Raw genomic sequence first — 57,671 nt, forward strand, 5'->3', positions numbered from 1 at the left:
AAGCGGTTATGCTCTTCCCGGTTACCGAAGAAAAAGCCTCCGGGATGATGACCGAAAGGACCGAAATGTCCAAACCCTCTGAACCTTCCGAATAACAGCCGGCAAAGAACCATCAAACCAAGCGCCTGCCAGTAGTTAATGACCGACCAGCCGATAACGGCCGGTATCAGCCAGTTCCACAGATACATAACTCCCAGGCTGGCCAGTGCAAACAGCCCTATAAAAAATAAAAAGATGAACGCTCCTCTGAATACTCCCGGATTTCTCATTGTTATTTAATTTAATATGTTTATTACTCTGTTATTAATTCAATTGCATGGGTTTTGCAGACATCGACACAGTTACCGCAGCCTACACAGCTTTCGGGATTGACCACCGTTGCATAGCTGCAACTACCGTTATTCACCATTTTCAAAACCTCTCTCCGGCATCTCTTCACACACTGTCCGCATCCACTACACTCATAAGCAAAGACTTGTAAAGATATGACTTCTTTTCTCTTTCTTCCGAACATTTTTCGTTTCCGTTTTAATAATTAAAAATCTATTAGTAAGACATGCCTTCTATTGTTGTAGACGATTGAGCCGGAAGAATATTTTAAATAGAAATATTTTTTTGATGTATATCCTGCATTAGTCAGTATATTTGTGCCGTTCAAAAGTAAAAAGTGATGAGCAATGTAAATAATGTATACTGGTTTATTTTCTTCAACAACCAGTTACTGCTTCAGAAAAAAGGTGAAACATATACAATCCCTTATAGTATCAATCCTCCTGTGCCGGTTAAGAATGTGCTGGAAGTCAGTTTATTGGAGGATATGCCGGCTTGTACGGCCTCTGTGGATACACCGCTGGAAGAAACGGCTGAATACCTTCCGATGGGTTTGCGGGCATCCTACGATTACCTCGATCCTATCTTACATAAAATAGCCGGAAAAGCGTATGAGTTGATTTATTGGGACCAGCATAGCCGCTTTTGTCCTTCATGCGGAACGAAAACTGTCATGCAGACAACTATCTCCAAACAGTGTCCAAACTGTAAATATGAAATCTATCCGGTAGTCTCTCCGGCGATATTGGTACTGATCCGCAAAGGAGATGCTATACTGCTGGTCCATGCTCGGAATTTCAGAGGTTCTTTCTATGGTCTGGTTGCCGGTTTCCTTGAAACGGGAGAAACACTGGAAGAATGTGTAAGACGGGAAGTTATGGAGGAGACAGGATTGGAAATTAATAATATTACCTATTTCGGGAATCAGCCCTGGCCTTATCCGAGTAACCTGATGGTCGGGTTTATAGCCGATTATGTAAGCGGCACGATCCGTTTACAGGATGAGGAATTGAGCGAAGGCGCTTTCTTCACTAAAGACAATCTGCCAGAGTTACCTCGTAAACTCAGCCTTGCGCGGAAGATGATCGACTGGTGGCTGGAACAGTAAAGTGTAAGATCGTATAACGGCATAATATGCTTATTGAGCATTATCATATTCATATTGTGCCGTGAAGTTTGATCTTGAACTGTATAATACCAGTTCGCTCGATTCGGATCGGATAAGGTTATAATTGCTATCGTATGTATTGATCACTTTTCTCAGGGCTTCGCCGGTCGGGGAGAAAGTCACTGAACGGGTATTCAATCCGTCGATAAAAGAATGCTGTGTATAGTTGATTAACTGGTTGTTTGCCATATAATGACATTCCAGTATCAGTTTGCCGACCTTATCATACGAGTGGGTCGTATAGTTTTCCAATACTCCCGAAGTCCCGTAATGCTCTTTCCGGTCAAGCATATTGTTTTTGTATTTATATAATGTATACTCCGACTGGGATATCACCGGATAATGGGTGATTTTTTTCTCTAACTTGCCATCATTCGAATAGATATATACCTGTGTCTGAAGATTGATAAATCCTGTAGAGGTATTTTTGTTCGCATTAAAATTGTTGGTCATGACCAACTGCTTATCTACGTTATATTGATAAACATTGTAACCGAGAGTATCGGTAATTGCTTCCCCTTCAAACAGGCAGTTAGAAATCCTGGATAATTGACCCTCGTCATTATATTCGTAAATCTTGCCGGAATAAGCGGAGTTGCTGGCGGGCGAAATCATCCGTTTTAACCGGGCATTGTTAAGCGACAATCTTTGGGGAACATCGTCATTTACGAATGCCACTTCCGGATTCTCGTTGACCGGAAGTTTGTCGAGATCGGAAGAGTCGCAACTGGTGATCCCGCTTATGAAAAACAGGAGGCAGACCAGTAAAGTCCATATATGTGTAGTTGCGATCGTCATTGAGGGGATGGTTTATATTTATTGGGTATCTAATGCATCGAGCCATATATCCAGGCATAATTGAGGATAGAGATAGAAACTTTCCTCCAAAGTGCCGGTTGCTCTCATCTGTTCCGCAATCTGATCGGCAATAGCCGGTTTGGATGATACGAGAATGTCACTGATGATGTTAGAGAAAAAGCTCAGTCTGCTTTTCAGGAATTTATCCATCAACAGATAATAGATATGGGGTGAGGAAGAAAGGAGAAAGTTTTTAAAATCCTTATATTCTTCCGTTTCCATATAAGTGTACGGAGAAGTTATGTGATCCATTTCATCACATTTCTCCTGGAATAAGTCGAATTTCTCCTTAAATGTTCTTCTCTCGGATTTGGAGGATAATTTCATCCCCTGGTTAATCCTCAACCGCAGGTCGGGAGTTACCTTATACACATCCGGCTCCTGGAAGTCTTCGCTGTCACAGGAGGTGAAGAATAGTAGGGCCAATGAGGCAAGCAAAAGTGCCAGTATCTGTAATTTAGTCATAATTGTCCGTCTTTTTTTATATTATTTCTTAACTTTAAGACGCAATATTTCAAGGAAATGCTGCATCTTATCCGATTAATTTATTAATAGTCTTTAATTATAAAACGGACAAATTATGAAATACTGCATGACAAATAAAAAAAATTACACTTTAATACTGCGGATCACAGTTTGTTCGGTTTCGGCAAAGAGTTCGGCGAAGGGCTTAGCCTTCACTGGAATAGGGTCGTGGATGATGAGTTCGATACGGTTGCCGATTCCCAAAGGAAAGGAACCCCATTTGGTCATCTTCCATGAGTTGTTGATCGTGACCGGTACCATGTAGGCCGACGGTGCATATTTACAGAGGATTTTCAATCCGTTTTCAGCAAAAGGACGGGGCTTGCCTGTTTTGCTTCGTGTCCCTTCCGGGAAAATTACTGCCGAGCGTTTGTTTGTTTCAATATATTCGGCCATTACACGGATGGCGGTCAATGCCTGTTTCGGATCCTTCCGGTCGATAAGGACGGAGCCGCCGTGGTTGAGGTTGTACGAAATACTGGGAATACCTTTGCCCAGTTCGATTTTACTGATAAACTTGGGATGAACTTTGCGCATGAACCAGCAGATAGAGGTTATATCGTAGAGGCTCTGATGGTTCGAAGCAATGATCAGGGGCGAGTCGGTCGGGAGTTTCTCCAGCCCGCTTATTTTGTATCTTGTTCCCAGAATATAGGTGTTGAAAACCAGGAAAAAACTCAAGACATCCACGCTCTTTTTATGTGCTTTGTAACCGAACAGGTTAAAGCATATCCACTGTACTACATGGAAGAACACCAGTGTAATCCCAAATAACAAATAATAGATGACTGAAAGCGGATACGAAATGATTTTTTCCATTTTATCCTTGTAAATTGTATATTTATAAATTTGACTTTACCTTTGTTAATAGGGTAACAAAAGTATAAAAAAATATTCTACTACTGTGATTACGGATAATTATTATAATATTTCTGAGTCCGCCAGCGTTGCGCATTTTTCCTTTTATGGCGTGCACTGGGCATAAAAACCTGTTGTAACATATCGTCGAACGAGATGCCGGACGGCTTTCGGGCTTCGGCACGGATTCCCGATGAGACCTGGAAAGATCCCAGCATTTTCACTTTGGGTAACGGTTTATTCATTCCGTATAACATGAATACGGCGGGAGGAAGGTCTTTCGGGTCCACTTTACGGTTTGGGTTATAGTCGGTATCTTTGGGACGTACGTATTCCGTGAAATCTTTTTGTATGGATTGTGCTGGGGATAGCTCGGGTGCCATGATCATATTTGAAGCCGGTTCTTCCGTATTGATCAGCGTACCTGACCGGATAGCTTTCAACGCTTCGGGATTCAGTTCCAGCTTCTCCTTGCCGGAGAGTATATTCCGGAGCCATACCGAGTCCTTTTCTGTCCATTGGGCATATAGGTATCCCGTATTGCTCAGGCAGATTAATAGTAATGTAATTATTCGTTTACTCATCTAAAAAGTTCAACTTCCCGTACATATTCTATTTATTGAAATGTTCGGGAAGTCGAAATACTGCATCGTATTTGGGTTTATTTAGTTTCGATGACTTCTTTTACCTTTGCTTTCATTGCATCGCCACGTAGGTCACGGGAGATAATCGTACCGTCGGGACCAAAAAGAATGATATGCGGAATGCCGTTGATACCATATAGTTTGGTCGGTTTATCACCGGCGTTCAGAATCTGCGGCCAGGTGATTTTAAGTTCTTCTATTGCCTTTTGGGTATTTTCTGGATTGTCCCATACGGCTACGCCCAACACTTCAAGGCCTTTGTTTTTATATTGATTGTAGATTTCTGCCAATACCGGAGTTTCGGCACGGCACGGTCCGCACCAGCTTGCCCAGAAATCAACCAGTGTATATTTGCCTTTTCCTACATAGTCGGACAGGGATACTTTGTTACCGTCTTTCGTTTCGATGGTGAAATCGACGAACGGTTTTCCTTCGGCTGTCTGTTCCAAAGCGTTGAAACGTTGTATCGTTTCCTGCATATTCGGTGTGTTGCGTACTACTTCGCTCAGTTGAGGGAGTTTCGCTTTTATCTCGTCCGGCGAAAGATAGCCGTCCATATAATTCAGTGCGATAGCACCGATCGGGTTATCCAGGTTTCTGTTGAAGAAACCGTCGAGCATTGACAGGTAAGCGGGTTTCCATTCATTCTGGAAAAAGTTCTTTTGTAATTCCATGCGTTCGGCTTTATCCTCTGTCTGTTTTATGAATTCCTGTCGTTTGGCATCGATCAGGGCAGACATACTGTCTTGTGCTGCAAAGAAGCGGGCAATCTCATTGTTCAGAGGGCTTCCCGACGGAGTTACCGGTTTGCTGAGGTCGAGATTGATTGTCCCGTTTTCAAGAATGAAATTGACATAATATTCACGGCTGGCATCGATACGGCAGTAAGCTGCGGTGTCCATTTTACCGGTAAAGGTGAACGTATTTCCTGTTACAACAGTGCTGTCTACATAGACGTTATTGTTGTTACGGTTATAGATATAGATCATTTTTCCGTCCAGCGAGTTGTCGGGGATAGTACCGTTTATGGTATAAGTCGCAGCTGGCTTTTCCGAACAGGCGGTAAAAACCAGTAGTCCGGTTAACAAAGTGAGTAAAAAGTTTGTTTTCATATGCTTGATAATTAAAAATATACGTACTCCGGTTAAATGGATATACGAAAGTAGGAAAGATTCTTTTATATCCGGCATAATTCCCCCGGTATAATCCAAATATTAATTCTTTTTGGGAAGTGTAGGTTGTAATAGTAATCTTATTCGATCCATCCTTTAAAATGCGGTCAAATCTTGACAGTCGCTGTTTGGGGCCTTAGAGACCGGTTGCCGGGCTTTAGTAAGATGAGAATAGTTTCACCCTAATGAAACAGTTGTTTCTTCATAGTGAAACAAGTGTTTCATTAGGGTGAAACACTTGTTGCCTACCTATGAACGTTTACTCAGCCTTGATAACGTCTGCCGGATTGATACGGGCCGTACGTAGTATCTTAACCAGGATAACGACGGCTGTAAAGATCGTAATGACAAAGAAGATGCCGAGCCAGAATAACGGATTGTTATAGTTGAAACGGATAATCCAGTTTTTAAGCATTTCATCCGTGATCATCCACATAAGAGGGAAAACAAACAATGTCGCGATCAGTAGCAACCCAAGGTAGAACTTCATGAACAGGTACGAGATGTTTTTCAATGACGCTCCATTGATTTTGCGGATGGCAACTTCTTTCTGCCTACGTTCCGTGTCTTGCGAAATAGCTGCGTAAATACCTAACAAGGTTATTATCAGACAAACAGTAGCAAAAAAAGTAAACACATTGCGGAGCATACGTTCTGTCGTTTGTATTCGGGTACATTCATCTTTTAAAGTATGTATTTCCGGCTGTATGCTTTCCGGGAGAAATTCTTTGACTGTTTGTTCAAGATAGGCTTTTCCTTCTTTTTCTTTTCCTGGCTGGAGGCGTACATAACAATTCCCTTGCTTTTGTAACAATCCGATTGCCAGAGATGCAAAATACTCAGATCCGTCGACGAAACGGATTAAAGAACTGGTGACTCCATTGATTTTGTATTCTTTGGGAGCATTATTTATCCGGACAATTTTATTTACCGGATTCTCTTTGATCGCATTCATGAATGTTTCGTTGATCAACAGGCTTTGTTCGTCGAGGAGTAATGAACCTGCAATCGGTTTGAGATGAAGAAAAGAACCGACATTGGCCGAAGCATACAGAATACCTCCAAGTGTTTGTTTCTCTCCGTTTTCCCATGTATAACTATTTATTCGGGTATTGGGTAATTTATCATGAACTTCGAGTATATCTTCTATCATACTATTTGCTTTCCATTTGGAAAGTAATACCGGATAGGTCGATTCCATATATTGGTAGTCGGTACGGACGAAAAATATTCTTTCTTTTTCATCGTTATTGAGTGAGCTGAATAGCTGTTGTTCTCCGGCTCGGGTTTGAAGAGTTGCTATTGCTGCTCCGGAAAGAAAGAAGAGGGCAATAAAATATTGAATGCCTAATAAGGTATTCCTAACCCGGTGTCGAGAGAAGTGGATACCTTCTATCAGGGATATTCGGTCTAATCGGAGACAAACGATTCCGCAGATGATGGCGGACAGCATAATACAGCCTAATAGATATTCAACTATTTGACCGGACAGTGACAAGCTATCGAAATCTACTTGTATCCGGAAGAAAGAAAACTGAAATCCGGGAGCTAATAACTCGACAAGGCATAATGCGAATATTGTGGTAAAGAACAATGATAAACAAGATTCTGTGAAAAGTAGAAAAAATAGGTGCTTTTTGTCTTCTCCTATGCCTTTCCGGATACTGAACTCTTTTGTCCGGTTATAAAAATTACCAGTTATAAAAGAATAGTAATTCAGTAGTGATGATAGAAAGATCAACAGGCCGATTAAAAAGATGAAGCCATAAAATAGTGCGTACCCTGTATTTTTATATTTAGTATGTCCTAGCTGGAAAGCTCTGACTAGCGAGGGATTTTTATCGAAAAGTAAAACCCTCAGGTTTAAATCGCGTAGCTGTTTATCCAGATCATCCGGTTTGAAATTCGGAAGGGTGAGGGCATACGTATTGCATCCTGTTCTTTCTTTGATTTGTTGTTCCAGAAATCCATCGAGTACGGATAGGGTCAATGCTTCTATGGGTTCGTAAGGACTGATACTGTTGTTGGCAGGGAAATTTTCAAATACCCCGCCAATGGTATATGCTTTCTGATCCTGTCCGATCACTTTTTTACCGACAGGGTTTTCGTCTCCGTATATTCTTTTTGCCGCTGATTGGCTTAACAAGAGAGTGTTCGGCTGTTTATTGATAGCAGAGATATCCCCGCATACCAAATGTCTGTCAAATACAGTAATGAAATTTGTGTCTGTTTCCATTACATATAGTTGATAAGGGAGCGTTTTACTTTCTGATATTTCGAAAGATAAGTTTTCAGGATTATTATAGGTTGCTCTTGTGATACATTCGATTATTGGAAATTGTTTGTTACGGATATCTACTCCTAAAAATGCGGGAGTTCCGGATACAAGATGACCATCATCCTGTACCAATACGATTTCTGCGATCCGCTTTTTATTATTAAACTCATTATCTTCATTCATCCAATAGCGTAGCAGGTAAGTACATAGTGCAAAGCAGAACAGACCCACTGCAAGACCAGCGGCAGAAATCAATGTTTGCCCTTTATTCTTTAGCAGGTTGCGCAAGGCAACTGTCAGATAGTGTTGTATCATGTTTCTCTTTTTTATTCACTTTTTACTGATTCTGCCGGATTTGCCAGTGCTGCTTCCTTTACCTGACGGAAGATGGAAAGGAGGACAATTACACAGGTAATGAAAAAGACGGCGATGAAAGGCCATATCGTCAGGTGGATGTGGTTGGCATATGTTTCCAGCCAGCGTTTCATCAGGATATAGCCTATCGGTAAGGCAAACAGGTTGCTGATTACGACTAATATCAGGTATTCCCTGAAGAATAATTGCAGGATATGGTAGAAGGTCGCCCCGTTCACTTTGCGGATGGCAATCTCTTTTTTACGCTGTTGGGCGGAGAGGCTGACCAGGGAGTAAATACCGAAAGTGGAGATCAGGATACAGACAATGGCTATGATACTGAATATGCTGAAGATTACCTTTTCGGGACGGTTGAACTTGTCTACCAGGTCGGATAGTTCCGTACACATCTTTTGGACACTTACTCCATGTGAGTTCAATTTTTGCGTAACTTTTGAGATATGTTCCAATACTTCTTTTTTGTGTCCGGGCGTATAGCGGACATAGAAGTACTGGATTGGATAGTAGTCTGCAAAATCTTTGTCCGTATGCAGGCGGAAGAATACTTTGCTAACCGGATATTGTAAGGGGGCATAGATATAATCTTCTATGACTCCGCATACTTTCAGATTAGTCTTTGTTTCTCCACCGTATATCGGTCTTTCCAGTAAATCCATATATCCCAGCTCTTTATATCCGGTTTCGTTGACGATGTAATCATCCGGATTGTTGTCGCCGATCCAATTCCCTTGTTTTAGCTTTAGCTTGAAGAAAGAAAAAAAATCTTTGCTAACGACCATGACCCGGTCTTCCCTTTTCGGGTCCGGATCGGCAGGATCGAAAGCAAAATGGGTAACATAGGTGCCATACCAGTTTCCCTGTTCGGTAAACAGGTTGGCGTTTGTGATTGTATAGCAAGCATCGGTTATATGCGGATGGTTTTTGAGTTCGGGCATCAGTACTTTGAGATCTTGCTCGTAGGCATTCTCATATCCCATATCTACCTGAATTACATTTTCGTAATCCACTCCCTTGTCTTTGGTCAATATAAAATGCAATTGTTGGAAAAGGACAAGCGAAGTAATGAAAAATAGGGAGCCGATAAATACCTGGCCGATGATTAATCCTCGCTTGAAGAATACAGGATTTGTTTTCCGGTTGCCTAATACATTCCGTATAGGAAGAAATGTTAGTAACCAGAATAGGAGTGTGCTGGCTATGATCGATAACAGTGCGTTAAAAAATAAAGCTGATTTGTCGATATGTCTCGATATCCCTTCATAAATGCCGTAATGATTCCATGCCGTATAATTTTCGTAGTAAGGGAAGATTACTTCTATCAGGCAGAACGCCAAAAGATAAGCTATTGCCATTGGAACGAATAACTCTATCCATCCTTTCAGTAACATATCTTTAGACGATGCACCGATACACAGATAGGTTTGGTTCTTTATCTGTTTGCGTTGCTGTTGGCCGATAAAGAGAACAAGCAGATTCATCAGAGCGCTAAGAAAGGCCATCAACCCCGCCAATGCCAGGATATGGATATTGCGTATCCGGCTCTCCAGTTCCGGATGCGCATGCAGATGGACTTCCGGAAGTGTCCGTAAATTGATTTTCCATTTATCGATATGTTCTGTACCCCAGGGATCTTCCGCATGGCTTTTATAAACAGCCAGTTTCTCTTTGACCTTGTCGACATCGGCATTTGCTGATAGCCGAACGTATGTGGTATAGCGGTTCACATGGGGCTTAGGCTTCACTTGGTCAATCTTCAGGAATTGGAATATCAAATCCGAATTATCCGGGTAGTTTTTAATGACTCCGGCCACGACCGGATGGTATTGCTCGTGCAATTCGAATAACTTTCCAACACAATCGGTCGTTCCGAAGAACTTCTTGGCCGTACTTTCGGTAAGGATGACAGATGAACCGTCCGGGTAAGTCCCTTGGTAGGTTCCGGCTATGAAATCGGCTTTGAAGAAGTCGAAGAAGGTATGATCGCAGACTATTCCGCACACTGTTTGGGTGGTATTGTTGATCTTTGTGTTATAAAAGGCATCATTGAGGATACAGACTTGCTCAATTTCCGGCACCAGCTTCTTTATCTCTGCCAGGTCATTGATATGCAGTTGATTCAGGTCGGCATCGGCTCCCGTTGCTGTTTTATTGAGTCCGGAAGTAGTCAGACAATAAAGCCGGTCTCCGTTCGGATGGAAGTTATCGAAATGTGTCTCCCACCATAACCAGTAGTTACCCAGTACGAAGACAGTGAAACCGATAGCCAGTCCGAGGATACTGATGATGGACTGAGCTTTATATTTGACTGATTCCCGAAAAGTAATTTTGAAGTAGTGTTGTGTTTTACTTTGCATGATTTTATTCTCTTTTGATGATTTTATTCTCTTTTAATGACTATCGCCGGATTCGTTTCAGACGCTTTCAGTGTCTGGTAAAGGACGGTACAGATAATCAAAGCGCTTGTTGCTAACAATATTATGGCATACATCCATAAACCGATACTGATGCGATAAGGATATTGTTCCAGCCATCCGTGCATAAACAACCAGGCTAGTGGAAGGGCAACCGCATTGGCAATGACTACGATTGTCAGATACTCTTTGAAGAACATGCTGATGATTGTTTTTGACGAGGCGCCCATCACCTTGCGTACGGCTACTTCTTTCCGACGTTGTGCAATGTTGCTGGATGAAACGGAATAGATTCCGAAGATCGAGATCAAAGTACAGAGTATGGCCAGCAGGGAGAAGAGTTGCAGGCTGGCATCTTCGGATTTGTTCAACTGGTTGAAAACATCTGTCATTGTCTGTATTTTGGGAGTTGTATCTCCTTCTTCTTTGTGTTTTTCAAAGACTGTCCGTATTGTTTTGATGGCAGCCTGTTCATTTTCGGGTTTCACACGGGCATAATAGCAGTAACTGTTCCATTTACTTCCGTCGAGCGTGATAATCGCCGGGAGTATAGGGTTACGCAGGCTGGCTGCCTGAAAGTTTTTGACGACGCCTACTATCTCCAGCTCTTTTTGTCCTCGTTTTCCGTCTCCGTAAATAACACCGTTCCAGATACTGATCTTTTTTCCGATCGGGTTGTCTATTCCCATGATCCGGGCGGCTTCTTCATTGATGACGGCTGTGTTGCCCGGCGTGGTCCAGTCTTCCGGATCTGAGTCGCCTTCATTTATAAAATTACCTTTTAATAAGGTTATTTTGAATGCATCCAGAAATTTATCGCCTGCCTTGATTACCTGGAAATTCGGATTGAAATCGTCCGGCTTTCCTTCCCAGTTGACTTCATTTTGTGTATGAGGTTCGTGGGTGATGGAGAAGATGCTACATTCTACAAACTCATCGATTATCGGAAGGGTTACCAGTTCGTGGGTGATTCCGGACCGGTCACGATAATCCATTGTGATATGAATCAATCCCTCTTTCTGGAATCCCAGGTCCTTATGTTTCATTAATGAAATCTGTCGAAGCATGATAAAGGTGCTCAGCAGGAAGAATACGCAAATGCCGAGTTGAATAGTCATGCTGACCTTTCGGAACGAACCCTTCCGGTTAGCAGAAATACCTCCGGACAACATCAGTGAAGATGTTCGTATGAAACGCAGTAATAAGGGGAATGAGACAACTATCAATACTCCCCAACTGACTAAAGTGATTATAATCAAACTCGTATAAAAATCAGGGTCGGCTATCTTCGTATCGAAGGTTTTACAGAACAACGAAGAAGTGAGTTCCAGCAGACAAAAGGCCAGAACAAAAGCGATACCTGTTTGTAATGTGAGTTCGGTCAATAGCTGTATGATCAGCTCCCGTTTACCGGCACCGATCGAGTTTCGGAGCCTTATTTCTTTTATGCGCTGGTAGATACGGTTTAGAAGGAGATTGATGAAATTGAAGAATACGCACAGTAATAGCAAAATGGTTGTTATGGCAAAAGTGCGGATGTAGGATAAGTTGAACGATAACTCGCTTCCAAAAGTATGCCGCATGTCTGTTAACGGAATCATCTTTACCGTAAGCGTATTCAGGTAGTTGTTTTTCTCCAGATAGGTTTGCAACTTTTTTCTGAATACATCCGCACTGGCTTTGTCTTCCAACAGCAGATAAATTTCATTTTCAAATTGACTCCATTGTCTGTCTTCCGATATTCTGTCTGTCATTTCGGTGGTGAACTTATCCAATTCGAAGACATCCTGTTTAAATGCGGAATTAGCAGGTGCATCTTCCACTACCGCCACGATGGTGAGTGTTTCCCGGTAGCTGTTTTTCATTATTTTCCCGATCGCATCTTCCGGGCTTTTGAAATATTTGAGGGCAAAAGAGCGGGTTATGACTATTTCATCCAGCGAATGCAACAGATTCGTTTGCCGGCCGCTGAGAACTTTCCTGGGGAAAAGGGTAAAGAAGTTGTTGTCGATAAATATTTCTTCCGGGTCTTCCAGTATCTGATCATTATATTTAAAGGTAGAACCGAAATTCCCGTATACCAGTGCCGTTTCTTTTATTTCCGGAAAATCCAGTTTGAGTTTGCGGGCCAGGACGAGTGGTAATTTCCGCTCTTTTTTTCCGGTTTGTTTGTTGATGCCGTAGAGCGTGTACATTTGTTTGGACTTCGGATAAAAACCGTCGTACGACGTTTCGTATTCCAACCATTTCATCCCGTAGGTGAAACAGACGAGTCCGATAGCCAGTCCGATAACGCTGATAAGTGTTTGCAATTTGTATTTGATAAAATTGCGTGAAGCGATAGTGATATAGTGTCGTATCATGATTCTCTTTTAATGGTAATTTGTTTTGATCTTAATACAAAATATGTGCCAATGTTATAATGATGTGATAATTAATAGTTTGTAATTTATTCCCTTTCTTTAAAAAAGTGCATATACGCACAGTGATTGTTCGTATATGCACTTTTTATTCAGATTTTATCGATACAGCCGGATTCGCTTTTGCTGCTTTTAAAGTTTGGTAAAGAACAGTGCAAATGATCAGTATGCTTGTGAATAACAGGATGGTCAGATACATCCATGCACTGATATTGATACGGTATGGGTATTGTTCCAGCCATCCGCGCATGAATAGCCAGGCTAAAGGCAAAGCAATCAAATTGGCTACTATTACAATAGATACATATTCGCGAATAAACATACCGATGATCGTTCGGGAGGATGCCCCCGTCACTTTCCGGATGGCTACTTCTTTCCGCCGTTGGGTGATATTGCTGGAGGATACGGAGTATAGTCCGAAGACCGAGATGAGTGTGCAAAGTATTGCCAGCAATGAGAAAAGTTGCAGGCTGGCATCTTCCGACCGGCTTAATTCTTTTAATACATCGTTGACCGTCGTTATCTCCGGTTGCTGGTCGTATGGAAGTGCGTATTTTTTATATGCATCCCGAACTGCTTTGATGGCTTTTTGTTCATTTCCCGGATTTACTTTGACGTAATAGAAATAACTATTCCATAGTGAAGGGTTTAATGTAATGACAACGGGAAGAATCGGGTTTCTCAGGCTGGTAGATTGGAAGTCCTTTACTATGCCGACAATTTCTACGTCCTGTTGTTGATTGTTCCAAAAGCTGAGTTTTTTACCAATCGGATCGGTATATCCCATGATACGTGCAGCCTCTTCGTTGATAAGCGCTTTAGAACTCATAAAATGTCTTGGTCCCTTAACCAGATCTGTTTCTTCAAGCAACCGCCCTTTTAATAAAGGTATCTGGAATGCGGATAAAAAGTTTTTACCGACTTCCAGCATATGGAAATTCACTTTAGTATCCGGGCTTTTTCCTTCCCACTCAACTTCTGTTAATGAATAAGGTTCGTGCATGATAGAGAAAAATGATGCAACCACCAGTTCTTTTACGATGGGGAGGGATGCGATTTCACGTGCGGTACCTTCTCTGTCATCATTCAGCATGGTAATCTGTATCAAGCCTTCTTTTTCAAATCCTAGATTTTTGTTTTTCATCAGAGAGGTTTGTTTAAGCAGGATGAAAGCGCACATCAGGAAAAATACGCAGATACCCAGTTGGATTGTCATTGCTATTTTGCGGAACCCGCTTTTCCGATGAGGTGCAACACCACCGGATACCAGTAGTTGAGAGGTCTGGATAAACCGGAATGATATAGGAAGCGAGATCGAAAGAGTGATTATCCAGCTGAATAATGAGATTTTGATCATGTCGACATACAACTCTTTACTATCAATTGTTGTATGGAAAATATACTTGAACAGGGGAAATGTAATTTCCATTAAACTCCAAGCAAATAAAGTAGCTATAAATATCATCAATGAATATTCCAGTAATAGCTGGCTGATCATTTCTTTTTTACTGGCTCCGATAGCGTTGCGCAGTTTCATTTCTTTGATTCGTATATAGGTCCGGTTGATTTGCAGATTGATAAAGTTGAAAAATACGCATAGAAGCAATAATAATCCGGTTATAGCAAAAGTTTGGATATAAGTAAGATTAAAGGACAATTCGCTGCCGAATGTATGTCGGACGGCTGTGACGGGTATCAGCTTCAAAAAGATGGTCTCATTGTATTTATGGATAGAGGTATAGTTTGTTATCTTTTTTTCGAATGTGTCGATATGCGTGTTTTTATCCAGTAACAGATATATTTTAGAATTTAAATACATCCATTGATTAGCTTCTGGTATTTCTACCTCTGCCCTTCGTGTATACTGATCTAATTCGAAAGCTTCTCCGACAAAGAGTGAATTGTCAGGTGCATCTTCCAGAACGGAAACGATCCTGAGGTTTTTCTCATAACCACAACTTAATACTTTATCCAGAGCTTTTTCCGGACTACTAAATAGTTTAACGGCAAAAGAACGAGTTATAGCAACATCATTAGACGATTGCAAAATATTATCCTGTCTTCCGCAAATGACTTTTCGTGGAAAGAATGAAAAGAAATTTTCATCGATAAATACTTCATCCGGATTAGGCACTCGCTTTTCATTATAGGAAAAATCAGAAGAATACTTTGCGTATATTTGCGTCGTTTCTATAACTTCCGGGAAATTCTGTTTTAATCTTCTTGCCAATATCAGGGGTAGTTCTTCCGTTTTCTTGCCGGTCTGTTTGTCTACCCCGTAAAGCATGTAGATTTGTTTGGATTGCGGATAGAAGCCATCGTATGAGGTCTCATATTTCAGCCAGTTGATGCCGTATGCAAAACATACCAATCCGATAGCCAGACCGGTAATGCTGATGACGGTCTGCAATTTATATTTGAAGAAATTACGTATGGCTATGATAAGATAGTGTTGCAACATGCTTGGTGAATGTTTATCAGTTATTTATTTCGTTATTCGCTTTTAATGACTTCGGCCGGATGCAGAGTCAGATTTTGTTCTTTAAGCTGTATTTAATAACATCTCTGCCTCCTTGCCCGTTGGGAGATAAAGCTAATAAATACTCGCCGGATTTCTCTGTGGCTATTTTCCGTAAATTGCGGTCTGCCTGTAATACGGCTTGCTGTTTGCCTTCCCAGTCGAATACATAAATCACAGAATTACCGGTAAAGTTTGTCGATCCGTCGAACAGACAGAATACATATTGTTCTGAACTGCAAATGTCGATGAAACATTTCTTGCTCTGCTCTGCGTCCAAGTATTTATTGGTAATATCGGGAACCGGTATGGTATAATAATCAGCAAAAGAAACTGATGCAGTCATATCACAATTCATATCGTAGAAGTTGACACAGTCGATAAATCGCAGGGCAGCGACGATCACTCCTTTTTCCTCGTTGAGCGTCAGGTCGCTGGCATACCCCTTTTGAAGGACTGTTGCCGGTATCGGAACCGTGATCTGAGGATAACCCGGAACAGCATATTGTCCGTTTGTTTTATTGGATGAAAAGAATACCTGTGGTTTGTGAGGATTGAACTGAACGGCATATAATTCCTTGGAAGTGATACAACAGTTCGTACAACCATCTTTCAGGCCATAATCGGACATAGACTCCGATTCCGCAGAAAGAGCCGGAGATGTTTGATCCAGATCCATGCGTTTCAATTTGCGTGAATCGTTGTCCCAGACAGATACCTTGTTTTTATTATTCTTGTTGATATAATCATATTTAGTAAAAGACGGATAGGCGATTATAAAAGTATCTTTTTCTCTTTCTCCTATTCCGTGAAGCGATAAATCTTTTTTACTTCTTATTTGCAGAAGCGTGTCGCTATAATAGTCCATAAACGCGTAGTAATCGTTGGTAATCGCTACATCGTAATAGTTATGTATCCCTTGTCCGGCGAAAATAACTTCGCCGGATAGTTCGCCTGTAATATCCGTAGTCGCTTTATACGTTTTTACACTGTCTTTGCTGTTAGGGGTGGAACAGGCAAAGAATACGGAGAGACTGGTGAGTAGACATAGTAACTGTTTCATATTTGTCATGTATTTATTATTCGGAATGTATGATTTCTGCCGGATTTCTTTTTGCTGTTATCCAGATCTTCCCGCTTATACAAGCGGCAATGACCAGTCCGACGGATATGAATAGTAAAGGATAGATCCAGCTGTTTATTTCAGTTTGTTTGACATAACTTTCTAACCAGTGTCTCATGGCGAGATATCCGATAGGGAATGCTATGGCTGCGCTAACGGCTATAAGGAGAAGGTATTCATAGAAGAATATCTTCAGGATACTTCCGATTGTTGCTCCGTTGACTTTTCGTATGGCTATTTCTTTTTTACGTTGTTCGCAGGTTAATGTGACCAGGGAAAAAACTCCGAATAAGGAAATCATAATGCAAACAGCCGTGGTAAAATATAACATTTTGAGCAGTGTCTTTTCCGACTGAAGATATTTCTCATACTCTTCCATCGCGTTATGGATAGTAATATGAACATCTTCTTTCTTTTTCTCCTGATTTATCTCTTCTAACTTCTTTTTTATGGAATTCCAGCTTCCTTCTTTGTATTTGAAAAGTATACTTTGGGGAGAAAAATAGTATTGTGTTTTACTTTTCTCCGGTGATATATACAATGTTGGGTTGGGAGGAGTTGTTGGCGAAGCATTGTAAGTATCTTTAATCAGTCCTTTTATTTTGAATGAATTGATACTTTTTCCAATGGGATCCTGCCAGTCAAATAATTTGGCTGCAGCTTCGTTAATCATGACATCGTTTGAATTATCATCATCAAGGACCATTTCGCCTTTCAAGAGTCTTAACTCATAAAAAGAGGCAAGAGATTTTACGCCACAGATAACTTCTAAATTAACATGGGGAGCATTTTCTTTTTTGTCTGTCCAGTCTGTAATGTAGAGTGACATTCTGCTGTTGTAGGGTAACAGGCAGGCTTGTTCTGGCATAATTTCTGTTACTCCCGGTATTTGTGACAGTATTTGTTCCAGTTCTTTTTGATAGGGATATGAAGCGATACTGGCACAGTTCTTTCTTGTCATTCCGATATCTGTATTTCTCAGGAAATGAAGTTGTTTTACTATTACAAAAGAACAGAAGATAATCCAGAAACTGATAATTAACTGAAAGAGAATACATGATTTGCGGAAGAAACTGTTACCTTGTCCTTTAGTGGCTCCTTTGATAGAAAAAGATAATGTTTTATAACGAAGATAACCGAGTATTACTACGACCAATATATAAGAGCAAAGAACAACGAATCCGGCATAGCAGAGAGCTTCCGTAAGCAGGAGTGTTTTATTGCTATGAATCTCGGCCAACTCTTTAAAAAATGGATATACCAGTTCTATCAGTACCATTCCTATTAAAAGAGATGTAAAGAATAGAATTAAAAATTCGATAGAGAAAAGTGCCAATAATCCTTTATAAGAGGATCCGCAAATTTGGCGCAAAGCCAATTCCTTTTTACGTGTATAGATCCGGGTCACGAACAGCATCAGAAAATTAAACAGGGAACAAAGAATAACCAATCCTCCTGCCAGTGAAAACAAAAGGATATGATTAAACTTTACTTCCGTAGGGGTTCTCGGTGATTCATAACGTAAGGAGGTTAAAGGATTTACTACCAATGAAGTGAGAGGCATACTGTCTTCTTCTATCTTCGTCTCCCTGAGTTTCTCTACAAATTTGTCAATATTGGTATTGGGGTATAATTTGACAAAAGTTTCGTGTGAGAGAGAAGCCCAGTTATTTCTGCTGGAAGGACTTGCTATTAGATCAAAAGGTATATTACTGTGTCCGGTCCAGCCATTTACAACTGCGCAAATTTTCACCTTTTCTTCACTGTCCACAATATCCAGTTCTTTGCCAATAGGGCTTTCATTACCGAATAATTTTTTAGCCAGCGCTTCTGTGATAGCCCACTCCTTGTTGTCTACCTGAAGGAAGTGGCTATTTCCGGACAATATCTTTATTCCGAATAAATCCATGAAGCTTGAATCAGCACTAATCCAATTTGTCTGAATTTGTACTCCGTTGGATACAAGTTTATAATCTCTGAGATAGATGGCACAGGATGCTTCAATCTCAGGAAGTTTTTGTTTTAAGGATGCCGCCAAGGGTTTGGGCGTATCTGTCAAGCCTCCGTTACTAATGAGACTTTTTTGCCGTACCAGATAAATCCGGTCGGCATCTTTGTGAAATGAGTCATAAGTCATTTCATAATGAATCCATAGAGTCCCCAAGGCAAAGCAGGTAAACCCGATTGCCAGACCGAAGATACTGATAAATGATTGTGATCGGTATTTCAGTAAATTGCGTATTGCTATTTTAAGATAATGTTTTAACATATCTGCTTTATTCTGATTTAACAACTACCGCCGGATTTTGATTGGCTGCTTTCCAGATTCGCCAGCCGGTACATGTGATAATGAGCAAGGCCAGTGCCAGCCATATTACCGGATAAATCCAGAAATCGATACTTGTCTGGAGTACATAGCCTTCTATCCAGGGTTTCATGATGAGGTAACCGATAGGGAATGCTATAACGGATGCGATCAGTAACAAGAACATGTATTTCAATAGGAACGTTTTCATGATATGACCGGTTTCCGCTCCGTTCACTTTGCGGATGGCTATTTCTTTCCGGCGTTTTTCACAGTCGAGGGTGACGAGTGAGAAAACACCGAACAGGGAGATCAATACACAAACCAGGGTGACGAAATCCAACATCATCAGCAATGCGTTTTCCGATTTAAGGAACTTCTCATATTCTTCTTCCATAGATATTATGCTATAATGGATTACGTTTGGATTCATCTGTTTGATCAGTTGCTCGATCCGTTTCTTACAAGAGTGCCAGTCGCAATTCTGATATTGGAAGATAATATCGGAGGATATGGTTGATCTGTCTTCCAGGGTGAACATCATCGGTTTGGCTGGAATGGTGGGCGGAGCGATATAGAAGTCTTTGACGATGCCTGTGATTACTTTTTTCTGAAAACCCTTACCGATAGGATCATTCATATTCATCTGTAAGGCTGCTGTTTCATTTATTATCATACTTTTATCATCTGAAGGGAATGTTCCTTTCAGCAACTGCAGACCGTAAAACTTAAAGTAGTCTTCGTTGCAGTCTATAATTTCTAAAGTGACAGTAGAGGTAGAATCTGTTTTTCCTTCCCATTCATTGATTGTCTGATAAGAACGGGCATTACGCGGGAGTAGTCCGGGTAAATTACCCGGAACGATCGTTGCAATATAGGGATTTTTAGCCAGTTCGTCTTTAAGACCGTCAATCTGCGGATAAACCCGGATTGTTCCGCGGTTTGTACGTTCGATCCCCAGGTCCGTATGGTTCAAATAATGTATCTGTTTCATCAGGATAGTAGAGCAGAAGATAAAACCGATACTGATGATCAGTTGTAATACCATACTGACTTTCTGGAAAGTGTTTTGACCTTTTCCGTTCGATGAACCTTTTAGGGCTGCGTTCAGGCTTTTCTTTCGGGAGTAGTAGATCGGATATAATGACAAAATGAATGAAAAGGCTGCTACAATGCCGGAATAACTGAGTGCTTCCAGGTAAATGCTTGTCTTATCCGATTTAATATCCGACAATTCCTTGAAAGTCGGTATTACCAGTTCCAGTAGGATCAGTCCGAAGAATATTGCAAAAACCAGAGTGATCAAATACTCGGTAGAAAACAACATCAGTAATTCACGATTGGACGAACCGTTTACTTTGCGTAGAGCTATTTCTCTGTCACGCATCCGAATACGGGTGATAAACAAGGTCAGATAGTTGAATAGCGAACAGAGAATGACTAATCCGCCGGCCAGGGCGAAAAGCCGGATATGTTCATATTTAACTGTTACTCCCTGATTGGGGCGGTCATACCGCATGGCTGTAATAGGGGTAGCTACGCTTTTCTTTACTACGATCGAGTTCTCCGTTTCATAGGTATGTTCATATAACTTTTGGATAAACTTCTGTGCGTCGACGCCTTTTTTCAGTTTTATAAAAGTCTGGCACATACTCGCATGCCATTCCGTCCGGTTATCTCCCGGTGAAAAATTATCGACAATTTCGTATGGAATGTTGGAGTGCCTGCTCCAGGATTGGATAACGGCGCATATTCGTTTTTTCTGCCCGTATATTTCTATTTCCTGTCCTAGCGGATTTTCTGTCCCGAAAAGTTGTCGGGCAAGTTGTTCGGTAATAGCTATTTCTTCGCTGTTTTCTGTGAGAAAGTTATGATTCCCGTTCGTTACTTTGAGTTTGAACATATGCATGGCAGCCGAGTCAATGCCCATTTTAAAAGACCGGTATTCCGTACCTTTATATCTGACAGTCGTTCCCCATGCTTGCATATTACAGGCATCTTCTATTTCGGGGAAAGTCGCCTTCAGATAACCTGCCAGTGGGTAAGGTGTAATTTCGGACAAGCCGTTATTGGTGGTATTTGATTCAGGTCTTATCAGATAGATCCTGTCGGCACCGTCATGGAAGGTATCGTAAGTCTGCTCGTAACGTATCCACAAGGTAGACAGGGCAAAACAGGTAAAACCGATAGCCAGCCCGATGATGCTGATGACGGATTGCGATTTGTATTTCAACAGGTTGCGTATCGCCAGTTTGATATAATGTCGTAGCATATTCATAATATTTCTGTTTATTCGGATTTAATAACTTCTGCCGGATTTTTACTTGCTGCCTTCCATATTCGCCAATATATGCAAGTGACTGTGATCATGACAAGAGATATAAATAATATCAGGTAGATCCAGAAGGGGATTGTTGTTTGTATAACGTAGTTTTCCAACCATGCTTTCATGATCAGGTAACTGATAGGTAACGCGATGGCTGCTGCCACACAAAGTAATAATAAGTATTCTTTGAAGAACATGCGGACGATTGTTCCGACTGACGCTCCGTTTACTTTACGGATAGCGATCTCTTTCCGGCGTTGTTCGCAGTTAAGAGTGACCAGCGAGAAGATGCCGAAAACGGAGATAAGGATACAAACTATGGATACGAAGTCGAGTAGCTTGATCAGGGCATTTTCCGATTGCAGGAACTTATTGAACTCTTCCTCTGTATTATTTAATCTGTAGAAGGTGAATTCCGGGTGTTTCTCTTTGATCAACGCCTCGATCCGCCGTTTGCATTCTTGCCATTGCCCTTCACGGAAAATGAAAAGGAGATTGCCTCCGGAGTTAATAGACCAGAACAGTTCTTGTACTGTAAATACCATCGGTTTTACGGGGATAGTAGGCGAATTTTTACAGAAATCGCGTATTACCCCGATGATCTGTGCCCGGGTAGAGTCGCTTTTGAGGAAAGATTTTCCGATCGGATCTGCCCAGCCAAACAGACGGGCGGCCGTTTCGTTGATCATCACTTTTTCTTTCTGGTCGTCATCCCTTAACATAGTGCCTTTCAGTAGCTTCAGATTATAATAATTACATATTCCTTCGCCACTGGCAATCGTTTCCAAAAGTACTTCATCGGCAGACGCAGGCTTATCATCCCATTCTTTCACCGGTATATAGCTTGCTCCGTTTTGGGGAATGAAAGAGTTGTGATTACCCGAAAGGATTTCGGTAATCATGGGGATTTGCTTAAGTTCTTCCCGCAGACTGGCTTCGGACGATTTGGTACTGAATGTGATGGAGGCCCTTCCTACCCGTTCCACTATACGGTCGGTATGTGATAAATGATGTATCTGTTTGATCATCACAAGCGTGCAGAAAATGAATCCGATACTGATAATAAACTGTAAGACCAGGAAGAATTTCTGGAAATAATTCTTTCCTTTCCCTTTTTCCGTTCCTTTTATTGCTGCATTCAGCGATTGGCGGCGGAAATAATGGATAGGAAGCAGTGAAATAAGGAACGACAGTAATGCTACGAAAAGGGAATAACCGATAGCTTCCAGGTAGATTCCGTTTGTCGTCGTTTTTATTTCGGATAATTCCCGGAAAGTGGGTAGTATCAGTTCTATCAGTAGCATCCCGATAAATATAGCAGTCAATAGCGTTAATACATATTCTATAGAAAATAACTCCATCAGGTGTTTATCGGAAGAGCCGCATACTTTGCGTAAGGCTATTTCCTTTCCGCGCATCCGTATCCGGCTGACGAACAGAGTCAGGTAATTGAACAGCGAACAAAGGATGACCAGACCGCCCGACAAGGCAAACAACAGGATGTGATTGAATTTGATGGTCGCTTCCCGGATGGGATGGTTGTATCGCATCTGTATGATCGGGGTCAGTACGAAATGTTCCAGTTTGGCGTTATCTTTTTCAATAGTATGCCCATATATCTTTTTACGGAAAGCCTTGATGTCCGCCTCTTTCCTTAGCTTAATAAAAGTCGTCCATCCGCAGGCGTACCAGACCGGGATCGTATAATTGGCTCTTACTATTTCAAAAGGCATGTTTGTATGAGGCTCCCAGGCTTTGACCACTGCACAAATGGGACTTTCCTGGCCGTATATGCTTAGTTCTTTCCCTATCGGGTTCTCTTTTCCGAATAGTTTTCCGGCAAGTTCTTCTGTGATGGCTATTTCTTTACTGCCGTTAACAAGGAAATTGGTATTTCCGCTAACCAATCGGATCGGGAATATTTTCATGGAGGCGGAATCCATCTGGATCTCATAAGATTGGTAAGTGATCCCTTTGTATTTGAATTCCATTTTACTGTCCGACACGTTACAAGCTTGTTCTATTTCGGGAAATGTTTCCTGTAGATAGGCTGCCAGGGGGGAAGGGGTGACTGTGCCTAAACCCTCGTTACTGTTTTTGTCTTCGTTGCGGACCAGAAAAATACGTTCCGCATCCTCGTGAAAGTTCTCGTAGGTCATTTCGTGCCTGATCCACAGAGTAGCCAGTGCAAAACAGGTAAATCCCATCGCCAGGCCGATAATGCTGACGATCGATTGCGTTTTGTATTTTAATAGGTTGCGTATAGCAATCAGTAGGTAATGTTTTAACATGGTTTTAATTGTAATTGTATATTGAAAAATACAAAAGATGTGCCAAATGGGTAACTTGTTAGTAGCTATGCTGTTATCGGTTGTGGGGTGTTGGGAACTGTGTGTGTATCCGCACGAATTACGTTCGTTTGCGCACGGTGTTGTGCGAATGGTACGGAATAATTAACGTATCCTTCCATCTACTTTGCCGTAGAAAATGTAAAGCGGATTGGTTATATTTTATAGTTTTGTGGTTTATAACTCTATAAGTATGCAGATACCCGTATCACGATATATCTTTTTAGTGGCTTTTTGTTTGTTTGCCAGCCTTCATATGCAGGCTCAGTTTCTGGATTACGGCTCCGATCCGGCACGGTTCAAATGGAACATTGTCAAGTTGCCCCATTATAACCTGGTGTATCCGCTGGGTAACGATTCGATGGCTTATAACTACGCCCTCTATCTGGAAAATGCTTATCCGCATTTGCAGAAGACGATCGGGACAGGGATGCAGAAGAAATTTCCGGTGATTCTCCATCCGGCCAATATGTCGTCCAACGGATTGGTTTCGTGGGCGCCGCGCCGTATGGAACTGATCACGACGCCTTCCTCCAAACTCGATGGGGTGAGCTGGGACAAACATCTGGTGCTGCACGAGTCGCGGCATGTCCTCCAGACAAGCAAGGTGATGCGTGGCTGGTTCAAACCTTTATATTATATAATCGGCGAGCAGGCGGCGGGTGTTGCTGCCTTTTTCATGCCGAGCTGGTTCCTGGAAGGGGATGCTGTCGGAACAGAGACTTCCATGTCGAACGGCGGGAGGGGGCGGTTGCCGGAATTCAGTATGCCTTACCGTGCCCAGATGCTGGGAGAAGGAAAGAATTACTCATTCGATAAATGGTATCTGGGTTCTTATAAAGATTATACGGGCGATTATTATGCATTGGGTTATAACCTGACTTCTTTTGCCCGCCACCGTTTCGGGGCGGATATATGGGATAAGACGACCACCCGGTATGTGAACCGCTTCTTTGCCATTCCGATGTTCAGCAATGCCTTTAAGCATAATGCCGGAATAAGTATTGACGGACTGTATAGTGAGACGTTCGACTTTTTGCGTGACGAATGGAGGAAGATGGACACTGCTGCCGTTATTCCTGATTATCTTTCGCCGAAACCCGGAAAATATACTTCCTACCGTTATCCGCAGGCGGTGAACGACTCGACGGTTATTGCCGTTAAATCAGGTTTGCAGGATATCAATTCGCTGGTTTCGGTAACGAACGGAAAGGAAAAGCGATTGTGTTATCTCGGAACGATCAACAGCCGTTTGAACCTGGCCGGCAACAAGGTGTACTGGACAGAAATTGTCCCGGGCCTGCGTTGGACACATGAAAATTATTCCGTTATAAAACAATATGATTTAGAAACGGGAAAGGTGACGATACTTACTCCCCGTGGGCGTTATCTGGCTCCGGCTATCGACAAGGACAACCGGACGGCAGCCGTTTCCCGTTTTACGGTAAGCGGTGAAAACCAGTTGGTGCTGGTCGACCTGGCAACGGGAAAGGAACAGCGTTATTTTACTGTTCCGGATAATGCCTTCATCAAAGAGTTAACTTACGATGATAATGGAACGATTACTGCCGTAGCCGTAACCGCTACCGGCATAAGTCTGCTGCAACTGGATACGCAGACCGGTGCATGGAGTGAATTGCTGGCAACCACTTCCGTAAATATTACCGCTCCGCTTTGGAGCAACGGTAAACTGTTTTTTGAATCGGGAGCCAACGGAACTAATAATATCTATTATCTGAATCCGTCGGATACAGCCACTTACCGGTTGACATCTGCCCGTTTCGGGGCTTTCGATCCGGCTTTTACTCCCGCTAAAGACAAACTGCTTTATTCGGATTACCAGGCAGACGGGTATCGTATCGGTTCTTTGGCGGTGGATAGCCTGGAAGCGGAAAAGGCGGACTTGGGCGATCCTTATCATTCTCCGCTGGTTACTTCGCTGGTTGAACAGGAGCAGTTCAATCTGGATTCAGCCAAACTGACTCCTATCGAGTTTAATCCGCGTCCTTACCGCAAAGGAGCGCATACGTTTAAGTTACATAGTTGGGCCCCCTTCTATTATGATGTGGCGGAAGCGATGAATACGGGGGCTGACGATCTGAGTACGATCGTGAAACCGGGCGTTATGGTCCTTTCGCAAAACACGTTGAACACGGCTATCATGCAAGCTGGATGGTATTACAATAAGGGTGAACATCATGGCAAATTATCATTTACCTATAAAGGTTGGTTTCCGGTCATCGATATCGCTGCCGATTATGGCGGTAAAGCATTCGATGTAACCTGGGTGACCAACGACAAGGATAAGGAAGTGGCACAGGCGGCAACCGTAAGACGTACCTTGCTGGAGGCTGAGGCGCGTGTCTACCTTCCTTTCAATCTTACCCGCAACCATTATATCCGGGGAATACAACCGACGGTTGCCTATTATTTTACCAACGACAGGTATCAACAATATGAAAGCCGTACATACAGCAATTTCCAGTATATCCTGCCGGAAGTATTGTTTTACAGTTACCGCCGGAAAGCCCAGCGTGATATCCTGCCCCGCTGGGGATATCAGTTGCGGTTGCAGTATCTCCAGTCTCCTTTCAATAAGGAAAACTACGGAAGCCTGTATGCCGGACGCCTGACGACTTATTGGCCGGGTATCCTGCGTAATCACGGATTGATGTTGCGTATGGGATACCAATACCAGAGTGTGGACAATAAGACCCTGTATTTACCCAAACATTTGATAGATAAGCCTCGCGGATATAATTTCATGTATCAGACCCGTCAGCAGATTGCCTTTAAGGCTGATTATGCTTTTTCTGTCTTTTCACCGGATCTCAGTCTCGGGCAACTAGCTTATATCCGCCGCCTGCGTGCCAACCTATTTTACGACCTGAACCGTAACCAGGCTGCCAAAGGTCGTGACTGGACAACACAAAGTTCATTCGGTACCGACCTGATCTTCGACTGGAATGTCTTCCGGATGAGTTTCCCGCTGACAACCGGCGTACGGTTGATACAACCGATCGATTATGGCAAGTTCCAGGTCGAGGCACTGTTTTCTATCACATTTTAGAGGATAATCGTCTGTCTTTTCCCTTTCCATTGGTAGCCGCAGTCAGTAAAAATAGCTGCGGCAGCGGTTGGAAACAAATGCAGCAGCCAACGGGAATAGGTGCGGCAGTAAATATAAATGGGACGGGGACTGAAAAGACGCGGGGCAGAAAGGGCAGACAAAAAGCCATTTTCAAAAACTTCTAAAGAAAGTGTTCCTTGTTCCCTTCAAAAGAAAGGAACAAAGGTACATGTTATTAGAAAGTTTGCAAAAAAGGCTTTTTGTCTGCCCTTTCTGCCCCCGTTTTTTTAAAACGGTATTATCAGTTTGTTTTTATTTGAGCTTAATGCTTTTATTATCAGCTGTTTTGTGAAATATCCCGACTCGTATCCCTACTTTTTACAATGCGTCTCTACCTGGTTTTACGTGCGTTTTAAGGAGGAACAGTGCCGCTATTTTTGTTCCTTTTTGTACCTCAAAATGGTGTTGATTAACATTTTTTTTAGGTCAAATCAGGCACATTTTTGTCCCGGATTAGCGTATTTGTTCTTTCTTTTGCTAATCGTAAAACTTTGGTAATATGCATGTTATGTATAGCTGGCTATTCCGTCTTGATAGCTTTTGCCGGGTTTGTCCGTGCCGCTTTTCGGATTTGCCAGATCAGGGTGAGCAGGGAAATACCTGCGGTGATCAGGAAAGCAATAGCGAAAATCCACCAGGATAACGGAGCTTTATTGGCAAAGTTTTCCAGGTATTTCGTGATTGCCAGCCAGGAAAGAGGAGTGGCTATCAGGAAAGAGAAACCGAGTAGCTTGTAATATTTCCGCAATAACAAATTCATGATGGCTCCTGTCGTTGCCCCGTTCACTTTGCGGATCGCTATCTCTTTGTAACGCTGTTGAATGTCGAAAAGGGAAAGGCTGAATAATCCCATCGAAGAGATCAAGATGGAGACGAGGGTAAAAACGGAATAGATCCGGGCAACCAACCGGTCCTTTTCGTACATGGCACTGATCTCGTCTTCTACAAAAGTGTATTCAAATTCTCCTCCGATAGTCTTGTCATGGAGTTCTTTCAGAAGTTTGATCGCTTCCGACCGGCGTCCGGGGACAATGGATGCCATGAGTTTCCCAGGATAGTATAGTTCATTCTGCACATCTTTGAAAGTCATGATGACGGGAAGATTACGCTGGGAGAGATGCACTACCTGAAATTCGGGAGTAAAACCTTTTACCAGAAGCGAACTGATGCCATTATACGAATCTTTTTCCAGTTCCGTAGGAGGGATTCCTCTTTTACTGAATAATTTTTTGGCCGTTTCATTCATCAGGATTTCTTTTTCGCTCTTCGGAAAGCCGTCTGCGGAAACTGGTATTTGGTATAAATCAAAGAAACTTTTATATAGTTTGACATGAAGTACCTCCTGCCATTCTCCTCCGGGGATGCGCATACTGACCTTATCGTAGTTATCAGTTGGTAATTCATACGGACTTTCTCCATAGGAGAACGACTGGAACAGAGGGGATGCTTTGAGTGTTTCCTGTATGGCGGAGGAAACGCTTTCAGTCTGTTTCTGTTCTTCTTCACCATAGAACATCTTTGAAGAAGGACGTATAAACCAGGCTTTTATAATGTCTTTAGTCCGGTATCCCAGGTCTGCATGCAACATGAAGTGCAGTTGCTTCATAAAGAAGATGGATGATATGATCAGGCAACAAGTGATAACATACTGCACGACCAGAAACAACGAACGGGTAGCCATCTTGTTTTTTCCGGGGGTGACTCCCTGAAGTGAACGGATGGTTTGCCGGAAGCTATAGTTGAAAAATGGATATAACGTAATAATCAGTGGAAGTCCCAGCAAAAGAATAACGGTTAATATCATATTGAAAGAAGAGCCGACGGTGGCAGTGATACCTAACTGGTTTTCTTGTATCGGCAGGGTGATTTCGATAATCATCCAACTGAGAAAAAGGGAGATGGTTGTCAGTACCAGATTCTCTGCGTATAGCTGGATGAATAATTGTGCGGGTCTTGCCCCGAATACTTTTTTCATTCCCAGTTCCCGGCCTCGTTTAATGATAACGACCGAACTGATATGGATAAAGTTGAACAGTCCGATCAATAAAAGCAAGATCGCAACGAATGAGAGGATTTTCAGGCTGTCCGGGTTTCCCTGGCGGAACGTATTTACTCCTTTGTCGACAGCTTTGTCCATGTATAGTTTATCCAGTGGGATGACCCGGAAAGAGAACGTTTTTTGGGCGGCTTTATGGTTTTCTGCTTTGAGTTTTTCGTTAATGCGATCCGCATCGATACCGGGATAGGCTAAAGCAACACTAAAGTAATTAACCGGCGGCCAACGCCATTGCAGTTCTTTAGATATCAACAGGTCGAAGGTCAAAGAACTGGGTGTCTCCGTTTCTCCGATAATTCCCTGGACGGTCAGTATATTTCCGTTATAGTCGACGTTCTTACCGATCGGATTTTCTTTACCGAACAGTTTCCGGGCGAATCGGTTTGTGATAACGGCTCCTTTAGGGTCGGCCAACAGTTGTGTACGGTTCCCTTCTACCAGCGGAAAATCCAGTATCTGAAGGAAAGCGGTGTCTGTAGCTAATACATGTGCTTTGAATTTATTCTCATCTACCTGTATTTCGACATTACTGAGGGAGACAAAGGAGGTTTTTTTCTCTATTTCCGGTATATCCAGGGGATTGATATAGTTCTTTTTCAGGACTACATTATCTGTTGTAAACAAAAGAGGTATCCGTTCGCTGCTTTCCCACTGACGTACACTCAGATATATCCGCTCATGGTTGGTATTGAAATGGTCTGTTGTCGCCTCACTATAGACATACCGGCTGATAATGATCACACAGGCCAGGCTTAGCGCCAAGCCAAGGACATTAATAACGGTGTATAAACGGAAACGCATCAGTGAGCGTATGGCTAGTAGGATGATTTTCATATACATTGCTTTTATTGTTTACGATCCCTAAACAAGCTTGTTTGCGATGCCTAAACACCTTTGTTTGTGATGGGCAAACAGGTGTGTTTAGGCATCGCAAACAGATTGTCTTATTCTGCTTTTATGGCTTCCGCCGGATTGGTCCGTGCCGCTTTCCGTATCTGCCAGATCAAGGTTGCCAGCGATATTCCGGCAGTTATGAGCAGGGCGACGGCGAATATCCACCAGGAGACGGGTGCTTTGTGGGCGAAGTCCTCCAGATACCGGTTGATTGCCAGCCAGGCGATGGGCGAGGCGATGAGGAAGGCGATGCCTAAAAGTTTGTAATATTTTATCAACAACATCCGCATGACGACGGAGGTAGTGGCACCGTTCACTTTACGGATGGCTATTTCGCGGTACCGTTGTTGCACATCAAACAAAGACAGGCTGAATAATCCCAATGAAGAGATCAGGATGGCGATGAGGGCAAAGACGGAATAGACTACCGTCAGTTGCCGGTCTTTCTGATATAGGGCCTTGTGTTCGTCTTCGATGAACGAATACTCAAAACTACCTCCGAACAACTCTTTATGCAGCTCTTCCAGAAAATGCAGAACCTCCTGCTTGTGTCCGGCTATCGGTATTACCAGAAGTGACTCTTCGGGATTGCTTCTGTGAGGAATAATGATGGGCGGGTTAGTGAATTTACCCCAATGGCCCGGTGTGAAGTCTTTGACAACCCCCAAAATACGATATGGAGGATTGCTGTCCATATCTGTGCCGCTTGAAAACCAGAGCCGTCTTTCCGGTTGTACATCGGTCGATTGGATGTCGGTGATGCCCAATAGCTTTTTCCCCGATTCGGTGAGGTATAAACCGTAATCTAAATCCGGTTCTTCTTTCGGGTCGATTGCTTTGCCTTCTATTACCTCTATATTGAATAGGTTTAGCCAGGAGGGGGCAATAAACGTGAGGGTAAACTCTTTGAACTCTCCGTCGGATACCTTGAATTTGAATCCACCGCTCATTTTGTCTTTGATCGGACTGGGACCATACGTCCACTTTTCAATCAACGGGGAAGCGTCCAAGCGTTGTTGGATGACCTCTCTTAGATGCTTTTTGCGTTCACGCTCTTTCTCCCAGTCTTCCCTGCTGATGTTATTAATTCGTCTTGGTTGAAAGAATCGGGAGGCAATGACATCTTTGATACGGAATCCAGGGTCGGCATCCAGCATGAACTTCAATTGCTTGATAAAGAAGAGCGAGCAGACAATCAGCGTGATGGTGATGATGTATTGGGCCACCAAGAACAGCTTGCGCGACACCACCGACCCCCCGTTGCGGTTGACCGAACGAAGGGAAACGATCGGTGCTTCGCGGCGATACCTTATGAAAGGCATCAAGGTGGTAAACAAAGGAAGCAGGAATAGAATCCCGCTATTGAGCAATAAGTCGAAGGTGCTATTCGTAACGAATGTCAATTCCATTTGATTCTGTACCAGTGGACTGGCCACTTCGATGAACACCCAACCTAGCAGGATGGCAAAAGCCATCATCAGCACATTTTCCAAGTACAATTGGACGAACATCATCAAGCTACCGGCACCGAATACTTTCTTCATCCCCCATTCGCGCCCTCTTTTCAGTATAACCACGGAATAGATGTTGATGAAGTTGAAGATGCCCACTAGGAGTATCATCAACGCTACCATCGACAAGACATAGATATGTGTCGGGTTGCCCAACCGGAAGAAGTGGTTCTCGTAGTTGTTCCTGTTCAGATACACTTCCGACAGGGGATACAATTGGTAGCGGACGCTATATTTCCAATGTTTCATTAACATGAATTGGTTGTATTGCCGGTTGATCTGCCGGTAATCGGCTTGCGGCTGGAGGCGAACCAGATGGTTGCTCATGCGCTGCCAGTCAGACAATTGTTCGGAAATCACCAAATCGAACTCAATACTGCTAGCTGTGGCGGGTACCCCAATCACACCGGTTATAGTTACTGTTTTTCCTATGGACAAGCGTAGTTGTTTGCCTAATGCACTCTCGTTGCCGAATATCTTTCGGGCGAGCATTTCTGTGATGACAGCCTCTTCCGGCTTGGACAATGTGTTAGTACCGACTAACAACGGGTAGCGGGCGATGTGGAAGAAGTTACTGTCGGCAATTAGGGTTTTACCCAGATATTCGTTCTCGTTGTACCAATAGCTTATCTCCTCTTCCTTTCGTATTTTGCTGGCACATTCCACGCCCGGATGTTCAAGCAGGCTATTGAATGTCTTTTCTTTATTGGGATTGGAGATACCGCAATACATGATCTCGCCCGGGTGCTTGTCGTCTTCGCAGATGGTGGTAAACACCCGATCCAGATCGGGGTAAAAGTGGTCGGTCTGCCATTCGCTATACACATAGCGGCTTATGATGATAAAGCAAGTCAGGCTTAAAGCCAAACCTATGATATTTACAAACGTGTACGTCCGGAAACGCAATAAAGGGCGTATGGCCAGTATAAGTAGTTTCATGGTAAATGTATTATTTCAAAATCAATTCTTCCGCGTCGCCAAAAGTACTGTATCCGGTGACAATAACCTTATCGCCTGCTTGTAATCCGCCGGTGATCTCATACTGCTGCGGGTTCTGTCGGCCGATGCTGATGTTTACTTTGCGGGCTTTTGTCCCGGTCTCGTTCAGCTTATAGATCCATTGGCCGCCGGTCGTCTGGAAGAAGTCGCCGCGCGGGATGACCAGCGCCTCTTCGGGTTGTCCCAGTTCAACCTGTACGCGGAAGCTCTTTCCGATGCGGACATTCTCGGGTGATTCTTCGGTAAAGACAAGATCCACATCGAAGTTACGATCTTTTACTTCCGGTACGACCTTGGTGATGCGTAGCGGATATTTCTTTCCCTGCCAGGTGATGGTGGCGGGAAGGCCTGTCGTGATACGGTCGATATAATATTCGCTGAGTGACGTATGTATCTTGAACTGGTCGAGTACCTTGATTTCGGCGATGGCTTCGGTGCTTTGCACCTGCTGGCCCGGAGTTACCTTGACAAAACTGAGTTGTCCTGCCAATGGGGCGCGGACGATCAGGTTCTCCATGCGTTCCTGGGCGCGGTCGTATTTCTTCCGTTCACGTTCCAGGTCATTCTTCATCAACTCACGGCGGAGGATGGTGGCAGCGCTGTCGTGGCGCAGACCTTCTAGTTGCAGGGCGGTGCTTTGCGTTTTATATTCGAATTCATCCCGCTGTACTTCCAGTTGCGCCTTGCTCTTTACACCCATGCGGAACTCCTCTTCATCGAGGGCGAAGCTCTTTTTCAGGCGGTTGAGTTCATAGGTTGTCTGTAATGTTTGTTTTTGCAGGTCCAGGCTTTTCTGTTCCATTTCGATCTCTTTTTCCTGGAAGGAGATCAACTGCTTTTCCCATTCGTCGCGCTGGTCGTCGATGGTACGTATCAGGTCCGGATTGGTCAGGGTAAGGATGGTGTCGCCCTTCTCCATCATCGTACCTTCTTCAGCTACGATACGTTCGACGCTACCGGCTTCACGTGCGTTTATCTTGATGGTGAGGATGGGTTGAACCACGCCTTCCACATCCACATATTCCATGAATTTATCGGCTTGTGCTTCGCCGATGATGAGGTTATCCGCTTCGGTGCGCAGTTTTCGTCCGCCTGATGCAACGATCGATACATACACCAGAAGGATGACAAAAGCGATACATCCGGCGATATGCCAGCGGTAACGGTAATATACAGGTTTCTTTTCAATAGGTCTGTCCATTATTTATTTCATTAATTGTTCATAATCGAATGTCAGTTCACGATTTTGTTCGAAGTCGTAGCCGGTCATGCTGCGCAGACCGTAGTACAGGCTCCAATAATTATATAAGGCTGTTATATATTCTCTTCGTGCCCGGTCCTTTTCGCTGATGGAGGCATTGAGGTCGAGGATAGTCGATTTACCCAGCAGGTACAGTTTTTGGGCAACATCGTTCCTGCGTTGGGCGGTCTGGTCGGTTTTCTGTGCGATCATCACTTTATCAGCCTGCAGGTTGAACTGTTTGACCATTTTGATGACATTCAGTTCGAAGTCGTTGCGTGACTGCTCCACCTCGGTATATACTTTGTCGCGGTTGCTGAGGGCAACTTTTACCTTCCCTTTACCGACACCCCAGTCCAGGATCGGGATGCGTATGCCAAGGCTGACTAATTGTTGATCCAAAGGGTCCCGGTAAGCCTCTTTCAGTTTTTCGTTTGTCTGCGTCAAGCCGAATTGCATATAGAGGTCGGCTTTGAAGCCGCGGGATGCTTTTGCCTGTGCTACGGCACTTTCGCTTTCCAACCGGCGGCGCTGGAGGTATTCCGGTTCCGGATTATTCTCGTAAGCCAGCTCGAGCGCTTGCTTTACTTCCACATTGAAACGGGGGATTTCTTCGTTTAAACTGGCGATCAGTTCCGAAGCATTGGTGATACCCAGGTAGCTACGCAATGATTGAATACAGTCGTCTACTTCAATACGCGCGTTCATCATATTAGTCTGTTCGGTCAGGAGGTTCAGTTCCAGTTGTAGCATTTCATTTTCAGTGATCGTCCCGATATTATACCGTCCCTGGGCATATTGATAGAGGGTATCGGCATTTGCGTAATTATATTGTGCGATTTCCCAGTTGGTCTGTGCGGTGGCCAATTGGAAAAACTGTTGGGTTGCCTGTGCGGCGACCAGTTCGAGTGTTTCTGTCAGGTTCTTTTTTGATTCGGTATAACGGAGAGGTTCGATTTTCCGATCCCATTTGAACTGGTTGTATCCGAACAGGTTTTGTTCGTAGCCGAGCACGATGGGAGTGGTGTTATACGAACTTGTCTTTTCCGAAAACAAATCGAGTCTTTGCAAGGCTGTTTTCACGAAAAGGCTTCCTCCGGTGAATGGTATATTCTGATTGATCGTGAGTCCGGCATCCACCATCAACTGGTTGCGGTGTACGAAACTTTCGCCTCCGTCGGGCAAGGTCACCGAACTGATCGACCGGTTCAGTGAAGGACTGGAGGTGAAAGTCAGACTGGGTAGCATGTTTGCACGATAGGAACGCCAGTTCCAGTAAGCCGCCCTGAAAGAATGTCGGGCAGCGATGGCCTGTGGAGATTGTTCCTGGGCCATGCGTACGGTCTCAGATAAGGTGAGGCGTAGCGTATCCTGCGAGTAAGCCGGGAAAGCGGCCAGTGCAGCAAGGATTATCGATAATATGTGACTTCTCGTATGTTTCATATATTATTAAAAACAAATAGTATGCCATGTTTTTAATATCTTGAATATTAGACAGTAAGTAGTGCGTCCGTTTTTGTGATCAGTGCGTCAGCGCACAAAAAACGTTCGTATTCGCACGCCCTGTTTATTGTTTTAATGCTTATCTTTACCCCCACATATTTAATATACGCATACGATATGAAACAAGGGAAAATACTGATCATCGACGATAATGAAGATGTGCTTTTTGCACTGAATCTGCTGTTGGAACCTTATGTAGAGCAAATCCGTGTGACCACACAGCCGGAGCGTATCGAGCATTTTATGGAAAGTTATGTGCCAGATGTGATCCTGCTGGATATGAATTTCCGGAGGGATGCCATTAGCGGACAGGAAGGTTTTTTCTGGTTGGAGAAGATAAAGAAGGCGGATCCGGATGCCGTTGTCCTTTTTATAACAGCTTATGCCGATACGGAAAAAGCCGTGCGTGCCATCAAAGCCGGTGCGACGGATTTTATCCCTAAACCCTGGGAGAAAGAGAAGTTGCTGGCCACCTTATCTGCCGCCTTGAAACTTCGTGAAAGCCGTACGGAAGTGCGGTCGCTGAAACGCCAGGTAGCGGCTCTGGAGAGTTCGGATGAGGAAGGTTTCGAGATTATCGGTGAGAGTAATGCCATGCAGGAAATCTTTGCAACGATCGAGAAGTTACGTCATACGGATGCCAATATCCTGATCCTGGGGGAGAACGGAACAGGTAAGGATCTTGTTGCCCGTGCCCTGTATCATCATTCGCCGCGTAATGGACAGGTCTTTGTGGGTATCGACCTGGGAAGTATTCCCGAATCGCTTTTTGAAAGTGAACTGTTCGGTTATGAAAAGGGGGCCTTTACGGATGCCCGCCGTGATAAGCCGGGGCGTATGGAGGTGGCAACCGGCGGGACTTTGTTTCTGGACGAAATAGGGAACCTGAGTATGCCGATGCAGGCCAAACTGCTTACTGCGATCGAAAAGCAGCAGATCACCCGGCTGGGGGCTACCCGTCCGGTTTCGATAGATGTCCGCCTGATCTCCGCTACCAATATGAATATTCGTGCAATGGTGGAGGAGGGGACTTTCCGCCAGGACTTGCTTTACCGTATCAACACCATCGAACTGCATATTCCTCCTCTTCGGGAGCGTGGTAATGATATCCAGTTGCTGGCGGATTATTTCCTGATACGCTATGCCCGTAAATATAAGAAAGAGATAAAAGGTTTATCCCGCGAAGCCCGGAGCAAACTGCAAAACTATAACTGGCCGGGAAATGTCAGGGAGTTGCAACATGCCATCGAGCGGGCAGTGATCCTTTCCGACGGATTGATGCTGAAACCGGAGAATTTTATGCTCCAGCCTTCCGTTACCAAAAAGAAAGCGGAACTGGAAGAACTCAACCTCAGCATTCTGGAGAAAGAAGCGATCGAACGTGCTTTGCGGCGTGCCGACGGGAATGTGACCCGTGCCGCCGAGTTGCTTGGTATTACCCGTTTTGCCCTTTATCGGAAATTGGATAAGTTGGGCCTATGAAACGGTATACCATCCTGATAAAGATCGTCCTGATCGTTATATTGTCGCTGACAATTGCATTCCTGATACTGAAAAGCCTCTATTTTACTTCGGTAATGATGAGCGCTATCCTGATCGTATTGGCTTTCTCTTTGTATCTGGACCAACGGAAAACGATTCGCCGGATGGAACATCTGATTGCGAATATTCATTACGGAGACCTGAATCTGTCTTTTCCGGTTCCTACTTCCGGAGGGGCGGAAGCCGAGTTGACTCGTTCGATGAATGAGGCCCTGAATGCTTTTCGTTCCCGGCTTTATAATTCGGTGGTGGCGGAGGCTGAGACAGAAGCCTGGCAGAAACTGATCCGCGTATTGACGCATGAGATTATGAATTCGATAGCCCCTATTATTTCCCTGTCGGAAACGGTGACGGAGCGTGCCGAATTAAACGGAATGAACGAGCGTGACTACGCAATCATGTTGCAAGCCATACAAACGATTCACCGTCGGAGCAAAGGGTTGCTCGACTTCGTGGAGAACTACCGCAAACTGACACGTATACCGACTCCTACCATGCAAATATTCCCGATATCTGTTTTATTCAGCGATTTGCAGAAACTGGTCCCGGCTGACGGTATACACGTTGTCTATTCCATCCGCCCGGCAGAATTACGGTTGTATGCAGACCGGAGCATGATCGAGCAGGTTCTGATCAATTTACTGAAAAATGCCGTTGAGGCGTGCTGCGACAGTGAATCCCCTGAGATTCGTGTAGAGGCTTTCCGGCAGGATGGTATGCCTGTGATAACGGTTTCGGATAATGGCAGCGGGATTGTTCCCGAGGCTTTGGATAAAGTTTTTGTTCCTTTCTTTACTACGAAACAAGGAGGATCGGGTATCGGTTTAAGCGTTTGCCGTCAGATATTGAATCGTCATGGGGGAAATATAACCGTTACTTCGGAAATGGAGAAAGGGACGGTGTTCACCCTGCAATTTCCGGGTACACGTTCCATATAACAATAGTCTACAAAAGCTCTGTTATCTTCTTTTTCAGATCGTTGGGTTTGATCGGTTTGGCTACGTAGTCGCTGAATCCGCTTTGTTTCACCCGTTGTTCGTCTTCGGCAAAGGCAAAAGCGGTCACGGCTATGATGGGGATAACGGTATTATCTTTGCGTATCTCTTTCGTTGCCTGGTATCCGTCCATAAGCGGCATTTTCAAATCCATGAGGATCATGTCCGGATGATATTTTCTGTATAAGTCTACTGCTTCCTGACCGTTCCAGGCATGTACCAGGTTGTATTCCTTGAGGATTGCTTTTATATACGTGTAGTTGCTTTCGTTGTCTTCGGCAATCAGTAAGGTTGACTTTTTATTGTTATTCTCAGTAAAGGCATTATTCTGTATTTCTATTTGTACAGGTTCTGCCGCAGCAACGTGCGATTCTTCAATAACCGTATCGGGTAGGGTGAACCAGAAAGTCGAACCTTGTCCCAGTTCAGATTCCACGCCGATCTCTCCTCCCAGCTTCTGTACGATCATCTGGCTGATAGACAGTCCGAGCCCGGTTCCCTGAGCGAAACTGTCTAACTTGACAAAGCGCTGGAAAACGCTGTCTTTGATCTTTTTATCGATACCGCATCCGGTATCGGAGACAAAGAATAGTAATTTGCCGTCCTTATGTTGATAGCCGAAACGTATTCCGCCTTCTTTGGTGAACTTGATGGCATTGTTGATAAAGTTGGTTATTACCTGCGACAAGCGGTTCTTGTCTGTCCGGATGATGCAATGAGACATCTTTTCGATAAATGAAACCTGCACGCCTTCTGCTGCTTTCAGGCGGGAGGTCTGCTCTATATCACATAATAACTGATTGATATCGACATCTGAATAAACAAATTCGAGCGTATTGGCCTCGATCTTGGACAGGTCCAGAATATCATTGATCAACTGCAACAGGAGTTCATTATTGTTATTGATAATATTGATGTATTCTTCGCGTTCCTCCAATTCTTCGGTCATGGCAAGCAGGCCGGAGAAACCGACAATCGCATTAAGCGGCGTACGTATCTCATGGCTCATATTTGCAAGGAAGGCCGATTTCAGGTGATCCGATTCTTCCGCTTTTTCCTTAGCCAGTCTCAATTCGTTCTCAGCTAGTTTCTGTTTGGTGACATTTTCTTTCTTGAATACTACCCCCAAAAGATTTTCCTTAGCATCGAGTATCGGGTTGGCAAATACATGTGTATATTCACCCGGGGCACATTGCTTGACGAGCTCAAACGGTTTCCGGCTTTCCATGGCGGAAATCAGTGCACATTCATCGCAGAATGGTTTTTGCCCGTCTTTAACTAGGCAACAGTTTCTAGGACCATATTGCGGACTGCAAGGCATTTTTATCTGATTCTCCCATTTGACCGAATAATCCGGTTTGATGAAACGGATAGAAGACTGTATGTTATTCATAATAATAACATTGTCTTTCTGCAGGTCCATCAGTTCGTCTTTCAACCGGTTGGTTCTGAACAGGAAGAACAGGATCATTATCAGGAAAAGCAACAATACGCATGCAACGATCAGCAGGATCTCAAATCTGTATTTGATAAACAGATTGCCCTCCACATTGATCAGCGTGGAATCGGCAGGCAGACGGTCTCTTTCTATATTGAACTCTCTTAGTTTTTTGGCATCGAAAGTATATCCGTTGGGAATACTTACTGCCTTCATCTCTTTTTGGAGTACTTTCTTTGTTTGGATATCGATAGCCTGTTTGGCAAGATCTTTACCGATGGAACGGTATTTAGGCATGTAACCGCCTATTGCCCAATGGCTAAGTCCGATAGAAGTCAGTGTAATAGCCGGAAGATTCGGGTTACCTGCCATCATGGTGTAGGTTGCGTTACCTACATAATACCCGTCGTTTACATCTACACGCCAGGTTCCCAGTAGGATTACGGTTTCCTTTGGAAGTCTCTTTATTTGTTCGACAATGGTGTAGATATTATTTTTCCGGCCGTCCAGTAGTATGAGATTCTGGTCCGGAAACTTCTTCATTTCCTTTTTTACCAGTGCTTGCAAGGAGATACCTCCGTAGCTGTTATCCGTTATTAAAGCAAAATGTTTTGTTGCGGGATAAAGATTCAAAGCCAGTTCTATATTCTTTTTTATATCATAATTATAGATAAAACCAGACAGATAGAATCCGTTGTCTATGTAACTTTGGATATCGATACTCTCCGGGTCCCAGTCTGCCATTACGGTATTGGAGTCCGGCAGAATAACTGCATTTCGGCTAACCATCCCACACAGGATAGGAATATCTTTTAGGATCGGTTCATCCTGCGACAGGTAAGAAGACCATCCTTCCTGGCCTAGAATGACTATGGCCTGCGGAGTGTTCTCGTTGTTATATTTTTTTAGCAAGGTTGCCATTTTCCCTTTCCATAAAGGAGCCTCCGGCAAACTTTTACAGTTCATGTTTTCTATGATGACCGGAGCTGTACCTCCCAGACGTTTGTACTCCTCCATGAATTCGGAGATATTTTGCGTGGTATTACGAGTATCCGGGTTATAGGAGCTGATAATAAGGATCGGATGGGTGTCTTCAGCATGGGCCGGGATAGACATAATAAGACATACAAGTATGAATAGTATTTGTATGTGGCATATAATATTTCTTAGAATCACTTTCAACATTGATATCTTCTCTGTTACTGTCTGTTTCCCGGCTACAAAAATAGGAATTATTTGTGATCTATGTAGAACTATGGTCAATAAAAACAGAAGAAAATCAAGGGTATTATATTTCTATCATGATTCCTATACTGGGCAACATCGTTCCCGTCATGCGTTCTACCGGCTTCAATTCATATCGTTGTTCGCTTTTTGGGGCATCGGGGTTCAGTATTTTACCTGTTTTTATATAGACGTCCTGTTCTTTGTATTTCGAATTAAGTACGTTCTGAAGATCGATATAGAATCCGAGCATTACTTTTTTCAGATAAAATGTTTTATCTATGCGCAGGTCCAGCTGGGTGAATGGTTTCAGGCGTTCGCTATTGAAGCGGCTGTAGTCGTAATAGAGACTGCCGCTGGCATCCCAGGCTTCCACATAACTGCTTTTCTCCACATCGTAAGGCGTGTATGGTGCGCCGCCTACTACCCGGAGTTTGGCGCCTATGTCCCAGTTTTTGGGGAGTGAATAGGTGCCGCTGAAGGTGAACAGATGTTTGTTATCCCAGGCGGAAGGAAGGTATTTACCTGTATTTCTTCCGTCTTTATATTCACTGCGGACATAGGTGTAGGAAGCAATGAAAGTGAGTCCTTTGTAATTATACCAGCGTCCCATCAGTTCCATTCCGTAAGCTCGTCCGGTAGCGGTGGAGGTGACGGCTTCATTTCCCAGAACACCGTAGTCGGTTCCTTTCGAAGCCAAAGGAATGCTGTCGATGACCGACATCGGATAGCGGTTATAATGTTTGTAAAACCCTTCGGCTGTGAATTTAAGGAAAGAGGAGGGACGATATTCCAGTCCCAGTCCGGCCTGGTCGCTGCGGATATATTGAAGGGCGTTTCCCTTGTTGACATAATTCCCGTCGTTATCCTTAAATCCCATAACGGTGTACGGAGGTAACTCATAGTAACGCCCGGCGTTGGCATTCAGGTAGATATCGCCGGCTATCCGGTAAGACAACGAAAGGCGTGGCGAGAGTTGGTCAAGCATATTCTTCATTTTAGATGAATAATTGTTGGCATCGGCACGAAGTCCCAGCGAGGCGGTAAAACGCTCATTGTCGCTTTCGTAGATGGCGGTGGCATACAATCCCCATTTCCAGATTCCCAGGTCGGTCTGATAGGTGATCTCACGGGGAATAGTGGTAAATTGTTTCTGGAATGTATGGTTTGTATACTCCGAATAATCGATGTTGCCACCTGCCTGGAGTTGTATGTAAGGGAGGCGGAAGATATTTTCGCTACGGAGTTTGTTCTCTATCTCGTCCGAGCGGTAATTGAGCGTAAGATTTTCCGGCATGCTTTCGTCGTTATCCCGGTATTTGATGTTTTTGTTGTTCATCTGGCTACGGCTGACGATAACTGAATAGATGTTTTTCCCGGTATAATGCTTGTAGACGGCTCCCAGGGTATAGGTCTTTTGTTTTACAACCGGCAGGTAAGCCAGGATATATTGGTTCTTTTCGCTCATATCTTTCATCCCGGTATTCAGTTTCATATCATCTATGGCTCCTAATCCGAGAAAAGTGAGTTCGTTTTTCTTGTTGAAAGCATGTTTGATCTTGAACTGGGCATCGGTGAAAGTCGGCAGGAACGGCAGTCCGATCATGTCGAACAGAAATTGCAGATATGAACGCCTGATAGAGACCTGGTAGGTTGTTTTGTCGCCCATCGGTCCGTTAACCGACAGTCCGACATCGGAGGCTCCGACCACCCCGCGCAGGGAAAACTTTTCTTTATTCCCGTCCTGTAGTTTGAAATCCAGCACGGAGCTCAATGCATTCCCTCTGGCAGCGGGAAATGCTGCCGAATAGAAGTTTACTTCGCGTATGAAATCAGGATTAATGATTCCGACCGGTCCGCCCGAAGCGCCTTGTGTTGAAAAGTGATTGATATTCGGAATTTCTACTCCATCCAGGAAGAAACGGTTCTCGGAAGGGCCGCCGCCTCTTACCATCAGATCGTTCCGGAATGCAGCTGTGGAAGCGACTCCGGGAAAAGATTGTACGACACGCGATATGTCACGGTTACCTCCAGCACTCTTTTCTATCTCTTTGAAGCCTATAACGCGCAGTCCGAGCGGACTTTCGGCTGTTTTACGAAATGGGGAAGCCACAACACTGACTTCCTGCAGGTTTTCGCTGCCCGGCTCCAACTCGATCGGGTAAAATATATCTTTATTGGCAACGCGGAACTCGGCGGTTACTTCCGGCTTATATCCCAGGAAGGAAGCCTGAAGACGATAACTGCCGGGGGCGACTCCGGTGATCTCGAAATTACCGACGGAATCGGTTGCTGTTCCTTGTGTTGTGTTCCAGATCACCACTGTTGCGTAAGGCACCGGTTCACCACTTGCAGCTTCCTTTACGATCCCTTTTATGGAATAGCTTTTCTGGGCCTGCATGAACTGGATGCAGGCAATAAATAATACCAGGAAGATATATGCTCTTTTATACATCGCTATCGGTTTTTTGGCAAAGATACTATAATATTAGGGAAGGATTGGTTCTAATAGGATATGAACTGTAATTATTGCATCATTACCGGGCGCATATTAGGATTCCCCAAGTTCTTATCCGGTGAAGGATGGAAATATCATATATTATGATACTGCATTTTCATATATTATGCGAATTAAGTATTATAATATATGAGAAAGTAATATCACAATATATGATACTAATGTTCTTAGTATAGGGGTGACTTTGCCTGAAATAGGGTTAATGCATGCCTCTGCCTAACTCTGTTTAATTTTCCTTACCTTTGCAGTCAAATGCAAGTATAGTAGTGCAGAATCAGATGAAACGGGAATTACAGCAGACGGCTGACGGTAGCCATACATTATTTATTCCGGAGATGGATGAACATTACCATTCGGTAAACGGGGCGGTACAGGAATCGCGCCATGTATTTATTGAAGCCGGATTGCATCATCAGGCAAAAAAGGATATCACTGTTTTTGAGATTGGTTTCGGGACAGGGTTGAATGCTTTCCTTACTTTACTGGATGCAGAAGAGAATAATCGCTCTGTGAACTATTATTCCATAGAACTTTATCCGCTTGGAGCCGAACTGGTCCGGGCGCTGAATTACGGCGACGTGATCTGTCCGGAAAAGAAAGAATGGTTTGAGGCCCTGCATGTTGCCACCTGGAATGAAGCTGTAAGAATAACCGATCGTTTCACTTTGCATAAAATACAGGGAGATAGTAATCACTGTGAATTGCCGGAAGAAATAGACCTCGTTTATTTCGATGCTTTTGCTCCGGATAAGCAACCGGAAATGTGGAGTCAGGAGATATTCGATAAATTATATGCGCATATGGCGGAAGGAGGAATCCTTACCACCTATTGTGCCAAAGGAGTAGTCCGCCGTATGATGCAGAAGGCCGGGTATTCCGTTGAAAGAATACCCGGCCCTCCGGGAAAACGCGAAATGCTCCGCGCTATAAAGTCTTCATTATAGAAGTGCGTCGATTTTAGCTACGAAAGCCGATTTCTGTGCTGCACCTACTTGTTTGTCTACTAATTTCCCGTCTTTAAAGAAAAGAACGGTCGGAATATTGCGGATACCGAACTGGGCAACGACATCGTTGTTGTTGTCTACGTCCATTTTACCGATTGTAACCTTACCTTCGTATTCGGTAGCCAGTTCGTCGATGATCGGACTTACCATGCGGCAGGGGCCACACCATTCAGCCCAAAAGTCAAGGACCATAGGCTTGCCTGCGTTTACTAACTCTTCAAAATTTGCATCTGTAACTTCTAGTGCCATAATTATATATCTAATTTAAATTGTTCCCTTTTGAGGTGCCAAAAGTAGTAATTCTTTCCACACCGTACAACTTTACCCGTTAATTTTGAAATCAATAGTTGAATTCTCCTGCAGGAACTCAATCAGCTTGCCTGTTACGTTTAACCGGATATTCTGTGAGAAGAAATTTTGTGAAATATTGTGTTCGCCATCTACCACTTTGAAATATAACAAGCTCTGTCCCGGATTGTTTTTGATGAGCACAGATAATTCATTGACTGTAGGCTCGTCGAGATCGTGGATCGGCAGAGTGATACTGATTTTTTCGATCAGCTTATCCTTTTCGTCCTGCAACAGGCGGATGGAACCGATATTGAAATCGAGTTCGTTTTCGTTCCAGCGGCGAGGCTCTACGCGGGCTGTGATGAGCAGGTACATACCGGGTTTGCAATATTTGCTGTATTCGATATAGTTATTACCGAACAAAGCGATCTCTCCACTGCCGGTGAAATCTTCTATTTTAACTACTCCGTAAGGCTTTCCTGTCTTGGTCATTCCCTCACGGAAATCGGTTACGATTCCGCCTAACAACATTTCGCGCCCTTTCAGGCTTTCCCGGTCGTTGATCTCTGCCATGCCCGTATTGCATACGTATGTCAGAACGATACGATATTCATCCAGCGGATGGGCGGAGAGGTAAATACCTATCAGTTCCTTTTCTTTATTCAGGCGTTCCAGATCACTCCAACGCTGGCAAACCGGAATTTCGGGTTTGGCAATGGCTACAAGCAGGTCATCGCCGCCGAACAGGGAGTTGGCTGCTGAGTTTTTATCCATCTGGAACTTATTGCCATAACGCACCAGCGTATCAAGAAAGACTTCGCCTTTGCCTGTTTCTGCAAAGAATTGTTCGCGCTGGATACCAAAATTATCGAAGGCACCGGCCAACGCAAGCGATTCGATATTTTTCTTATTACATGCTGTCAGGTTGACGCGTTCCACAAAGTCGAAGATATTTTTATACGGACCGTTTTTCTTCCGTTCCTCGATGATATTCAATACGGCCGATTCACCTACGCCTTTCACGGCGCCTAGCCCGAAACGGATGTTCTTGTTTTTATCTACGCTGAACTTCAGGATGGATTCGTTGACGTCCGGTCCTAATACCTGCATACCCATTGCTTTGCATTCGTCCATAAACTTCGTGATATCGACGATGTTGGACAAACTTCGGCTCAGAACGGCTGCCATATATTCGGACGGATAGTTCGCTTTCAGGAAGGCCGTCTGATAAGCAACCCACGAATAGCAGGTGGCGTGGCTCTTGTTGAAGGCGTAGGAAGCAAACTTTTCCCAGTCGGACCAAATTTTTTCAAGCGTTTTTGCCTCGTATCCATTATCCTGTCCACCTTTCATGAACTTCGATTTCAGGTGGTTCATCTTGTCGATCAACTTCTTACCCATCGCCTTACGCAGAGCGTCACTCTCACCACGGGTGAAGTTTGCCAGCAAACGCGACAGAAGCATGACCTGTTCCTGGTAGACGGTAATACCGTAAGTGTCTTTCAGGTATTTCTCCATGACCGGTATATCATATTCGATCGGCTTGCGTCCGTGTTTACGGTCGATAAAGTCGGGGATATAATCCATTGGTCCCGGACGATACAGGGCATTCATGGCGATCAGGTCTTCGAACTTGGAGGGTTGAAGCTCTTTCAGGTATTTTTGCATACCTGCCGATTCAAACTGGAATGTACCGGTCGTTTTACCGTCGCAATATAATTTATAAGTTGCCGGATCTTCCAGGCTGATATGGTCGATATCGAGTTCGTGTCCGGTAGTCAGGCGGATGTTTTCAATAGCCTCTTTGATGATGGACAACGTTTTCAGTCCCAAAAAGTCCATTTTGATCAATCCGGTTTCTTCGATCACCGAACCTTCGTATTGAGTAACCAGCATTTCCTCGCCGGTTTCTTTATCTTTTGCCGTACTGACAGGCACGACGTCCGAAATATCATATCGTCCGATGATGACACCACAGGCATGTACACCGGTATTACGCACGTTGCCTTCCAGCATTTGTGCATATTTTAATGTATCGCGTGCCAACGGATCGTTACCGGTCGCTGCTTCTTTCAGTTCAGGAACGTAGTTGATCGCATCTTTCAGTTTGAACTTCTTCATATCCGGTATCTTATCCGGTACCAGCTTAGCCAGACGGTTCGATTCGGAAAGCGGAAGTTTCTGTACACGGGCAACGTCCTTGATGGCCGATTTGGTAGCCATTGTACCGTAGGTAATAATATGTGCCACACGGTCAGCTCCGTATTTTTCCGTTACCCAACGCAATACTTCGCCACGACCGTCATCGTCGAAGTCGGTATCGATATCGGGGAGGGAGATACGGTCCGGATTCAGGAAACGTTCGAACAGCAGGTCATACTTAATCGGGTCGATCTTTGTGATTCCCAGGCAGTATGCAACTGCCGATCCGGCAGCCGATCCACGTCCCGGTCCCACCGATACGCCCAATTCTTCGCGGGCAGCGGCGATAAAGTCTTGCACGATAAGGAAGTATCCGGGAAAACCCATTGTCTTCATGATGTGTAACTCAAAGTCCAGACGTTCCCTGACTTCATCATTCAGGTTGTCTCCGTAACAAACCTTTGCACCGTCGTATGTCAGTTTTCTCAGGTAGTCGGCTTCCAGCTTGATACGGTATAATTTATCGTATCCGCCGAGTTTCTTTATTTTGTCTTTGGCATCTTCTTCGCTTAACACTACGTTGCCGTTTTCATCACGGGTGAACTCTTCGAACAAGTCCTGTTCCGAGAATTTTTCGCGATATGACTCTTCTGTCCCGAAATCTTCAGGGATGGCGAAGGTTGGCATGATAGGACCACTGTCGATGGAGTAGAAATCTACTTTGTCTGCTATTTCAAGCGTGTTGCTGAGTGCTTCCGGGATGTCTGCAAAGATGGCATTCATCTCGGCTGTCGTTTTCATCCATTCCTGCTTGGAATAACGCATACGTGTCGGGTCGTCCAGATCCTTTCCGGTACTGAGGCAGATCAGGCGGTCGTGTGCTTCGGCATCTTCCTGATTAACGAAATGGACGTCGTTGGTAGCGATCAGCTTGACATTATGTTTGCGGGCGAGTTCGATCAGGACCTTGTTCACTTCCTGCTGTTTGGGATACGTGGTGCAATCGGCGTTCGGGTCGTGTGTTTCGTGCCGTTGCATTTCCAAATAATAATCTTCTCCGAACAGTTTTTTGAACCACAGGATGGATTCTTCTGCTTTATCTATCCGATCATGCATAATATGCTGCGGTATTTCGCCACCCAAACAAGCGGAACAGACAATCAGGTCTTCGTGATATTTCTCCAGTAATTCATGGTCGATACGCGGACGGCCGTAAAAACCTTCTGTCCAAGAGATGGAAACCATCTTGATCAGGTTTTTGTAGCCTTTTAGGTTTTTAGCCAGTATGATCAGGTGGTAACCGCTACGGTCTTCCTTCGCTGTTTTGTTATGCCTTCCGTTGCGGGCGCAATAGCACTCGCAGCCGATAATCGGTTTGAATATCTTTTTCTTTTCTGCTTCTATCAGAGACGGAATCTCCTGCAGGCGTGCCTGCTCTTCGGTGGAAAGAGCTTCTTTCCCTTTGAGGGCTTTCTGTTCTTTTTCCAGGTCTTTGATGGCTCCAAGCGGTTTCCCGTTCTTCTTGGAGACCTTGTTGAAGAACTCCTTTATACCGAACATATTACCGTGATCGGTAACAGCAATGGCGTTCATGCCGTCTTTTTGTGCCTTGTCAATCAGTGCATCGATCGAGGCTTGTCCGTCCAGCAGCGAGTACTGGGTGTGGACGTGTAGATGTATAAATGGTTCCATATATAATTGAAAAAGCTTTTATATTTTATCAAACAAAGGTACAGCTTTTGTTTGAATAATGTGAATGTTTAGAAATCTGTTTATGAGGGTATCCTCTAAAATAAAATACCATACAGGAAAACATCTGTTAAAATCATAGAATAAGTATCATCATTAGAAAAAAAAACTATCTTTGCTCATGGAAAAGAGGATATAATATGAAAAAGATAGGATTGGTAATAATATTAGTGATGTTGATGATTGTGCCGGCTACAGCACAGATCACTTGGGGTGTGCGTGGTGGCTTGGCTTATTCGTCGCTGGTGCAGAAAATAGACAACAATTATCAATCGGGCGCCCGTTTCGGATTTAGTGTAGCGGGACTGGCTCAGATACCTTTATATAAAAGATTGTCGCTTCAGCCGGAAGTCGCTTTTGTGCATCAGGGTGGTAATTACCTGTCAAAAATCTCAGAAGGAGACGGTACGGATTTAGCTTATCCGAAAACAAAATGTAACTATTATTCTATTCTTGTGCCTGTAAATCTGGTATATACCTTTCAGTTTACCGATGTTTATTTCAGTGTGATGGCCGGTCCGGCTGTCGATTTCTCTCTGTTTGGAAAAATGCGTACTAAGAATGTGGATAGCGATATCGTTTTCGGACAGTCAGGCGAAGCCGATCTTAAAACTTTCGACTTGGGGGTAAACCTTGGGTTACAGGTAGAATATTCGAATTTCTTCTTCTCCGTATCTGCCCTGTGCGGAACACTCGACCGCCGTACCACCAAACACGACGGCGAATCATCCCTTTATCAGAATAATGTAACATTCTCGTTGGGGTATTATTTCCGCCGGTAAATTTTTTCAATTAAAATAGGAATTAGGGAAAAGCATAACTCTCCGGCTATTCCCTTTTGTTGTATATCTTCTGCTCATAATCGTTTGGATGCGAAAAAGATGTACAAATGTTTTGTATTTCGAAGAAAAGCCGTACCTTTGCAAGCCGAATATTATCAAATTGTACTAAGGGTTTAGTTTCTAGCACATTATTACGTCAAGTGTCCGTAGTGATAATGATAGCGAAAAACTAGGCGCTTGTTTTTTAGAGTTATTAATTAATTAATTTATTAAGCAGTGGATACTTTAAGTTTTAAGACCATTTCTGCAAACAAAGCAACTGTAAACAAAGAGTGGGTCATCGTTGACGCTGATGGACAGACTTTGGGACGCCTTTGTGCAAAAGTAGCAAAGCTTTTGCGCGGCAAGTACAAACCCAACTTCACTCCTCATGTTGATTGTGGTGATAATGTAATCATTATCAATGCAGATAAAATCGTTCTGACAGGAAACAAATGGAACGATCGTATTTATTTGAGATATACCGGATATCCCGGTGGACAGATCGAGTACACACCTAACGACTTGATGAAGAAAGGTGCCAGCCATCTGTTCAGAAAAGTAGTAAAGGGTATGTTGCCTAAAAACCGTCTGGGTGCTAAGTTACTTGCTAACTTATATGTATATGAAGGAACAGAGCACAAACACGAAGCTCAACAGCCTAAGTCAATCGATATAAACTCACTTAAATAATAACTATGGAAGTAGTAAATGCAATAGGAAGACGTAAAGCAGCAGTTGCTCGCGTATTCGTTAGCGAAGGAACGGGAAAGATAACTATCAACAAACGTGATCTTGCAAATTACTTTCCTTCTACAATCCTTCAGTTCATTGTTAAGCAGCCGCTTGCAAAGCTGAATGTTGAAGAACAATATGATATCAAGATCAACCTTGATGGTGGTGGATTCAAAGGTCAGTCAGAAGCTGCACGTTTGGCTATCGCTCGTGCTTTGATCAAGATTAATCCGGAAGATAAGTCTGCCTTGAGAGCAGAAGGATTCGTAACTCGCGATCCTCGTTCTGTTGAACGTAAGAAACCGGGTCAGCCAAAAGCTCGTAAGAGATTCCAGTTCAGCAAACGTTAATGTTATTTGTGAGTTTCTTACAAGGACAAAGCGTTTAGTATCTAAATTGTCGGGATTTCTTTTGCATGCAGACATGCCGGGGAACTACCTGATAGTTGAAAATTAAACAGAAAGTAAACGATTTAAAAAGAAAAAAATGTCAAGAGTTAATTTTGATCAGTTATTAGAAGCTGGTGTACACTTCGGACACTTAAAAAGAAAGTGGAATCCCGCTATGGCTCCTTATATCTTTATGGAGCGCAATGGTATTCATATCATTGATTTATATAAAACAGTTGCTAAAGTAGACGAAGCAGCAGAAGTAATGAAAAACCTGGCAAAACAGGGCAAGAAAGTACTTTTCGTTGCTACTAAAAAACAAGCAAAACAAGTTGTCGCTGATAAGGCTGCTTCAGTAGGTATGCCTTACGTTATCGAACGCTGGCCGGGTGGTATGTTGACTAACTTCCCGACTATCCGTAAAGCCATCAAAAAGATGACTACTATCGATAAGATGACAAAAGACGGTACATTTGATAACCTGTCAAAAAGAGAAAAACTTCAGATCACTCGTCAGCGTGCTAAGCTGGAAAAGACATTAGGTTCTATCGTAGACCTGACTCGTCTTCCGTCTGCTTTGTTCGTTGTTGACGTGATGAAAGAACATATCGCAGTTCGCGAAGCCAACCGTCTGGGTATCCCTGTTTTCGGTATGGTTGATACTAACTCAAACCCGAACAACATCGACTACGTGATCCCGGCTAACGACGACGCTACTAAATCAGTAGAAGTTATCTTAGGCGCTATCTGCGAAGCTATGAACGAAGGTTTGCAGGAACGCAAAGCTGAAAAGATCGATACAGAAGCAGCAGGTGAAGGCGAAGGCGCTAAAAGAGAACGCAAAGCTAAAGCTGCTGTAAAGAAAGAACGTACTAAGAAGGAAGACGAAGAAGCTTTGAACGCTAAAGTTGCCGACAAGTACGCTAAGGATATCGAAGAATAATTCAGTTGACAATTGCCGGTTGACAATTGACAATTAGAATATAAATACAATGGGCAATTGGCTTTTGACAGTAAGAGATTGTCAATAGGTAATTGTCCATTGTTCGTTAATAAAGAAGTAGAAAGAGTATAAACATTAAATAAGAAGGAAATAAGATTATGGCTGTAACTATGGCTGATATTACCAAGCTGCGCAAGATGAGTGGAGCTGGTATGATGGACTGCAAGAAAGCGTTGACCGAATCTGATGGCGACATCGAAAAGGCAATGGAAATTATCCGTAAAAAAGGACAGGCTATCGCCGCTAAGCGTTCAGACCGTGACGCTGCAGAAGGTTGTGTGTTAGCAAAGAAAGATGGCGGGTTCGCCGCTGTTATCGCTTTGAAATGCGAAACAGACTTTGTTGCTAAGAACGAAGATTTCGTTGCTTTGACTCAGGCTATCCTGGATGCTGCTGTGGCTAACAAATGTCAGACTTTGGATGAAGTAAAGGCTTTGCCTATGGGTAAAGGTACTATTCAGGACGCTGTTACTGACCGTAGCGGTATCACTGGCGAAAAGATGGAACTGGACGGTTATAATGTGGTAGAAGGTGCTTACACTACTGTTTATAACCATATGGGTAAAAATCAGCTTTGTACGATCGTTGCTTTCAACAAAGAATCAGAAGAAGCTGCTCACAACATCGCTATGCAGATCGCTGCCATGAATCCTATCGCTATCGATGAAGCTGGTGTTCCTGAATCAGTAAAAGAAGCTGAAATACAGGTGGCAATTGAAAAGACAAAGGCTGAACAGGTACAGAAGGCTGTTGAAGTTGCTTTGAAGAAGGCAGGTATCAATCCTTCACATGTAGATAGCGAAGACCATATGGAAAGCAATATGGCTAAGGGCTGGATTACTGCTGAAGACGTAGCTAAGGCTAAGGAAATTATCGCAACTGTTTCTGCTGAAAAAGCTGCTAATTTACCGGAACAAATGATTCAGAACATCGCTAAAGGTCGTCTTAGCAAATTCTTGAAAGAAGTTTGCTTGCTGAACCAAGAAGATATCATGGATGGCAAAAAGACTGTAAAAGAAACAATGAAGGAAGCAGATCCTGAATTGCAGATTCTTGCATTCAAACGCTTCACTTTGCGCGCTGAATAATTTTGCGTTAGCAGAATAAAATAAAATAAAAAAGGGGCTTCGATTATTTCGGAGTCCCTTTTTCTATATATAAAAGTTTACTTTCTCTTATTTCAGTTCAGCCAAAGCCTCTTTGATACGTTTGATGGCTTCCACGATGTTTTCATCGCTGGTAGCATAACTCATACGGATACATTCGGGAGCACCGAATGAAGTACCGCCTACGCAGGCAACGTGTGCCTTTTCCAGCAGATACATAGCCAGGTCGTCAGCATCTTTGATTGTGTTGTTTCCGTCAGCTTTACCATAATAGTAGCTACATTTCGGGAACAGGTAGAAAGCGCCTTCCGGCTTATTTACTTCGAATCCCGGAACTTCTTTAGCCAGATTAACGATCAGGTCACGACGGCGTTCGAATGCTTTACGCATTTCTTCAACCGGTTCCTGTGAGCCTGTGTAAGCAGCTTCGGCAGCTTTCTGGGAGACAGAGCAAGGACCTGAGGTGTATTGACCTTGTAATTTGTTTACAGCCTTCACGATCCATTCCGGTCCGGCAATGAAACCGATACGCCAGCCTGTCATTGCATATGCTTTGGATACGCCGTTTACAATAACGGTGCGATCTTTCATGCCGTCGACAGAAGCGATACTGTGGTGTTTGCCGATATAGTTGATGTGTTCGTAGATCTCGTCAGCAATAACGATGATATCTGGATGTTTTTTCAATACTTCTGCTAAACCAGCCAGTTCTTCTGCACTGTAAACAGAACCAGTCGGATTGGACGGAGAGCAGAGGATCAACGCCTTTGTCTTCGGTGTGATAGCAGCTTCCAGCTGTGCCGGAGTGATCTTGAAATCCTGTTCGATACCTGCTGTAACGATTACCGGTTTACCTTCAGCCAGTTTGACCATTTCAGGATAGCTTACCCAGAACGGTGCCGGAATGATAACTTCGTCTCCGGGATTAACCAACACCAGAATTGTGTTACAAACGGATTGTTTAGCTCCGTTCGCGCAGGAAATCTGTGTAGCTGCGTATTCCAACCCGTTTTCATTCTTCAGCTTGGTAACGATAGCATTGCGTAATGCCGGATAACCGGGAACCGGAGAGTAGCGAGAGAAATTGTCGTCTACCGCTTGCTTGGCTGCTTCCTTGATGTGATCAGGTGTGTTGAAATCAGGTTCTCCCACACTCAGGTTGATAACATCGATACCTTGTGCTTTGAGCTCATTGCTCTTCTGAGACATCGCCAACGTAGCGGAAGGCGATAAACTTGCTAAACGATCTGAAACTTGTGTCATAACACTGCTGTTTGTATAGGTTATTTTAAATAGTTGCGACAAAAGTAATTAATAATCGGATTCTTTGCAACAAATTGCTAATTATTTGATGTTATGGAGAACATGTCCCATACGCTCCTTTTTTGTCTTCATATAAAATTCATTATATTTGTTCGGAGTGACTTCGATAGGAACGTTTTCCACAATTGTTAAACCATAAGCTTCCAGGCCTACACGCTTGATCGGATTGTTTGTCATCAGGCGCATTTTGGTAATGCCGATGTGCTTCAGGATCTGTGCTCCGACGCCATAATCGCGTTCATCAGCCTGGTGTCCCAAATGCAGGTTGGCGTCTACCGTATCCAATCCTTCTTCCTGAAGTTTGTAAGCTTTCATTTTATCCATCAGGCCGATGCCGCGTCCTTCCTGGTTCAGGTAGACGATAGCTCCGCGTCCTTCTTTTTCAATCATTTGCATGGCTTTGTGCAACTGTTCGCCGCATTCGCAACGCATAGAACCGAAAATATCACCGGTTGCACAAGATGAATGTACGCGAACCAATACCGGTTCCTCTCCGGATATATCGCCTTTTATCAGAGCGATATGCTCCAATCCGTTACTTTTCTGTCGGAAAGGGATCAGGTGGAAATGACCGTACTGGGTCGGCATATCGACTTCTACACCTTTGTCAACAATGGACTCTGTTTTTAGGCGGTAGGCAATCAGATCCTTAATACAAATGATCTTGATATCGAACTTTTTAGCTACTTCCACTAATTGCGGCAGACGTGCCATTGTTCCGTCTTCATTGATGATCTCGATCAATGCCCCCGCAGGATAGAGGCCGGCCAGGCGGGCCAGGTCGACAGCTGCTTCGGTATGACCGGCACGACGGAGTACACCGCGTGAACGGGCTCGCAGCGGGTTCACATGTCCCGGACGTCCCAGGTCAGAAGGCTTTGTCTGTGTATCAGCCAGTGCACGGATCGTTTCGGCACGGTCGAACATGGATACACCGGTCGTGCAACCGCCACCCAGTTTGTCGACAGTTACGGTGAACGGTGTCTCGAGCATAGAGGTGTTTCTGGCAACCTGCATATCCAGGTCCAGCTCCTGGCAACGTTCTTCGGTGATCGGGGCGCATAATACACCACGACCATATGTCATCATGAAATTTACTTTTTCGGGCGTTATCTTTTCCGCAGCAACAATGAAGTCCCCTTCGTTTTCACGATCTTCGTCGTCAACAACGATCAGGAATTTACCTTCACGAAAATCTTCGATTGCTTCTTCGATGGTGTTTAATTTGATCTCACTCATATCTGTTTTAATTTTTAATTTCTAAGTTCCGGATCATATCTTCCAATTCGCGGCTTGTTTTTTGTACTACTTGTATATCATGGCGTAATAATTTACGCTGGTATGTAGCAAGCAAATAGACCGGAAGTCCGATCGGGAAAAATATACCGAATGCCAGTCCGATCTTTCCGTTGAGATTTGCATTCAGTTGGTTGTATCCGCCGATAACAGGATAATCCATCAGTTTGTTTAGTACCAGATTCTGATCGGAGTTACCCAGTTCTTCAATGATACCTTCCATTTCTGTAGCCAGCTGTTCTGCCGTATGATCCTTTCCGCCTTGTTTCCAGAAAGTGAAATAGTTCAACCAACGTTTATGGCTTTTGAGATATTCGGCGCAGTTTTCCGCCAGCTTATCCAGGCGCGGCAACATAGCTGCATAGTCCGGATTAAAAATGATTACCTCTTTTTTCTCCACCTTACGTCCGGCCCGTTTACCAATAAAATTCTTTATGGCGTTCAGATAGGTGTCTGCATTCAATATGACACTGTCATTAACAGCCTTATAAGTCAGGAAAATCCCTAGTGGTGCCAGAATAGCGGAACTCAGCCACATTCCTTCCCAGGCTTCCCATATACCGTCGCGTGCCATTTTAAATCCGATATTGTCTATAATATAATAGAATATAAACAGGATTACGGAAATAACGACCGGCATTCCCAGTCCTCCCTTACGGATAATTGCTCCCAGTGGGGCACCGATAAAGAAGAAGACCATACAAGCGAAAGATAAGGTGAATTTCTTATGCCATTCAGTCAGGTGGCGGCGTACTTTGTAAGCCTCGTCTCCTAATGTTGCAGCTTTGAAATAATAATCGGCCTTTACACTTTCAATGTTTGATTTGGCACGGACCAATAAGGCGGCTTGCCCGCTTGGTGCTTCGGCTTTATACAAACTATCGAAATTGATTATTTTGACCGGTTCGTTTGATATTTTGGTGAGAGAATCAGCGTCGTTTGCTGTTGCAGTATTGCCGGTTCCCGTTTCTGCCTGTTGGGATAACTCCCTTTTGGGTTTGGAGAATGTCTTTTTATAAGACATGTCATACACATTTTTGGAATTGATCGCCTTGATGCTGTCGAGCCGTACGGTCATGGAGTCAATAGAGGTCTGTAAATCCTTCAGCTGCTTACCCATATATTGGTTTTGCATAAAAGATTCATCCGTGCGGGTGAAGTTTGCATCGAAACCTATCAGAATATCTTTGGTGCTGAATGTCTCCCTGCGGTAAGGAACAGCTGTTTTCCGGTTGTTACTGCCTGTCTGGCCTTCGGACAGGTTTTCAAACGACTCCCCATTGAAAAGGGATAAGACCAGAAACAGCTTGTCCGCAGATGTTTTCAGTCTGCCAGAGTCTGCAAGGATCACACGTGCGTTATTGAAACCTTTGGAATAGTCATAGATCATGACATCTTTCAGTAATCCGGTCTGATTGTTTTTTTCTTTTACATATACATTATATCCCGTAATTTCCCCATAGAATACACCTTCCGGAATATCCAGTTCCGGCGACTTCTGGCGCATGGAGTAGAGAAGGGAATATAGTTTCACCTGTACGACAGGCATTGCATTGTTCTGGAAAAAGAAAGCGCCGATACTGATAATCCCGATTGTGATGATCAACGGCCGCATGATATGTATCAGCGATACTCCGGCAGATTTCATCGCCAGCAATTCCAGGCGTTCGCCCAGGTTGCCGAAAGTCATCAGAGATGCAAGCAAAATGGCCAAAGGTAAAGCCATGGGGAGGAGGAATAAAGCAGCATAAAAAAACATTTCGCCGAGCACAGGAATCCCCAGTCCCTTTCCCACCATGTCGTCTATGTACCTCCAAAGGAACTGCATGAGTACAATAAACAGACAGATACCGAAGGTCATAATGAACAACGGCAGGAAAGTCTGCAGCATAAATGTATATAATCGTTTTATCTTCAACATTGCCTATCCGGGTTGACGGGGCAAAAGTAGTGTAAAAAACGATAAGAACATTACATAATTCTCTAAAACAACCTAAATCCCGAGTGTACGTTTCAATTCATAGACTTGTGAGTCCCATAAATTGATTGAATCTTTCTTTTCATCCGGCTCGGCAAAGTCGGTTATTTCAAGAGCAGTTGCTCCGGTAAGTTCAACCGTGTGAATTAAAAATTCGAAGTAAACATTATCTTCTTCCTCGTCTGTCCACCGGTAGCGGATACTAATTTCCGGTTTTACCGACAAAACTTCAGCCTCCTGCTCATCCCTGTTCCACTTAAAAACATACGTGTTGTCATTGATCGTTACGTCATCAGCAAACCAGGCAGACAATCCTGGAGGGGTAGTGAGGTGATTCCATAAACTTCGTCGCGAAACTTTATCGAAAATGTATTCGATATGAAACTTCTCTTTTTTCATCTTTCATACAATTATTTGCGCAGCAAGTTACTCAAAAGATTCATATTTCCCAATATTATTAGAGTAAAAAAGCATCTAATTTTTAACGCCTTAGCTGAAAGCCCTGAAAAATAAAAGATTTTTTTTCGCAAAAGTGTTGCATAATATAAAAATAACCTCTACTTTTGCAGCGTCAATAAGAAAAGTTGACGACATGATGGCGAGATAGCTCAGCTGGTTAGAGCGCATGATTCATAATCATGAGGTCCCCGGTTCAATCCCGGGTCTCGCTACTGGAAACACCTCTTAATCGTTTGATTTTGAGGTGTTTTTGTTTTGTTGGGGTGTAAATAGGGTGTAAATTTCAACCGTATTGGCAATTATTGCAAATAGTCTAAAAAATATTTGGCTCTTTCTTCAACTTTGTCCGGTTTATATTATTCTAGCAGGTTTTTTCACAATATTGTGAAAAACCTGAAAAAAAGTTTTTTCAGCTACATAATCTATGTATCCTTCATGTACATATTGACCGACAAAAAACCTTCAATAGTATATTTATACTAAAGCTGATGATCTAACTGCCTGATTATCAATTTTAGGGCATTTTTCCCCTAAACTACAAAGCTATTAATTACGTTATACCATCATGAGTTTATGAAGCTGTAACAAGGTACATGATTCATTTTACTTCTATGATGTCAGCCTGTAATATATTGATATTCAGCATTGGTCATTTTTGACCTTTGG

37 protein-coding genes and 1 tRNA gene (1 of these 38 cut by a window edge) are annotated in these 57,671 nt (G+C 43.6%); 11 read left to right on the forward strand and 27 right to left on the reverse strand.

The features are described 5' to 3' along the window. Positions 1-269 carry the 5' portion of a hypothetical protein gene (locus C825_RS05135; RefSeq protein WP_010801666.1) on the reverse strand. It extends 124 nt beyond the left edge of the window, so 269 of the gene's 393 nt are visible here — the first part of the coding sequence; it begins with the start codon at positions 267-269; its stop codon lies beyond the left edge, outside the window. Positions 270-292: 23 nt separating this feature from the next. Then, on the reverse strand, positions 293-514 hold the full coding sequence (locus C825_RS27605; RefSeq protein WP_010801667.1) for a 4Fe-4S binding protein: 222 nt from the start codon (positions 512-514) through the stop codon (positions 293-295). A 156-nt stretch (positions 515-670) separates the two neighbouring features. Between C825_RS27605 and nudC the strand changes: the two genes are divergently transcribed. Continuing rightward, positions 671-1,438 (forward strand): NAD(+) diphosphatase, encoded by a 768-nt coding sequence (gene nudC / locus C825_RS05145; protein ID WP_010801668.1) that lies wholly within the window; start codon positions 671-673, stop codon positions 1,436-1,438. 30 nt (positions 1,439-1,468) lie between these two features. On the opposite strand, the gene C825_RS05150 is transcribed toward nudC, so the two are convergent. The 13 genes from C825_RS05150 to C825_RS05210 all read right to left on the reverse strand — a co-directional run bounded on the left by C825_RS05150 (position 1,469) and on the right by C825_RS05210 (position 23,602). Next, complete coding sequence (locus tag C825_RS05150; RefSeq protein ID WP_007655374.1) at positions 1,469-2,296, reverse strand: hypothetical protein; 828 nt, start codon at positions 2,294-2,296, stop codon at positions 1,469-1,471. Positions 2,297-2,314: 18 nt separating this feature from the next. Beyond that, positions 2,315-2,821 carry a hypothetical protein gene (locus tag C825_RS05155; protein WP_010801669.1) on the reverse strand — a complete coding sequence of 169 codons (507 nt, stop codon included), beginning with the start codon at positions 2,819-2,821 and terminating at the stop codon, positions 2,315-2,317. 144 nt (positions 2,822-2,965) lie between these two features. Next, on the reverse strand, positions 2,966-3,700 hold the full coding sequence (locus tag C825_RS05160; RefSeq protein WP_010801670.1) for a lysophospholipid acyltransferase family protein: 735 nt from the start codon (positions 3,698-3,700) through the stop codon (positions 2,966-2,968). Positions 3,701-3,789: 89 nt separating this feature from the next. Then, entirely contained in the window at positions 3,790-4,323 is a 534-nt protein-coding gene (locus C825_RS05165; protein WP_010801671.1) for a DUF4858 domain-containing protein, read from the reverse strand. A 77-nt stretch (positions 4,324-4,400) separates the two neighbouring features. Further along, a complete protein-coding gene (locus tag C825_RS05170; RefSeq protein WP_010801672.1) occupies positions 4,401-5,495 on the reverse strand; it encodes a TlpA disulfide reductase family protein in 1,095 nt (364 codons plus the stop codon). Between the two features lie 319 nt (positions 5,496-5,814). Continuing rightward, positions 5,815-8,148 carry an ABC transporter permease gene (locus C825_RS05175; protein ID WP_010801673.1) on the reverse strand — a complete coding sequence of 778 codons (2,334 nt, stop codon included), beginning with the start codon at positions 8,146-8,148 and terminating at the stop codon, positions 5,815-5,817. A gap of 11 nt (positions 8,149-8,159) precedes the next feature. Continuing rightward, a complete protein-coding gene (locus C825_RS05180; RefSeq protein WP_010801674.1) occupies positions 8,160-10,562 on the reverse strand; it encodes an ABC transporter permease in 2,403 nt (800 codons plus the stop codon). Between the two features lie 23 nt (positions 10,563-10,585). Continuing rightward, complete coding sequence (locus tag C825_RS05185; RefSeq protein WP_010801675.1) at positions 10,586-12,982, reverse strand: ABC transporter permease; 2,397 nt, start codon at positions 12,980-12,982, stop codon at positions 10,586-10,588. A gap of 145 nt (positions 12,983-13,127) precedes the next feature. Beyond that, positions 13,128-15,500, reverse strand: a complete 2,373-nt coding sequence (locus C825_RS05190; RefSeq protein WP_010801676.1) for an ABC transporter permease — start codon at positions 15,498-15,500, stop codon at positions 13,128-13,130. 67 nt (positions 15,501-15,567) lie between these two features. Next, on the reverse strand, positions 15,568-16,620 hold the full coding sequence (locus C825_RS05195; protein WP_010801677.1) for a TolB-like 6-bladed beta-propeller domain-containing protein: 1,053 nt from the start codon (positions 16,618-16,620) through the stop codon (positions 15,568-15,570). 16 nt (positions 16,621-16,636) lie between these two features. Next, complete coding sequence (locus tag C825_RS05200; RefSeq protein ID WP_010801678.1) at positions 16,637-18,949, reverse strand: ABC transporter permease; 2,313 nt, start codon at positions 18,947-18,949, stop codon at positions 16,637-16,639. A gap of 7 nt (positions 18,950-18,956) precedes the next feature. Beyond that, positions 18,957-21,263: an ABC transporter permease gene (locus tag C825_RS05205; RefSeq protein ID WP_010801679.1), complete on the reverse strand. Its 2,307-nt coding sequence runs from the start codon at positions 21,261-21,263 to the stop codon at positions 18,957-18,959. 11 nt (positions 21,264-21,274) lie between these two features. Next, complete coding sequence (locus C825_RS05210; RefSeq protein WP_010801680.1) at positions 21,275-23,602, reverse strand: ABC transporter permease; 2,328 nt, start codon at positions 23,600-23,602, stop codon at positions 21,275-21,277. 250 nt (positions 23,603-23,852) lie between these two features. On the opposite strand from C825_RS05210, the gene C825_RS05215 reads away from it, so the two are divergent. Continuing rightward, positions 23,853-26,729: a TolB family protein gene (locus tag C825_RS05215; protein ID WP_010801682.1), complete on the forward strand. Its 2,877-nt coding sequence runs from the start codon at positions 23,853-23,855 to the stop codon at positions 26,727-26,729. 580 nt (positions 26,730-27,309) lie between these two features. On the opposite strand, the gene C825_RS05220 is transcribed toward C825_RS05215, so the two are convergent. From C825_RS05220 to C825_RS05235, 4 genes are all read right to left on the reverse strand, one after another. Then, on the reverse strand, positions 27,310-29,679 hold the full coding sequence (locus tag C825_RS05220) for an ABC transporter permease (protein WP_044214919.1): 2,370 nt from the start codon (positions 29,677-29,679) through the stop codon (positions 27,310-27,312). A gap of 110 nt (positions 29,680-29,789) precedes the next feature. After that, positions 29,790-32,189 carry an ABC transporter permease gene (locus C825_RS05225; RefSeq protein WP_010801684.1) on the reverse strand — a complete coding sequence of 800 codons (2,400 nt, stop codon included), beginning with the start codon at positions 32,187-32,189 and terminating at the stop codon, positions 29,790-29,792. Between the two features lie 10 nt (positions 32,190-32,199). Further along, positions 32,200-33,450, reverse strand: coding sequence for an efflux RND transporter periplasmic adaptor subunit (locus C825_RS05230; RefSeq protein WP_010801685.1), 1,251 nt, complete (start codon positions 33,448-33,450; stop codon positions 32,200-32,202). 3 nt (positions 33,451-33,453) lie between these two features. Beyond that, positions 33,454-34,932 (reverse strand): TolC family protein, encoded by a 1,479-nt coding sequence (locus tag C825_RS05235; protein WP_010801686.1) that lies wholly within the window; start codon positions 34,930-34,932, stop codon positions 33,454-33,456. A 177-nt stretch (positions 34,933-35,109) separates the two neighbouring features. Between C825_RS05235 and C825_RS05240 the strand changes: the two genes are divergently transcribed. Together C825_RS05240 and C825_RS05245 are read left to right on the forward strand one after the other, a co-directional pair. Next, entirely contained in the window at positions 35,110-36,474 is a 1,365-nt protein-coding gene (locus C825_RS05240; RefSeq protein WP_007655351.1) for a sigma-54-dependent transcriptional regulator, read from the forward strand. After that, complete coding sequence (locus tag C825_RS05245; protein ID WP_010801687.1) at positions 36,471-37,472, forward strand: sensor histidine kinase; 1,002 nt, start codon at positions 36,471-36,473, stop codon at positions 37,470-37,472. The genes C825_RS05240 and C825_RS05245 overlap by 4 nt, the downstream gene beginning before the upstream one ends. A 7-nt stretch (positions 37,473-37,479) precedes the next feature. Here the strand turns inward: C825_RS05245 and C825_RS05250 are convergent, their stop codons facing one another. Continuing rightward, the gene (locus C825_RS05250) at positions 37,480-40,152 is read right to left on the reverse strand and encodes an ATP-binding protein (protein WP_010801688.1); all 2,673 of its coding nucleotides are present in this window, start codon (positions 40,150-40,152) and stop codon (positions 37,480-37,482) included. A 103-nt stretch (positions 40,153-40,255) separates the two neighbouring features. After that, complete coding sequence (locus tag C825_RS05255) at positions 40,256-42,592, reverse strand: TonB-dependent receptor (RefSeq protein WP_371686245.1); 2,337 nt, start codon at positions 42,590-42,592, stop codon at positions 40,256-40,258. 395 nt (positions 42,593-42,987) lie between these two features. Between C825_RS05255 and mnmC2 the strand changes: the two genes are divergently transcribed. After that, entirely contained in the window at positions 42,988-43,653 is a 666-nt protein-coding gene (gene mnmC2 / locus C825_RS05260) for a tRNA (5-methylaminomethyl-2-thiouridine)(34)-methyltransferase MnmC2 (RefSeq protein WP_044214826.1), read from the forward strand. On the opposite strand, the gene trxA is transcribed toward mnmC2, so the two are convergent. Together trxA and dnaE are read right to left on the reverse strand one after the other, a co-directional pair. Further along, entirely contained in the window at positions 43,648-43,962 is a 315-nt protein-coding gene (gene trxA / locus C825_RS05265) for a thioredoxin (RefSeq protein ID WP_007655346.1), read from the reverse strand. The two genes, mnmC2 and trxA, sit on opposite strands and share 6 nt — an antisense overlap. A 72-nt stretch (positions 43,963-44,034) precedes the next feature. After that, a complete protein-coding gene (dnaE, locus tag C825_RS05270; RefSeq protein WP_010801691.1) occupies positions 44,035-47,838 on the reverse strand; it encodes a DNA polymerase III subunit alpha in 3,804 nt (1,267 codons plus the stop codon). Positions 47,839-48,035: 197 nt separating this feature from the next. Between dnaE and C825_RS05275 the strand changes: the two genes are divergently transcribed. The 5 genes from C825_RS05275 (at position 48,036) to tsf (ending at position 51,931) form a co-directional block, all read left to right on the forward strand. Further along, positions 48,036-48,677, forward strand: coding sequence for a porin family protein (locus C825_RS05275; protein ID WP_007655344.1), 642 nt, complete (start codon positions 48,036-48,038; stop codon positions 48,675-48,677). 276 nt (positions 48,678-48,953) lie between these two features. After that, positions 48,954-49,409 (forward strand): 50S ribosomal protein L13, encoded by a 456-nt coding sequence (gene rplM, locus C825_RS05280; RefSeq protein ID WP_007655343.1) that lies wholly within the window; start codon positions 48,954-48,956, stop codon positions 49,407-49,409. Between the two features lie 5 nt (positions 49,410-49,414). After that, a complete protein-coding gene (rpsI, locus tag C825_RS05285) occupies positions 49,415-49,801 on the forward strand; it encodes a 30S ribosomal protein S9 (protein WP_007655341.1) in 387 nt (128 codons plus the stop codon). A gap of 136 nt (positions 49,802-49,937) precedes the next feature. Then, entirely contained in the window at positions 49,938-50,783 is an 846-nt protein-coding gene (gene rpsB, locus C825_RS05290; protein WP_007655339.1) for a 30S ribosomal protein S2, read from the forward strand. 158 nt (positions 50,784-50,941) lie between these two features. After that, the gene (gene tsf, locus C825_RS05295; RefSeq protein WP_007655337.1) at positions 50,942-51,931 is read left to right on the forward strand and encodes a translation elongation factor Ts; all 990 of its coding nucleotides are present in this window, start codon (positions 50,942-50,944) and stop codon (positions 51,929-51,931) included. Between the two features lie 87 nt (positions 51,932-52,018). On the opposite strand, the gene C825_RS05300 is transcribed toward tsf, so the two are convergent. The 4 genes from C825_RS05300 to C825_RS05315 all read right to left on the reverse strand — a co-directional run bounded on the left by C825_RS05300 (position 52,019) and on the right by C825_RS05315 (position 56,945). Beyond that, the gene (locus tag C825_RS05300) at positions 52,019-53,212 is read right to left on the reverse strand and encodes a pyridoxal phosphate-dependent aminotransferase (protein ID WP_010801692.1); all 1,194 of its coding nucleotides are present in this window, start codon (positions 53,210-53,212) and stop codon (positions 52,019-52,021) included. 81 nt (positions 53,213-53,293) lie between these two features. Further along, positions 53,294-54,511, reverse strand: a complete 1,218-nt coding sequence (locus tag C825_RS05305) for a bifunctional 3,4-dihydroxy-2-butanone-4-phosphate synthase/GTP cyclohydrolase II (RefSeq protein ID WP_007655333.1) — start codon at positions 54,509-54,511, stop codon at positions 53,294-53,296. Between the two features lie 7 nt (positions 54,512-54,518). Continuing rightward, positions 54,519-56,459 (reverse strand): LptF/LptG family permease, encoded by a 1,941-nt coding sequence (locus tag C825_RS05310; RefSeq protein WP_010801693.1) that lies wholly within the window; start codon positions 56,457-56,459, stop codon positions 54,519-54,521. A gap of 102 nt (positions 56,460-56,561) precedes the next feature. Then, complete coding sequence (locus tag C825_RS05315) at positions 56,562-56,945, reverse strand: START-like domain-containing protein (RefSeq protein ID WP_007655330.1); 384 nt, start codon at positions 56,943-56,945, stop codon at positions 56,562-56,564. 198 nt (positions 56,946-57,143) lie between these two features. Here C825_RS05315 and C825_RS05320 point away from each other — a divergent pair. Continuing rightward, positions 57,144-57,217 (forward strand) — tRNA-Met (locus C825_RS05320). The last annotated feature ends 454 nt before the right edge of the window (positions 57,218-57,671 follow it).

Source organism: Parabacteroides sp. ASF519 (assembly GCF_000364265.2).
GTDB lineage: Bacteria > Bacteroidota > Bacteroidia > Bacteroidales > Tannerellaceae > Parabacteroides > Parabacteroides goldsteinii.

What these genes read in the sequence shown, in the direction of transcription:
- C825_RS05300 (WP_010801692.1), bottom strand. Translation starts at nt 53,212, where the DNA reads ATGACACAAGTTTCAGATCGTTTAGCAAGTTTATCGCCTTCCGCTACG.
- C825_RS05150 (WP_007655374.1), bottom strand. Translation starts at nt 2,296, where the DNA reads ATGACGATCGCAACTACACATATATGGACTTTACTGGTCTGCCTCCTG.
- rpsB (WP_007655339.1), top strand. Translation starts at nt 49,938, where the DNA reads ATGTCAAGAGTTAATTTTGATCAGTTATTAGAAGCTGGTGTACACTTC.
- C825_RS05190 (WP_010801676.1), bottom strand. Translation starts at nt 15,500, where the DNA reads ATGTTGCAACACTATCTTATCATAGCCATACGTAATTTCTTCAAATAT.
- C825_RS27605 (WP_010801667.1), bottom strand. Translation starts at nt 514, where the DNA reads ATGTTCGGAAGAAAGAGAAAAGAAGTCATATCTTTACAAGTCTTTGCT.
- C825_RS05180 (WP_010801674.1), bottom strand. Translation starts at nt 10,562, where the DNA reads ATGCAAAGTAAAACACAACACTACTTCAAAATTACTTTTCGGGAATCA.
- C825_RS05240 (WP_007655351.1), top strand. Translation starts at nt 35,110, where the DNA reads ATGAAACAAGGGAAAATACTGATCATCGACGATAATGAAGATGTGCTT.
- C825_RS05195 (WP_010801677.1), bottom strand. Translation starts at nt 16,620, where the DNA reads ATGAAACAGTTACTATGTCTACTCACCAGTCTCTCCGTATTCTTTGCC.
- C825_RS05275 (WP_007655344.1), top strand. Translation starts at nt 48,036, where the DNA reads ATGAAAAAGATAGGATTGGTAATAATATTAGTGATGTTGATGATTGTG.
- trxA (WP_007655346.1), bottom strand. Translation starts at nt 43,962, where the DNA reads ATGGCACTAGAAGTTACAGATGCAAATTTTGAAGAGTTAGTAAACGCA.
- C825_RS05175 (WP_010801673.1), bottom strand. Translation starts at nt 8,148, where the DNA reads ATGATACAACACTATCTGACAGTTGCCTTGCGCAACCTGCTAAAGAAT.
- C825_RS05230 (WP_010801685.1), bottom strand. Translation starts at nt 33,450, where the DNA reads ATGGACAGACCTATTGAAAAGAAACCTGTATATTACCGTTACCGCTGG.
- C825_RS05165 (WP_010801671.1), bottom strand. Translation starts at nt 4,323, where the DNA reads ATGAGTAAACGAATAATTACATTACTATTAATCTGCCTGAGCAATACG.
- C825_RS05220 (WP_044214919.1), bottom strand. Translation starts at nt 29,679, where the DNA reads ATGAAAATCATCCTACTAGCCATACGCTCACTGATGCGTTTCCGTTTA.
- nudC (WP_010801668.1), top strand. Translation starts at nt 671, where the DNA reads ATGAGCAATGTAAATAATGTATACTGGTTTATTTTCTTCAACAACCAG.
- C825_RS05210 (WP_010801680.1), bottom strand. Translation starts at nt 23,602, where the DNA reads ATGTTAAAACATTACCTACTGATTGCTATACGCAACCTATTAAAATAC.
- tsf (WP_007655337.1), top strand. Translation starts at nt 50,942, where the DNA reads ATGGCTGTAACTATGGCTGATATTACCAAGCTGCGCAAGATGAGTGGA.
- dnaE (WP_010801691.1), bottom strand. Translation starts at nt 47,838, where the DNA reads ATGGAACCATTTATACATCTACACGTCCACACCCAGTACTCGCTGCTG.
- C825_RS05170 (WP_010801672.1), bottom strand. Translation starts at nt 5,495, where the DNA reads ATGAAAACAAACTTTTTACTCACTTTGTTAACCGGACTACTGGTTTTT.
- C825_RS05235 (WP_010801686.1), bottom strand. Translation starts at nt 34,932, where the DNA reads ATGAAACATACGAGAAGTCACATATTATCGATAATCCTTGCTGCACTG.
- C825_RS05305 (WP_007655333.1), bottom strand. Translation starts at nt 54,511, where the DNA reads ATGAGTGAGATCAAATTAAACACCATCGAAGAAGCAATCGAAGATTTT.
- C825_RS05215 (WP_010801682.1), top strand. Translation starts at nt 23,853, where the DNA reads ATGCAGATACCCGTATCACGATATATCTTTTTAGTGGCTTTTTGTTTG.
- C825_RS05205 (WP_010801679.1), bottom strand. Translation starts at nt 21,263, where the DNA reads ATGAATATGCTACGACATTATATCAAACTGGCGATACGCAACCTGTTG.
- C825_RS05250 (WP_010801688.1), bottom strand. Translation starts at nt 40,152, where the DNA reads ATGTTGAAAGTGATTCTAAGAAATATTATATGCCACATACAAATACTA.
- C825_RS05315 (WP_007655330.1), bottom strand. Translation starts at nt 56,945, where the DNA reads ATGAAAAAAGAGAAGTTTCATATCGAATACATTTTCGATAAAGTTTCG.
- C825_RS05160 (WP_010801670.1), bottom strand. Translation starts at nt 3,700, where the DNA reads ATGGAAAAAATCATTTCGTATCCGCTTTCAGTCATCTATTATTTGTTA.
- C825_RS05185 (WP_010801675.1), bottom strand. Translation starts at nt 12,982, where the DNA reads ATGATACGACACTATATCACTATCGCTTCACGCAATTTTATCAAATAC.
- C825_RS05155 (WP_010801669.1), bottom strand. Translation starts at nt 2,821, where the DNA reads ATGACTAAATTACAGATACTGGCACTTTTGCTTGCCTCATTGGCCCTA.
- C825_RS05255 (WP_371686245.1), bottom strand. Translation starts at nt 42,592, where the DNA reads ATGCAGGCCCAGAAAAGCTATTCCATAAAAGGGATCGTAAAGGAAGCT.
- C825_RS05310 (WP_010801693.1), bottom strand. Translation starts at nt 56,459, where the DNA reads ATGCTGCAGACTTTCCTGCCGTTGTTCATTATGACCTTCGGTATCTGT.
- mnmC2 (WP_044214826.1), top strand. Translation starts at nt 42,988, where the DNA reads ATGAAACGGGAATTACAGCAGACGGCTGACGGTAGCCATACATTATTT.
- C825_RS05200 (WP_010801678.1), bottom strand. Translation starts at nt 18,949, where the DNA reads ATGTTAAAACATTATCTTAAAATAGCAATACGCAATTTACTGAAATAC.
- C825_RS05225 (WP_010801684.1), bottom strand. Translation starts at nt 32,189, where the DNA reads ATGAAACTACTTATACTGGCCATACGCCCTTTATTGCGTTTCCGGACG.
- rpsI (WP_007655341.1), top strand. Translation starts at nt 49,415, where the DNA reads ATGGAAGTAGTAAATGCAATAGGAAGACGTAAAGCAGCAGTTGCTCGC.
- C825_RS05245 (WP_010801687.1), top strand. Translation starts at nt 36,471, where the DNA reads ATGAAACGGTATACCATCCTGATAAAGATCGTCCTGATCGTTATATTG.